Genomic DNA, 57,671 nt, shown 5'->3' with positions numbered 1-57,671 from the left:
TCTTCAAGCTGTTCCTTGAGTAGTTCATAAGCTGCAGCATCGGATGGTGCCAACGCATCTTGATCTTCAATAAAGTCCCCGAGGTGGGAATCGTCTTCTTCCCCAATAGGCGTTTCTAAAGATACTGGTTCTTGAGCTATCTTAAGAATTTCACGGACCTTTTCAGGAGACAGGTCCATTTCCTTACCAATTTCTTCAGGAGCTGGTTCACGGCCAAGATCCTGAAGAAGCTGGCGCTGCACACGAATCAATTTATTGATTGTTTCAACCATATGAACTGGAATACGAATCGTTCTAGCCTGGTCTGCAATGGCGCGAGTGATAGCTTGACGGATCCACCACGTGGCATAAGTACTAAATTTGTAACCTTTACGGTAATCAAATTTCTCAACGGCTTTAATGAGACCCATATTTCCTTCTTGAATTAAATCTAAGAAGAGCATACCTCGTCCTACGTATCTTTTCGCGATACTAACAACTAGTCGAAGGTTTGCTTCAGCGAGACGACGCTTTGCCTCTTCGTCACCTTCTTCAATACGTTGTGCTAGACTAATCTCTTCCTTCGCAGAAAGAAGATCTACTCGGCCAATCTCTTTAAGGTACATACGAACGGGATCATTTATTTTGACGCCCGGAGGAACACTTAAGTCATTAAGATCGAATTCTTCTTCCTTATTCACTTCTTGAGGCGAAGGGTTTTCAGTACTATCTTCGATGACTTCTACACCTTGTTCCTCTAGATATTCAAAGAATTCATCCATTTGATCGGAATCCTGTTCAAACGGGGACAACCGTTCTACGATCGTAGAGTAAGTAATTAAGCTTGTTTTCTTTCCAAGCTCTACTAACTGCTCTTTCACTTGATCGATGGTTAATTCACCTTCCGCCGGCTGGCGAGTTGGTTTTTCAGCCATTCGATCCCCTCCTTCCATACATCTCAACAATAAAAATAGTAAATTTCTTAAAATGATTTTTTTAAATTCTTCTTCATTTCAAGAATTTCCATAGCGATCTTAGCTGCCTGGACAAAGTCTTGCTTCATTTCCGCTTCTTTTTTCTCTTTTTCTCTCTCTTCTATCTTTATCCATTCTGGATAATTTAACACCTGCCGAATATAATCGTGAAGTTCTTTATCCGACACGTCTTCATTTAAATCCATCATGGCCAGTTCAGAAGCAATTTTGACAAGGTTAGGATCAGTAAGCTGCTCCATGAATTGACTAATGTCCGCTTCATGGCCGTTAGCATAAAAGCTATACAGATATGCAGCGATCGCACTATGCTCGTCAATATTAAACGAACCGCCAACCTCTTCCTGTACTTTTTCTGCAACATCCAGATCTCGCATCATATATGCAAGTAAGATTCGCTCTGAATTCTGGAAAGCAGGCAGGAGCTTTTTCTTCACATAGAAATTTTTCCTAGCATTATTATCCCTTTTAGGAGGAGCATTATCCTTACTTTTCTTGCCCTCTTTATAAAATTGGGTAACTTGCTGCTTTAGCGCATCGAGTGAAAGTGAGAATTCTTCCGATAGCTGTCTAAGATAATGGTCTCTTTCGACAGCGTTTGAAAGTCCGCTGATTTCTTTAAGTACTTCTTCGATGTAGCGGATTCGTTCTCCTTCATCCGATAGGTTTTTTCCTGATCGAAAAACTTCCATTTTAAAAGACATTACTGTTGACGCTGCCCCTATTACATCCTTTTCAAACCGTTCTGCACCGTATGTTCGGATATAGTCATCGGGATCAAGTCCGTTTGGCATTTTTGCGATTCTTACATAGCAACCAGCTTGGACTAATTCATCCGCTGCTCTTGTAGCAGCATTAATCCCCGCCTTATCTGAGTCATAACAAATCACCACTGATTCTGTCTGTCTTCGTAGAAGTTTAGCCTGATCTTTGGTTAATGCTGTCCCAAGACTCGCTACAACATTTTGTACCCCATTCCCGTACGCTGTAATCACATCCACGTAACCTTCTAAAAGGATAGCCTGATCTTTTAAGCGGATAGAAGAACGGGTAAGATGAAAACCATACAAAAACTTTCCTTTCTGAAACAATTTTGTTTCAGGGCTATTCAAGTATTTCGGTTCACCTTCTCCTAGTATCCTACCTCCAAATGCGACCGGTCTTCCTTTTGGATCCCATATTGGGAACATAATACGATTACGAAAACGATCAAAATATTTCCCATCAAATTCCCTTTTTGCAAGAAGTCCGGCATTAGCAATTTTTTCTATAGGATAGTTTCTTTTCTCCAAATATCCCGTTGCATAATCCCACGAATCAGGGGCAAAGCCAAGTTGAAACTTCTCAATCATTTCATTTGTAAAGCCTCGCTTGCTCAGATAATCACGAGCTTTTTCGCCTTCTGACGTCTTCACCATGCAATGATTATAAAGCTTAGCTAGAAAATCATGAGCCTTATAGATGACCTCATTCTCAGATGTTTTCTTTGGATTACTATTTTGATTGTCTTGAACTTCAGGTAGTTCTATCCCTGATTTCTGCCCAAGTGCTTCAACAGCTTCTATGAAGTTGTATCCTTCTATTTCCATTAAAAATGAAAATGCATTACCACCAGCGCCACAACCAAAGCAATGATATATTTGCTTATCGGGAGCTACTGAAAATGAAGGAGTACTCTCCCCATGAAAAGGGCAAAGACCGAAGAAATTCCTTCCTTGTTTCTTCAGTTGGACATAATCACTAATCACATCAACGATATCTGTGGATTTGCGAATCGCTTCAATTTTCTCTTCCGGGATTCTGCCACTCATTAATTATCACCAACAGGTTCTATAATTTCGACAAATAGAAATAAACTCCTTCATAATTCGACAAAATTTTAATTAATTCTTTCCGAAACTCATCTCGATCTTCACTCGTAAACTTACGCGGACCTTTTGTATGCTTACCCGCTCTTCTACTTTTCGATGCTAAATAACGCGTATGTAGAAGCGTAGAAATGTTCTCTTCAGTGTATCTTTTTCCTCTTGGAGAAAGGACAAAAACACCCTTTGGAAGGAGTATACTTGCTAGTCCATAGTCTTGAGTTACAGCTAAATCACCTTTCTTAGCATGACGATGGATGTAGAGATCAGCTTCTTCCTTTTCAGAGTCTACCATAACCCACCTCGCTTCACGGAACGTCGTGCTCATATGAGCATATGATGCCACAAAAACGATTTCGGTTTCTGATAAAGCTTGCTGAAAAGACATCATTTCTTCCTTAATTAGAACAGGACATGCATCTGCATCGACAAAAAGCGTCAGTTTCTTTTTCGTCATAATTCTGTATTCTACATCTCCCTGAGTTATCCTTCTTTTGAAATTTATGTTTTAACTTTCAGAATTTTAGTTCAAGCCTCTATAGATTAAGAATCATTCTATTAAAAGCCTTCTTATATGATTATAGACAAATTTTATTGACAATATTTGATTATATACTAAAAATATTAAATTGAACAGGTAAAAACGATAAAAAAACGCCATCATCGTGACCAAATTCAATCCGATGATGGTGTGATTCTTTGATTTTTCAAGCTATATTCATAATAGGTCATCACAAGGTGACTTTTCAGCATAGCTGAAAGGCGAGATATCAACAATATTAGCTAACATAGCTTTCGCGGAAAAAATAGAAGAAATCAATCATTCTATTCAAGCTTTTTTTAAGAAGTATGCTTCCCTTTATGTAAGCTAAGAATTAAATTAGCTGTTTCTTCTACAGCTCGATTAGAAACATCGATCACTTGACAATTCATCTTATTAATAATCGTATCAAAATATTCAAGCTCGTCTTTAATTCTCGTCATATTTGCATAGCTCGCTTCGGCATTTAATCCAAGAGCAATTAGTCTTTCTTTGCGTATATTGTTTAATTTCTCGGGGCTTATTTTAAGGGCATAGCATTTACCTTCACCAACAGTAAATAGTTCTTCAGGTGGGTCGACCTCAGGAACAATCGGCACATTAGCCACCTTCAACCTTTTATGAGCCAAGTATTGAGATAGAGGTGTTTTCGATGTTCTTGAAACTCCCACAAGAACAATGTCTGCCAGTGCGATTCCACGTGGGTCTCTCCCATCATCATATTTAACAGCAAACTCAATTGCTTCTACTCGACGAAAATAATCTTCATCAAGCTTATGTACGAGTCCAGGCTCATTGCGCGGAGCTTTACCAATAACTTCTTGCATATGATCAATCATTGGACCAATAATATCAACAGCCTGAATATTTTCTTTTGACGCGACATCAAGAAGGAATTTTCTCAATTCAGGCACCACTAGGGTAAACGCTACGATCGCTTTCGTTTCTTTTGCAAGTGTCATCACTTCATGTATTGTAGCCGTGTCCTCTACGTAGGGAACTCTTCTAACATCGAAATCGGTAGGGTCAAACTGACTTGCTGCCGCCTTTACGACAAGCTCTGCCGTTTCACCAACCGAGTCTGAAATAACATACACAATTGCACGATTTGTTGTATTTGTCATATAAACCTCCTAAGCTAAATAATTTCATCCTTAGCCAGATCTACAAGAGCTCTGGTAATATTTGTTTTCGTAATTCTCCCGATAACCTCAATGCCGTTCTCTACATCTTTTACAATCGGCAAGGCATCTATTTGCTTTTCGATTAGCTGATTTGCCACTTCAATTAAAAGATCTTCTCGTGAGCAAACAGTAATGTTAGGCATTCTTGTCATAATAATTGTTACTGGAATACTACCAAGATCTTGCTTACCGAGCGCAGCTCTTAATAGGTCTTTTCTTGATAAAACACCGACTAAATGAGCCATTTCATTTACAACAAACAACGTACCTACATCCTCAAGAAACATCGAGCAAATCGCATCATATACGCTTGCGTTCTCTTGGACAACTACTGGTATAGACTTATAATCGTCAACTTTAATTTTTCTTATTTTCTCAGTAAGAAGTTGTGAGCCTGTTTTCCCTGTATAAAAATACCCAACTCTTGGCCGTGCGTCAAGATAACCTGCCATTGTAAGGATAGCAAGATCAGGTCTAAGCGTTGCGCGAGTTAAACTAAGCTTTTCAGCAATATGCTCGCCTGTAATAGGTCCTTCGTTTTTTACGATCTGAAGGATTGTTTCCTGTCGATTATTCAGTTGGATAAGAATCACCACCTTTACTAAAAATGTTATACTGTATTTTCATTATTATATACGATTATACCATTTGAACGAAAGCATCAAGCCTGTATTTGAAAAAATCAAGCCATAAAAACTTTTTAAGTGATATTGTGAAGTAAATCAAAGCTATATGATGGAACATCGTTGATTTAGCTCTATTGAAAATAAAAAGCCTACGGATTCTCTCTCCGCAGACTTTTTACTCAAGTTTAAATTTGTCTAATTGATCCAAAAATCGTTTTGACTTTAGGTAAAGACCCGAATAAGCGTCAAAATACAAATTAAGAATGTGCCTAATCTCTTTTTTTGTTTCATCTTTAAGTGAAATATTTCCTAATCTTCCGAGATCAATGTGGGCAAACAGGTGAAGAAGCTCTGCCGTTCGTTTTGTCATTGGAAGATGATAAGGATCGACTGAAAGACAACGGTGACATAGCAATCCACCTTCATTAATTGAAAAGTGGAATTTCCCTTCAGGAAGTCCGCAGTTCGCACAACGATCCAGTTGAGGGGTTATTCCAGCAACACGTAGCATTTTCAATTCGAATATAAACACCACTACTTCAGGGTCTTTTTCTTCATCTAACGCGTGCAGCACCTGATAGAGCATCTCAAATAAATAGGGGTTAGGCTTTCGTTCCTCTGTTAATTTGTCAACAAGCTCTGCCGCATAAGCAGCATATGAGGTAAGAAAAAGATCATTGCGAATGGAACGAAATGAATCAATGATTTCTCCCTGATTCAGTCCCCCAAGACCGGATGTATGCTGGTAAAGATACTGACCATATACAAAAAGTTGAGAAACAGCAGAAAGACGGCTTTTAGGTTTTTTTGCGCCTCTTGCCATAACGCCAACCTTACCCGTCTCTCTTGTAAAAAGTGTTAGTATTTTATTTGTTTCACCATAGTCTACGGTTCGAATCACAATTCCTTCAACCTTTTTTAACAAGAACATTCACCAACCGTTTCCTGTTAACATTCCATAAGGTCAAGTGAGGCGAGTTACTTCTTCCAAATCGATAAGAGATTCTCCCTCTTCATCGCTCGGTGTTTCCATTTCCTTCAAAAGAAGATAAGTATCAATGTTTCCTGTTTCACAAAATATTTTCCAGGTAAACTCTAACACTTTAGATCCCACCTTTCATTTTGTAAAAAGTTTTTCTCTTACCTCTAGCTTGACCTGACATATGTCGGTTTATGTGATGGAATATTTAACAAAATTTCACTTAATAGTCATCTTCCCGGTAACCATAATCACGTAATGAGGATGGTTTGTTTCGCCAATCCTTTACTACCTTCACCCAAATCTCCATAAATACACGTGAACCAAGAAGGGCTTCAATATCTTGCCTTGCTCGCTTTCCTACTTCTTTTAGCATTTTCCCCTGTTTTCCGATGATAATGCCTTTTTGAGAAGAGCGTTCTACGACCACGGTGACATGAATATCAATGACATCAGAACCTTCACGTTTGACCATTTGTTCTGTGACAACTGTAACTGAGTGAGGAATTTCTTCTCTTGTCAAATGAAGAACTTTCTCCCTTACAAGCTCTGCCACAATAAATCGTTCAGGGTGATCGGTCACATGATCACTTGGGTAATATTGGGGCCCTTCTTCAAGATAGCCAACTACCTGCTCTAAAAGTGTATTCACATTATTTCCTTGCAAAGCAGAAATCGGAACGATTTCGGCAAATGAATATTTATCTTTATAAAAATTAATCATAGGGAACAATTGATCAGGGTGAACTTGATCAATTTTATTAATGACTAGGAAGACTGGACTTTCTACATTCTGCAAGCGATCAATAATATACTGATCCCCAGCTCCGTAACCTTCTTCAGCATTAATAACGAACAATATTAAATCGACTTCATTTAATGAACTTTGAGCCATTTTAATCATAAAGTCGCCTAGTTTATGTTTTGGCTTATGAATCCCTGGCGTATCGATAAAGACAACTTGTGCATCATCTCTTGTATAAACGCCTTGAACTTTGTTGCGCGTTGTTTGGGCTTTATCACTCATAATCGCAATTTTTTGGCCAATCACTTCGTTTAACAAAGTTGATTTTCCTACATTTGGTCTACCAACAATTGATACAAATCCTGACTTAAATACTTCTTTACTCATTCAAATCCTCCGGTGAAAATGCGCCAGGAAGCAAATCGCTGACGGTTAATTCATGTATTTTTCCATCTAAGTTTGTTAAGATAACTTGCATATCTGGAGAACAAAGTTCAGATATCACCTGTCTACACGCACCACAAGGTGGGACTGGCCTTTTAGTATCTGCAACTACTGCAATCGCTTTATATGCTTTATGACCTTCTGAGTAGGCTTTAAATAGGGCTGTACGCTCCGCACAGTTACACATGCTGTATGCAGCGTTCTCAATGTTACATCCACCAAATACTGTGCCATCTTCAGAAAGAAGAGCTGCACCTACTTTGAATTTTGAATAGGGAACGTAAGCCATTTCTCTTGCCTTTTTAGCTTCATCAATCAACATTTGCTTATCCATTACTATTCCTCCTTATGACTGAAACAAGTGAACAATCGGTTCGAAAAAGAGAAGGATACCGATTATAACTGAAATGACCGCAAAAAGAAAGACGCCAGCGGCTGAAACATCTTTTGCTGCTTTCGCTATAGGATGTTCTTTTTCGGTAATTAAGTCAATCGATCTCTCAATCCCTGTATTTAACGCTTCTAAGCTTAACATGATACCGATTACAGTTAATAATATGCTCATCTTTATCACAGATAGTTCAAGAATTAGCCCCGCTATCAGAACGAAACTACCTGCAATAAGATGAAATAGAAAATTTTGTTCATTTTTCACTAAATAACGAAAGCCTTGTGAAGCATATAGAAAGCTACGTAAAAACCGTAACAACCTCGACCGATTATCTCGTGAGGCCATATTGTTCTAACAGCACTTTTTGTTTTCCGAACATTTCTTTCTCATCTTCCTCGGTCATATGATCATAACCCAGTAAATGAAGAAAACCATGAACACTTAAAAAGCCAAGCTCCCGCTCAAAACTATGTCCATATTCAGTAGCCTGATCCTCTATTTTTGGAACGGAAATAACAATTTCTCCGAGTAAATGCGGTAGTTCTTCACCAATAATAAGCGGTTCTTCTCCCTCTTCCTCATCATCAAGTGCGAAGGAAATGACATCTGTCGGTTGATCTTTCCCACGATATTCGCGATTGATCTCGGTAATACGTTCATTATCCACAAACATAACCGACACTTCACTTCCCGGTCTAACCTCTTCTTCCTTTGCAGCATGGTTTAATAAATTCTCGAGCATCTCAAACTGCTCTTTTTTAATTGAGTTCGTCTCATCAACAAAGTCTATCGTTAAATTCATGAAGTCACCTTCTTTTTTAATTCTGTTGGATATTCAATTCGACTATGAAAAATACCATTTAACGTTTCTAATATTGTTTTTGCAACAATGTCGAGCTCTCTGAGAGATAAATCACATTCGTCAAACTGTCCATCTTCAAGTCTTTCAGTAATAATTTTTCTTACGAGCGATTCAATGGTATCAGGGTTTGGTTTGTTCATCGACCTCACTGCCGCTTCGATACAGTCTGCAATCCCAACTACAGCGGCTTCCTTCGTTTGAGCTCTTGGTCCAGGATAGCGGAATTCAGCTTCAGACACCTGCTGATCAGATTGTTCACTTGCTTTGTAATAAAAGAACTTCAGCAGTGTCGTTCCGTGATGTTGTTCAGCTATATCCACAATTTCTTTTGGCAATCGATGCTTCCTAAGCATCTCCGCTCCGTCAGTGGCATGAGAAACGATAATTGTTTTACTTAAATATGGAGAAATTTTATCATGGGGATTTTCCATATTCATTTGATTTTCGATGAAGAAGTGGGGGCGTTTTGTTTTACCAATGTCGTGGTAATATGCTCCCACCCTTGCTAGTAAACCGTTGGCTCCAATCGATTCACATGCTGCCTCCGATAAGTTAGCAACCATTACACTATGGTGATACGTTCCCGGTGTTTCAACAAGAATTTTTCTCAGAAGTGGATGATTTGGATTAGATAATTCGATTAATCTTGTAGTCGAGATGATCCTAAAACCTGCTTCAAAGAAAGGCATAAGTCCCAGTGTTAACATAGATGAAAGAAAACCTGATACGAAAGCAAACAAGAAATGGTAGCTTAATTCGATTCCACTGTATTGTCCGTTCTTTAACATTAATAATATAGCCACTGAAACGATGTTTATTAAGGATACTAGTAATCCTGCTTTCAATATGTTGGATCGATGATTTCTTTTACCGAGGAAAAAGACTCCTGATAATGAACTCATTAATACATAGAAAGCAAGTGACGCATTCATTGGTCCCGTTATTTCTCCGTTGAAAAACACGCCAGCACACACTCCAAAGAGGAAGCTTGATGCAATGGCTAATTGTTCATTAAAGAGCATTTTGATAAGCATAGACCCTACCGCTACAGGAACAATATAAGCAATACCCGGCAATTCAATTCCCTGCATCAAGCTCGATAGTTTCAGAACAAGCAGTGTGCTGAGATAAATGAGAACGAGAATCAATAAATTTGTATTAGCTGAGCGGACTCTTGAATTTACATCCTGAAAGAAGTAATACAAATAACCAGTAAGAAGGACAACTAGCAATGCAAGGCCGATATAAGGAACTGCATCAAACCCCTCATCAAGAAGACCAGCTAGTCTTAATTGCTCCATCACTTCTCTGTTAATCTTCGCTCCTTCTTCAACGATAATTTGGCCTTCACGAATCATAACCGGCTGAACTGCTTCTATTGCTTCTTGACGACTTTGTTCGGTTTGTTCTGGATCTAGAAAATAATTAGGCACAATACTCTGCTGTGCTACTGTTATCATTGCTTTTTTCTGCTCAGTAGGTAGAGAAGTAAGGGATAACCGATCTTCCACATCCGTTTTAGATTGCTCTAAATTATCAATAGACACTCTATCAGTCATGACTTCCATTACTTCAGATAGTGTCAGCTCTTTAATTAAGCTAATTTGAGACAATTCCGCTTCAAGAAGCGGGACGAGAGTTTCGTTTGAAAGTTCTGCTGACATCGACACAGATAGTAAAGATTCAAGCTCTGTTATTTTCTCTTCTGTCGTTTCAGCGTCATCACTATCATTTTTTTTAACCTTTTCAATACCTGAAAACAAATCATTTAATTGATCGACCTGTGACTGAGAAACTTCATCTCTGTAAACATATTTCGCGTCGATTTGAGCTGCTTTCGATCGTTCATCTTCTGTAGCTGTTTTATTTTCGATCGTAATAGGCGAAGCTATATCATGATCTGCTCTTGAATAAAGAGAAACGTCCAATGATTCAGGAATGACATTTGAAAGCATCGTTAAATACATGATGAGAGCAACCAGGCCATAAAGAGACCATTTCACCATTTTTATTCGTTCAATATTACGGAGATTATCCTGAAACAGACGTTTAATCTTCACAACCATAGCTTTCTTCACCTCATAAGTTCTGGCCTCTACTACTCTTCTTCATATTTTATCAGAATTCCCTAATAAATGGAGCGGAATCTCACAATAAGTTAAACTGATTGGAAGCAGTTCAACTTGATAAAACATAAAAGATAAAGGTATCGTGTTGAATTCTTAAAGGCTAAAAAAAGACCCGTTTTTCACGGGCCTTTGAAAGCTTATTTCGTTTCATGCTCGTATGCGTCAATGATTCGTTGAACTAATGGGTGCCGGACCACATCCGTTTGCTGTAAGTAAATAAATGAAACGTCTTTTACTCTCTTAAGGATTTTTTCGGCAGCAGCAAGGCCTGATTCTTTACCTTTCGGAAGGTCAATTTGCGTTATATCTCCAGTGATAACCATTTTAGAACCAAATCCTAATCGTGTTAAGAACATTTTCATTTGCTGAGAGGTTGTATTTTGTGCTTCATCTAAGATAACGTAGCTATCATCAAGCGTCCGACCTCTCATATAGGCAAGTGGAGCAATTTCGATCGTACCACGTTCAATTAATCGCGTCGTTTGTTCTACACCAAGTACATCATGAAGCGCATCGTACAATGGGCGTAAGTATGGGTCCACCTTTTCCTTCAGATCCCCTGGTAAAAACCCAAGACTCTCTCCAGCTTCAACCGCTGGGCGAGTTAGCACAATTTTCTTCACCTGATTATACTTGAGAGCTGTGACCGCCATTACAACGGCAAGATACGTCTTACCAGTTCCAGCTGGACCAATCCCAAATACCAGATCGGTTTTCTTCATAGCCGACACATAATGACGCTGTCCCAGCGTCTTAACTTTAATCGGTTTCCCTTTAGCGTTCGTTGTGATTTCTTCTTGGTAAAGTTCAAGAAGCTGATCTAGCATTCCCTGTTGAACAAGTTGACAAGCATAAACGACATCTCTCCCTGAGATACTTGCTCCGCGTTTTATAAGGGTATGAAGCGTGTGAACAACTTCCTTTACCATGGCGATGGTTTCTTCATTACCTTTTACGGATATGCCTTCTCCACGAGTAACAAGTGAAACTTCAAGTGATTCCTCAATTATCTTTAAATGCTCATCGCCAGGACCAAATAAGCTTTGAGCTTCATTAGAATTTTCTAACTGCAATGTAAGATCAACATAAGATTCTGCCAATAGCCATCAATCTCCTTGAATAATCGGTATGTCTTTCCCGATCTCTTCTATTACTTCATAGTGTATCTTTACGTTTACTTTACCATTCTCTACCTCATGGTGCAAAATCTTTTCCTCTTTAATTTCAGCTTCTTCGGAGGTTTTATTTAGGATGTCCTCCCGACTAACACTACGCGCCGCATTCAGTGCTTCTTTTTCTGTGTATTTTCTTGTCACTTCCTTTGTTGCCAGCACCTCTGTCGTTTGAAAAGCTATCGGGATTTCCCACTTCAAAAAATGAAAATCAGTCTCTCTTTTGAGCTCTTCGTAGTATTCAAAACCTGGTTTAGAGAAGCCCCATATTGGGATGCGTAAGCCAAACAATTCAATCGCGTATTTCGTTTCTGATTCTCCTGTATTTGTTTGAAAAGTAGATTCAAGTGGAATGGAAACATCAGTTACATACCACGTCTTTCCATAAACTTCGCCTCTTGCAGGAACAAGTTCACCCTTATCTTCTTTTCCAATAAAGCCTGAAATAAGCAATTGACCCGGTTTGACATATGTGTTTTCCTCTACCTGCGCCTGACCTTCCTCAACATACATTTTTGTAATGATCGCTTTCTTATTCGCAACGATATGCCTCGGACTTAGCGCAGGTTCTTTTTCAGGAAGCTGTTTTTGCACAACTTCGAAATGATAGGTAGTCCCGCTTTGCTTAACACCAACCCACGTAATTTCTTCTAAACTCTCTGTAATCTCGCGCTGAATCTCTTGATTAGAAGGCAATTGAAAGATAAATTTACCCTTCTTTACTCCTAGCTCGACTGCTGCCTGCTTTAGTTTATGCTCCACTTCAGGTGTAGCACCGTTTACTGTAATAGACCAAACCATGTTCGATAAAATGAATATCAATACTAAACATCCAATTACTCCACTGAGAAAGCCTCTAGAATATATGATCCTTTTAATTACAAATGGAAAACCTTTTCTTTCATGAATTCGAATTCTACACCTTGTCCTCTTTAAGTGCGGCCTAATTCTCTTTACATCAGAAGTATAGAGCGAAAGAATAATAGTATCTTTATCCAGACGAACGATATCCCAAATTGGTATGTTGTACTCAATACAACGATTAATAAAAAGTTCTGAATAAGAACCCACTACTTTAATTCGAACAAATCCTGAAAAAAGTTCTCGTAAGTATTCCTTCATAGCAGCCTCCTGTATAGTCAGCCTGAGGATATCATAAGGCTTCTCATCAGTTATTAGGTCGATCAAGGTAAGAAACATGTTCAATTTTACCCTCAAGAAGTATCTCTTCTGGAAGAATTGTCTTAAGCATAAAATCTTTTCCTTTAATCAACAATTGGCCATTCTTAAGAAGGAGGCGAACTTCTTCATTAGAGAATTTTAAAACACCTTGATGATTCTCTATGTAGATATGCAGCTGTCCTACCATGGTTATTCGTGGTAAATCCATGACTGCATCTGCAGGAAGCTCTAATCTTCGGGTTAACCAGCTTTTTAGACCATGCTTCCACTTTGCCATGGATGCTCCCCCCTCTCCCTTCATCTTTATGAAAAGAATCGCAAAACTATCCCACTTACATTTGATTAAAATCCTGTTCTCATCTCATGCAAACTTAAAATGAATGATCGCGTTCCAACAAAAAAAGACGCCACCCGGCGTCTTTTGAACATTTTATTTCTTCATCTGTTTCATGCTTATCATCGAGGGATGCGGTTTTCTTGAGCGCGGCGGCCCAAGGATTTCCGACCAAATTATACCATCCCTTACATTCTTCTTATTTATCGAAAGATGCTTATCATTCTTATAAGAAGTTTGCTTCACATTCTTTTGAACTTTAATATCGTTCTCTAAATATCGATTCTCCCGCTTCGCCATCCGTCCTAGAGCTTCTTGATAAGCACTGACAGTCTCAGATTGAGGAGTTTCTTCTTCCCCTATCCCATTAGACTCTGAACGGCCTGAGGCGGTATTTCCCTGCTCTCTCCGACTTTGTGACTGCTGGCGATTGTTAGCAGCGGGTTTCGATTTCTGTTTTTCTTCCTCACTGCCCATTCGCTTAAGGAAACTAATAATTCCCCCGATAGCGACCAACACAAAAACAAAATTATTTAGTATCAGTTCAATCAGATTATCCAACAAGATCACCTCCACCACAGGACTTAGCAAACAGTTTAGCGATCATCCTCATCTTCTTCCTGATTCGGTTTCCCGATCATGTCACGCATATCTGTATCTGCTTCAATGTTCTTTAAATTCATATAGTCCATTACTCCAATATTACCAGCTCTTAGGGCTTCAGCCATTGCCATCGGTACCTCAGCCTCTGCTTCAACAACTTTAGCACGCATTTCCTCTACGCGAGCGCGCATTTCTTGCTCTTGGGCAACAGCCATCGCACGACGCTCTTCAGCTTTCGCTTGTGCAATATTTTTATCTGCTTCAGCTTGATCCGTTTGTAGAACCGCACCGATGTTTTTACCGATATCAATGTCTGCAATATCGATCGAGAGAATCTCAAATGCTGTACCTGCATCTAATCCTTTGGAAAGAACCGTATGAGAAATCATGTCTGGGTTCTCAAGTACCTTCTTATGATTTCCAGAAGAACCAATTGTACTAACAATACCTTCGCCTACTCGAGCAATAACAGTATCTTCACCAGCTCCACCTACAAGGCGGTCAATGTTAGCACGCACTGTAATTCTTGCTTTTGCTTTTACTTCAATTCCATCCATCGCAACACCTGCGATAAAAGGAGTTTCAATCACTTTCGGGTTAACACTCATTTGCACAGCTTCTAATACATCTCTACCCGCAAGATCAATCGCCGCGCCTCGTTCAAAGCTCAGTTCTATATTCGCGCGGTGCGCTGCAATTAACGCGTTAACAACACGGTCAACGTTACCACCAGCAAGATAGTGGCTTTCTAATTGATTTGTACTTAACTCAAGTCCCGCTTTTACAGCTTTAATTAACGGATTAATAACGCGCGATGGGATAACTCGACGTAATCTCATCCCCACAAGGTTAAAAATACTAACTCGCACACCAGCTGCTAATGCTGAAATCCACAACATAACAGGTACAAACGTGAAAAGAATCGCTAAACCAATAATAACTAACCCTACTATAACTAATAAACCCAACGTTCCAGTATCCATAATTTTCCTCCCTGATTTAAACTATTTATTTTCTCTTACAATGACTCTAGATCCATTTGTTTTTACAACCTTTACTGCTGTCCCAACTGTTAAGAAACTCCCCTCCGTTACAACGTCCAGACGTTCGTCTCCAAACTCCGCTATGCCCGATGGTCTAAGCGGAGTCACCGCTACACCTTCCATTCCAAGCAATTCTTCTCGAGTAGCATTTGAGACATACCCAAATTCTGACTTCGTTGAATCAGAAAGAACGATTTTTTTGAAGAAGCCACGATAGCCGAATAGCCGAATGAACAGATAAGAACCACCAATTGTAACCGTAACGGCAATAAGGACCGCAATTAAAACGTATTGCATCGATTGTCCTGAAGCAAGAACAACACTTGCTACAACGCCTACCGCCCCAAGAACGCCGAATATTCCAAAGCCAGGAATGAATATCTCGACGATGATCAGCACAACTCCGACAATCAATAGAAGAAGAGATTCCCATCCAGCAAAACCAGCAATCATATGACCAAAGAAGAACAGTAGAAGAGCGCCCGCTCCCATAAATCCTGGTACTCCAAATCCAGGTGAATACAGTTCCAATACAAGTCCCAAACTCCCTATAGATAATAAGATGGGAATAATAATAGGATTTGTAACAAAGCGTGCAATTCTCTCTGCAATACTAACTTCGGCATCACTTACTTCGGCATCCTTAAGATTTAGAACGCTTAGTAGTTCTGTGCGATCTTCTGCAGTCCCTTCGGCATATCCAACTTTCACTGCTTCCTGATCGTTAAGCGTTAAAAGCTCACCTTTAGGTGCATTATAATCCGGAAGATCTACATCAGGATCAGCCATTGCTAGCGCATACTTTGGATCTCGATCATTAAGTTCTGCGGCCGACTTCATAGCCGCATGCCAGAAAGACTCTGCTTTCTTTCCTGCCGTATTGCCAGATTGATCAATAATAGCAGCCGATCCCATAAGCGCTCCTGGTTCCATAATAATCTGATCCGCATTTAAAGCAATATAAGCGCCAGCTGAAAGTGCTCGATTCGTAACATATGCTGTAATCGGAACGTCTGATGCTTTCATAATCTTGGCAATATTATCAGCCGCATTCACTGCTCCTCCAGGCGTGTTAATTTCTAACACAATGTGATCTGCTCCCTGGTCCTCCGCATCCTGGATCGACCGTTTTAGAAATGCTTCCAACCCTCGCTCCACTTCCTGCTCAACAGGTATAAATGTAACGAGATCTCCTTCGCCTTCACCCAAAACTAACTCTCCAAAGAACGGAAGAAAAACCATCATCATGAAGCAAATACACATTAAAAACCTGACTATGTTTTTTCCGATAGTGATCCCTCCCTCCAACTTCCTAAGTATACGAATGAGATCATCATGAAGTTTCAATTTTATGTAGAAGAATATCTTTAGTATGACAAAAGGATTTAGAAAATACTAGTTTGAAATGGCATATGGATCGAAATTCTTTGAAATATGTCATAACTATTATTACTGCTCATTTGTTTCGTTTGTATGAGCGAGCGTTGATAAAAAAACACGCCCTGTTCATACAGGGCGTGTTTGCGCTTGATCATATTTATCCAACACTTAAGACATAACTAAGTTCATCTTCTCTTTAACAGGGAAGTGAACACCCAGTCAAGCCTTAAGGTCTGATTGTTTCAACTAGCCATCTTTAGAATAATATAATCTTCTAAAGTGACAGCATCACTTTATGATAAGTTTTTTTGTACAAGACGATTAACAAGTCCGCCGTCCGCTTTGCCTTTTACTCGAGGCATTAGCGCACCCATTACCATACCCATATCTTTCTTTGAAGACGCGCCAGTTTCAGAAATAACTTTCTGAACAATCTGGTCAACTTCTTCTTCAGAGAGTTGTTTCGGCAGGTAGACAGATAAAATCGACAGCTCTTCATCGAGATTCTGCACAAGATCACTTCGGCCAGCTTTTTCAAATTCAAGGAGGGAGTCTTTACGTTGCTTGACTTCGCGAGTGAGAACGGTAAGTTCTTCCTCTTCAGTTAAATCATGACCCAGTTTAATGGATTCATTCTGAATTGAAGATTTCACCATCCGAATAACAGATAGTTTGTTCTTCTCTTTGTTCTTCATCGCTACTTTCATATCTGCTGTTAAACGGTCATTTAGACTCACTGACCTAACACCCTCTCTTAGAACTTACGCTTTTTCCTTGCTGCCTCAGATTTCTTTTTACGCTTTACACTTGGCTTTTCATAGTGCTTGCGCTTCTTTACTTCAGCCATAGTGCCTTCTTTAGAAACCGTTCTCTTGAAGCGACGCAGAGCATCATCGATCGACTCGTTCTTACGCACGCGAGTTTCCGCCATCTCTATCCCTCCCTCCAAAACATAGACAATCATAACACATGACTTTCTAACAAAGACATGTCACCTGCAATTATAATACATCCCGTCCTGTTTATCAACATTTCTTTCGTATATTTTATTTCTTTTAGTCTTACTAAAGATTTTTTCGTCTTTCACTCATGATTGCTTTAAAACCGCAACTAAGAGAAAATTAACTATTTGAATGAGCGGTGGTTATAATGAAAACTTTTTTCCATAGCAATGAGAAAAAACGAGCATGTAACACGGATCCTGTCCATAAACTTTCATTGGAAAGGGGAAGTGCCTAAATTGAGTCAATATATTGCATCTTTCATCGTCTTCATTAGTATTTTTCTTTTTGGAATGGCTGTGCTCCGCGTTGGACTAAATACCATCTCCAGTTCCAGGCTACAAACATGGCTTTATCGGGCTGCTTCAACGCCTTTACGCGGACTTATTACCGGCGCTGTTATAACAGCCCTGTTACAAAGCAGCTCTGCTGTTATGGTCATTACAATAAGCTTAATTGCGGCTAAGCTGCTTACCTTTAGACAGTCAATTGGAATTATTCTTGGCACGAATATTGGGACTACCATTACAGCTGAATTAATGACTCTTAATCCTGATCAACTTGTCATACCGCTATTACTGAGCGGCTTTATCTTGCTTCAAGTTAGAAAACAGCTGCTTTTCAGCATTGGAACAGTTCTGTTCGGCTTAGGTTGTATTTTCGTTGCTATGCATGGGCTAGAAGCACTTGCTATACCTTTATCGACTTTATCATTTATTAAAGATGTTATCCATAATACGAATTCAAACCTTATGTATGGTATTGGAATTGGGACATTATTAACTGCAGTCATCCAATCAAGTACAGCAACAACGGGAATTACAATGAGCTTTATTAATCAGGACTTACTTACTCTTTCCTCAGCGATCGCCATCCTTTATGGAGCGAATATCGGCACTTGTATCACAGCGGTCATAGCAAGTATCGGAAGCAGTGAAGAAGCTAAACTTGCTGCTTATGCTCACGTTTGGATAAACATTATAGGTGTAGTCATCTTCTATCCGTTAATAGGGATTTTTGGGACGATAGCTTCTACCCTTACTACCTTTCCTGACGTTCAACTTGCTCACGTTTCTATTCTCTTTAACGTCTTGTCTTCTTTACTATTTTTACCTGTAACTGGTTTGTTAGCACTATCAATTGAAAGAATACACTCAAAAAACATTTTAATATAAAGCTCGCGACTTCAGCATAAATTCTCGGGTTTCGTTCAATAGACTGTCACCTTATTATTTACTGAGAAAACCATAATCCCTATCCTTCATAATATCTAAAAAAACCCCATGACTTCTGTTAATAGAAGTCATGGGGTCGTTATATTAATAATCCGTATCCGCTGTTTCACCTTGAACAATTTTAACTCCAGCACTAGCTCCAATACGTGTAGCTCCTGCATCAATCATAGCTTGAGAACCTTCTAGGTCGCGAACTCCTCCAGAAGCTTTCACACCAATGTTCGGCCCAACTGTATTTCTCATTAATTTAATATCTTCAACTGTAGCTCCACCAGTTGAAAAACCAGTTGATGTCTTAACATAGTCAGCCCCAGCTTTTACCGAAAGCTCACACGCGCGTGTTTTTTCTTCATCAGTTAGAAGACAAGTCTCAATAATTACCTTAACAAGCGCCTTACCTTTCGCCGCTTCAACAACAGCTTTGATATCTTGCTCTACAAGGTCGTTATTTCCGTCTTTAAGTGCACCAATGTTAATAACCATATCTACTTCAGTAGCACCCTTTTGAATCGCATCATTTGTTTCGAAGGCTTTTGTTTCTGTTGTAACGGCTCCTAGAGGGAAACCAATTACTGTACAAACTTTAGCTTCAGCACCTTGCAACATTTCCGCAGCGAGGGAAACCCAAGTAGGATTAACGCAAACTGAAGCAAAATTAAATTCTCTTGCTTCTTCACAAAGCTTTTCGATCTGCGCTCTGCTAGTATCTGGTTTTAGTGCTGTGTGATCAATCATTTTTGCTAGTTCTTTATTCATGATAGTCATCCTTCCGATTCTGTTTTAGTTAGGCTAATTTAAGGGTTCAGCCCATTAGCTTAAAATGAAGCAACTGCAGCAGTTGGCTCGTCCTCGTTCATAACGCGAACAAATTGACCTTCATTATAAGGATATCCTGGTTTAGTGATTTTCACTTTAACAATTTTTCCAATCATTTCTTCAGATGCTTCGAAAATTACTTTCATATAGTTCGCTGAATAACCAACGAATAAGTTTGATTCCGGGTCATCCTTGTACTTCTCTTCTGGAATTACCTCAAGTACTTCACCTTCATAATGGGACGCGTACTCTTTCGCAAGTTGATTCGAAAGCTCAATTAAATGATGAACGCGCTTGTTCTTAACTTCATCATCAACCTGGTCTTCCATCCGAGCTGCAGGCGTCCCTGTTCTCTTTGAAAATGGGAAAACGTGAAGTTCCGAGAATTTATGCTTTGCAATAAAGTCATATGTCTCTTTAAATTCCTCATCTGTTTCACCAGGAAAGCCGACAATAACGTCAGACGTAATGGCTAATCCCGGAAGTGCTTTTTTCAAACGCTCTAAGCGCTCACCAAACATTTCCATCGTATACTTTCTTCTCATCCGCTGTAATACTGTATTGGATCCAGATTGAAGCGGTATATGAAGATGTGGAACAACTTTTTCAGATTGATTCAATACTTCGATCACTTCATCAGTTACCTGACTGGCTTCAATAGAAGAAATCCGAATTCGCTTAAGACCTTTCACTTTAGCATCAAGGTCACGAAGAAGCTGAGCAAAGTTGTAATCTTTCAAATCCTCTCCATACCCTGCTGTATGGATACCCGTTAGAACGATTTCTTTATAACCGGCATTAACAAGCTGTTGAGCTTGTGAAATGACCGCTTCCGGTTCACGAGATCTGAGAAGCCCTCTTGCCCAAGGAATAATACAGAAAGTACAGAAATTGTTACAACCTTCTTGAATTTTAAGAGAAGCTCGCGTGCGGTCTGTAAAAGCTGGAACTTCAAGCTCTTCATATACACGCGCTTTCATAATATTGCCTACGCCATTTACAGGCTCTCGTTCGCGCTTATACTGTTCAATATAATCAAGCATTTTAACGCGATCCTGTGTTCCTACAACAACATCCACTCCAGGAATAGCCATAATTTCTGCAGGTGACGTTTGAGCATAACAACCTGTTACACAAATGACGGCATCAGGATTTTTACGAATCGCACGACGAATAACCTGCCTGCTTTTTTTATCCCCAGTATTCGTTACTGTGCACGTATTAATAACATAAACATCAGATGCATGATCGAACTCAACGCGTTCATAATCATGATCTTTAAACAACTGCCATATCGCTTCAGTTTCGTAATGGTTTACTTTACAGCCTAATGTATGGAAAGCAACTGAAGGCATATAATCACCTCGTTAGTTCAAAATGATAAGAAACTGCTGCCAGCACGTACATGGCAGCCGTTTCTGTTCGCAAAATCCTTGGACCAAGTCCACATGAAGCAAAACCAGCTTGAATTAAACTCGCTACTTCATTATCTGAAAGTCCGCCCTCTGGTCCAAATACGACCATTATTCGGTCATTCACATTTGCCTCGTGAAGCGTCTGAACAAGCATAGCAGTTTCTCCTGCTCTCGCTTCCTCTTCATAAGCAATTAATTTATAATCATAAGACTCACTTGCTTTAATAAGTGATGAAATGGAACAAGGCATTTCAATCGATGGAATGGTTGTTCGATGGGATTGTTCAGCCGCTTCTTTCGCAATTTTTTTTAGTCTCTGCAACTTTTTAGCGCTTTTTTGCTCATCCCATTTTACAATAGAACGCTCAGCTTTAAAAGGGATAAACTGATCTGCACCTAGTTCTGTGCCCTTTTGTATAACAGTTTCTAATTTATCTCCTTTAGGCAGTCCTTGAACAATTGTAACATGAACAGGGAGTTTTTTTTGTTCCTCCAACCATTCTAATGGAACAGCTTTGATTAAGTCCGAATTAATTTCTTCTAATTCGCATAGGGCTGATTTACCGTCTTCAGTGCAACATATGATGTTGTCGCCCACTGTCATTCTCATCACTTTCGAAATGTGCTTCACATCTTCCCCTTCAATAGCAACGTAATCGTCTTGAACTTGAGAGGCAGAAATAAAATATCGTTGCATCGTTCTACCTCCTTACTCGTGGGGTTTTCTGGCAATAAACGCAACCCAATCTTCCATTTGGAGCGTTTCTTCGATGATAAGACCCTGTTCAATAATCGACTGTTTTACTTCCTGCTTTTTCGCAGAGATAATACCCGAGGTGATAAATGCACCACCTGGTTTAAGGACGCGAGCCACATCGTCTGTAAAGCGAATAATAATTTCTGAAAGTAAATTAGCGACAATGACATCGTAGGTTTCATCAATACCCTCAAGAAGATTATTTTGACTGACATTAATTTTGTGATGAACTTTATTTAATTTAGTATTTAACGCAGCACTTTTAACAGCTATTTCATCAAGGTCAAGAGCATCAACTGATTCAGCGCCAAGACTAGCAGCCGCGATACTTAAAACACCTGACCCCGTACCAACGTCAATCACACGCTGACCCGGCTCAATAATCTTTTCAAGCGCTTGAACACACAATACCGTTGTCGGATGTGTTCCTGTACCGAAAGCCATACCAGGATCAAGCTCAATAATAATTTCATCTGTTGTGACAGGCTTGTAATCTTCCCATGTGGGTGTAATCGTAATTCGTTCAGATATTTTGACAGGTTTATAATATTTTTTCCACGCTGTAGCCCATTCTTCCTCATTCACTTCACTGATTTGAACAGTGTTATGCCCTAAATCAATATCGTAGACAAGTAGCCCATTAATCGCTTCTTTAATTTGTTCAACCGTTTCACCAAGAAAACTATTGACAGGCAAGTAAGCTTTCAAGATAACGCCTTCTTCAGGATAATCATCTGGATTGAGCTGATAAACCTCTCCGAAAGTAGTATCCCATACTTTCACAAGATCCATTGGGTCTTCAATGACTACCCCACTGGCACCTGCTTCATGTAGAATGTTTGATACTGCTTCAATTGCTTCGTTTGTCGTATGAATGCTTATCTCAGACCATTTCATTCATTGCCCACTCCTCTTTTGGATCCTTTTTTTCGGAAAGGAAACAGGCAGGCCACTTGAAATAGTAGCCTGCAATCTGTTACCAGCTTTCACCTTACTTATTCTCCTTTGAACGCCTTTTTCACTTTAGAGAAAAAATTCTCATGCTGTTCGTCAGGTACCTGTCCTGAAATTTCACTAAACTCCCGTAGAAGCTCTTTTTGTCGATCAGTTAAGTGCTTAGGAGTAATCACTTGAATTTTAACATGTTGATCTCCCTGGCCATAACCACGTACGTTCTGAATACCTTTCCCTTTCAAACGGAAATTAGTTCCACTTTGTGTACCAGCTGGCACTTTAAGCTTCACTTTACCATGAAGGGTCGGCACTTCAATTTCATCTCCAAGACCTGCTTGTGAGAAGGTGATCGGCATCTGACATAACACATCATCGCCACTACGTTCGTAAAAGTCATGTGATCTCACATAAACAACTACAAATAAGTCTCCTGGAGGTCCACCGTTAACGCCAGCTTCCCCTTTTCCAGTTATGCGGATTTGTTGACCTTCATCGATTCCTGCAGGGAGTTTAACGTGAATTTTCTTTTTCACTTCAACTTTCCCTTTACCGCGACACGTCTTACACTTATCTTTAATAAGTTTGCCTGTACCTTCACAGTGATGACATACGCGACGATTAACTACTCGGCCAAACGGAGTATTTTGCTCCACATTCAACTGACCAGCGCCACCACAGTGTGAACAAGTTTCAGGTGAAGTTCCTGGTTTTGCCCCAGAACCATCACATGTTGAACATTCTTCTTCTTTCGGAATAAAGATATCCGTCTCTTTACCAAATGCCGCTTCTTCAAAAGTTAGTTCCATTGAATACTGAAGGTCAGCACCCTGTCTCGGAGCATTTGGATTACGGCGACCTCCGCCACCAAAGAACATATCAAAAATGTCGCCAAAGCCACCGAAGTCAGCTCCTCCGCCACCAAATCCTTGATTTGGATCTGTGTGCCCAAACTGATCGTACTGAGCTTTTTTCTGAGAGTCACTTAATACTTCATAAGCTTCCGTCACTTCTTTAAACTTCTCATCTGCACCCGGCTCCTGGTTGATGTCTGGGTGATATTGCTTAGCAAGCTTTCGATAAGCTTTTTTCAGCTCGGCATCAGAAGCATCCTTACTAACGCCCAGCACTTCATAATAATCTCGTTTACTCATCGTATCCACTCCCGATTCTCTTCACATAACGTTTATCATATCATTGAGTTTATACGCTCTGCAATACTCTATGGTAAGCACCAGTGAACGCTAATAGTAAATTGGGTAAAGTTGGATAATAACCTCAAAAGTTAATTGGTGAATATTACCTCAACTATCACTCTCACCCGATTTTTAGAATTTTTCAAGTATAGAGAAAACGTGACCTGTGATTAGTTATTGTTCAACTGCAACCAACATTCTTAGCATACGTATTATATAGAATTGAATGGATTGCATTTTAAACGAAAAAAGTCAAAGTCAAGATACGCCTGACTTTGACTTTTTTTCGTATCATCTTCTTACTTTTTGTCGTCGTCTACCTCTTCATACTCAGCATCAACGACGTTATCATCAGCTTGTTCAGCTCCGCCTTCTTCGCCAGCTTGAGCCTGTTGAGCTTGTGCAGCCTGCTCATAGACTTTCATTGATAAGGCTTGAACGATTTCTTGAAGCTCATCTTTCGCAGTGCGAATTGCTTCAATGTCATCATTTTCAAGAGCTGCTTTCACTTTATCTTTTGCTTCATTAGCTTTTGTCACTTCTTCTTCCTCTACTTGACCTTCAAGGTCTTTTAGAGTTTTATCAGTAGTGAATACGAGCTGATCAGCTTCGTTACGTGTTTCAACTTCTTCACGACGCTGCTTATCTTCTTCAGCGTTAGCTTCAGCGTCTTTCACCATGTTTTCAATTTCGTCATCTGAAAGACCACTTGAAGATTTGATTGTAATAGACTGTTCTTTATTCGTACCAAGATCCTTCGCACGAACGTTCACGATACCGTTTTTGTCGATATCAAATGAAACTTCGATTTGCGGAGTTCCTCGTGGAGCTGGAGGAATGTCAGTTAACTGGAAGCGACCAAGAGTCTTGTTATACTGAGCCATTTCACGCTCACCTTGCAGTACATGAATGTCAACTGATGGCTGGTTATCAGCAGCAGTTGAGAATGTCTGTGACTTACTAGTTGGAATGGTTGTATTACGTTCAATAAGCTTCGTAAATACGCCACCCATTGTTTCAATACCAAGAGAAAGTGGAGTTACGTCAAGAAGAACAACGTCCTTCACATCACCAGCAATTACACCAGCTTGAATTGCAGCACCAAGAGCAACAACTTCATCAGGGTTAACGCCTTTATGTGGATCCTGTCCAGTTTCTTTTTTAATAGCATCTTGTACTGCAGGAATACGAGTAGAACCACCAACAAGAATAACTTTATCAAGTTCAGATGGTGACATTCCAGCATCTTTAAGAGCCTGGCGAGTAGGTGCCATTGTACGTTCTACAAGATTTGCAGAAAGCTCTTCGAACTTAGCACGAGTCAGGTTAAGCTCAAGGTGTTTAGGTCCTGAAGCATCTGCTGTGATAAATGGAAGAGAAATTTGCGTTTGTGCTACGCCTGAAAGATCTTTCTTCGCTTTTTCAGCAGCGTCTTTCAAACGTTGTAGTGCCATTTTATCCTGACCTAGGTCAACACCAGTATCTTTCTTAAATTCAGCTACTAGATGATCGATAATAACTTGGTCAAAGTCGTCACCACCAAGACGGTTATCACCAGCAGTAGACTTAACTTCAAATACGCCTCCGCCAAGTTCAAGGATCGATACGTCAAAAGTACCGCCACCAAGGTCAAATACTAGGATTGTTTGATCTTCATCTTCTTTATCAAGACCGTAAGCAAGCGCTGCAGCAGTTGGTTCGTTTACAATACGCTCTACTTCAAGTCCAGCGATTTTACCAGCGTCTTTTGTTGCTTGACGCTCAGCATCGTTAAAGTAAGCAGGCACTGTAATAACCGCTTTTTCAACGCCTTCACCAAGATAATCTTCAGCGTAAGATTTTAGCTTCTGAAGAATGATCGCAGAAATTTCTTGAGGAGAAAATGATTTACCCTCAACGTCTTCTTTATGATCAGTACCCATATGACGCTTAATGGATTGAATTGTGTTTGGGTTTGTGATTGCTTGACGCTTCGCAACTTCACCTACTAGACGTTCTTCATCTTTAAATGCAACGACAGATGGAGTTGTACGGCTACCTTCCGGGTTCGGGATAACGGTAGCTTCTCCGCCTTCCATTACTGCAATACAAGAGTTTGTTGTACCTAAGTCAATACCGATAATTTTACTCATTACATTCTACCTCCTATTTCTTAATATGTAGTTAAGAGCTTACCTTTACCATTGCTGGTCGAAGGACGCGATCGTTTAGTTGATAGCCTTTTTGTAAGACCTCTACAACCACATCTGAATCATGTTCATCTGATTCAACCTGCATGACAGCCTGATGGAGATGCGGGTTGAATGCTTCTCCTACAGAACCAATTTCTTCGACACCTTCATTAGCAAGTGCCTCTTTCAACTGACGATACACCATTTCCATTCCGGTAAGCAATGACGTTACTTGCTCACTATCGCTTTGAACAGCTAGTGCACGTTCGAAATTATCCATAGCTGGGAGTAACCCTTCAGCTAATTTTTGAGAACGGTATTTTGCATCTGCATTTCGTTCTTCACGCGTTCTGCGGCGGAAGTTATCGTATTCTGCCTGAGTGCGCATATATTTATTCTCAAGCTCTTCAACCTGCTGTTGCAAGTTCTCAAGCTCTTCATTTTCATTGGTTTCAGATACTTCAATCACTTCAGGTTCATCATTCTCTTCAGCATTTTGCTCAAGATTCTCTTCCTCTTCAGTTAGAAGTTCTTCTTCCTCTTGATGACTGTTTTGCTTTTCCACGAATTTCACCTCCCTAACGAAATATAACAAATCTTTCTCCCATAGAAAAGGATGGAAGAAATGTTTCTCCCACCTTCTTCACTATTACCAATTTACCAGTGTTTGAAACTTTGATATCGATCGGTCAAGGTTCGAGTAAGATCATTTGCTAGAAAACCAAGAATACTCATTGAACGATGATATTCCATTCTAGTCGGCCCAAGCAAAGCGATAGAGCCCATTCGCTTGCCTTCTATGAAATAGTCGGCGGTTACGATGCTACAATGCTGCATCGCCTCAAGATCATTTTCCTGACCAATTTTAACTTCAATTCCATTTTTCTCAGGTCGAAGTATGTTATACATAACGTCTTCTTGTTCAAATGTATTAAGTAACAACCTGACTTTATCAATATCTTTGAATTCAGGCTGGGTCAGAATATTAGTCTTGCCTCCGTAATACACTTTTTCAGCATTGGTATAGAGAAAAAGATTTTCAAGCATTGTATTAACCTGATTATAATTCTCAATATGTTTCTTTAAGACAGTTGCCATTTCTTTCATCATAGTCGACTTCAAGGAGATTAGTGGAACGTCCTTCAAGCGTTCATTCATGATGTTCACAACTTTTTCAATATCAGACATACTGACCGAAGGCGGGATTTGCATCGTTCGGTTCTCGACATGTCCACTGTCAGCCACCAAAATCACAACGGCCGTATCCTTTGACAAGGGAATGATCTGAATTTGTCGAAGTTTCGTTTCAAATACTTCAGGTCCAAGAATAATGGACGTATATTGAGTTAGCTCTGATAGTATTCCAGCAGATTGTTGAATCACTTTCTCTACTTCCACCATTCTCTCCGCAAAAAGAGAATGAATGTTATTCACATCTTTTTTCGAAAGCACAGGTGGAGACAGAAGATGATCAACATAAAAACGATATCCCTTTTCAGAAGGTACTCTTCCAGAAGAACTATGTGTCTTCTCGATATAGCCCATCTCTTCAAGGTCCGCAAGTTCATTACGAATGGTTGCAGAACTGAAAGTCACATCTTCACGCTTAGAAATCGTGCGTGATCCAACAGGCTCAGCCGTTTGAATGTAGTCATTAATCAATAACTGCAAAATGAATAGTTGACGTTCTGTTAACATCTCCTCATCACCTCTGTTAGCACTCTAATGTGCTGAGTGCTAAATCTATTAATAAGGTAACAGAAACTTATTTTAGTTGTCAATCATTACGTTAATCATTATTGTGACTAAACATTTCCAACAATAGAAAGGCTTTTAATTATCGCTTTATCGGGGTACTCTGAAGACCACCATCACTACCTTAGTTAACAACCCAAGGGCCTAATTGACAACGATGTCACTAGATAGCAAGAAATTCTTGAAATACTTCATTGCCTAAAAAGAAGCCTTGCTCTGTCAATGCAATATGTGATCCAGTATCTTTCAAGAGGTCGCTTCGGACTAATTTTTCAATTTGCTCACTAAAAACTTCCTCAATCGACTGATTAAATTTATACTTAAACGTCTCTTTTGAAACGCCCTCTCTCATTCGAAGGCCCATAAACATTTCTTCTTCCATTCGTTCGTTTTTCGTTAGAACATTGTCATCCATATACGGAAAATTGTTCTCATCTATTTTAGTCATATATTGCTTAAGCGGACCAGCATTTGCTCGTCGTACCCCATCAATATAGCTGTGAGCACCCGCACCTATTCCATAATACTCATTATTCTTCCAGTACGTTATGTTGTGTCGGCTCTCGTATCCAGGCTTTGCGAAGTTACTAATCTCATATTGCATAAGACCAGCTTCCTCAAGGCGTTTCATTAGAAGCTCATACATATCAGCTTCAGCTTCTTCTGTTGGAAGAGGCAATTCTCCTTTACGCCATTTGTTATAGAACACTGTTTTCTTCTCTACCTGCAAGGAATAAGAAGAAATATGAGTAATCCCTAATTCAATTGCTTTTGTAATTGACTCTGAGAATTGTTCAATAGTTTGTTCTGGTAATCCGAACATCAGATCCAGTGAGAGGTTAACAAAACCCTCACTCTGTGCCATCTGAACAATTTCTCCGATTTCTTCAACGGAATGACCTCTGCCAAGCTTGTTTAGAAGCGTATCTTGGAATGCCTGAGCTCCGATACTTAATCGATTCACACCGTACTTCTTCATAATTCGAAGTTTCTCAGATGTGACACTCCCAGGATTTGCCTCCATTGAAAACTCGAGGTGCTCGGATACATACGGACCAAAGCGTTCTTGAACGTCTTTTAAAAATCGCTCAAGCTGCGCTTCATTTAATGCTGTAGGTGTTCCTCCACCTACAAATATTGTGTCTATTCGATTGGTCGGGAATCGTTCCAATGTATTTTTCATTTCAGTATCCATATGAGCTAAATAGTCATCCACAGGCTGACCTTGCATAAAAACTTTATTAAAATCACAATAGTGGCATATATAGTCACAGAACGGAATGTGTAAATAAACAGCGTTAACCATTTCAATCACTGCTTTCTGGCATAATGTAAAGACCGCAGAAACGCTCTGCGGTCTTCTAACCTACATAGTATAAAAATCAACTCAGCACTTCAACTAAAGTACCTTAATTATTCTTCGTGTTATCCTGACGGAGGACAGCCATAAATGCTTCTTGAGGCACTTCTACTTTACCTACCGTTTTCATTCGTTTCTTACCTTCTTTTTGTTTTTCAAGTAGCTTACGCTTACGAGAAATATCTCCACCGTAACATTTTGCTAGTACGTTTTTACGCATAGCTTTGATTGTAGAACGGGCAACAATTTTCTGTCCAATAGAAGCCTGAATCGGGACTTCAAATTGCTGTCTTGGGATAAGGTCTTTCAACGTCTCAGTAATGTCTTTACCACGATCATAGGCAAAGTCTCTGTGAACGATAATGGATAGTGCATCAATTGTCTCCCCATTAAGAAGAATGTCCATTTTAACAAGGTTTGAAGCTCTATACCCAATTAATTCGTAGTCGAAGGACGCATAGCCTTTCGTACTTGACTTCAATTGATCAAAGAAATCATAAACAATTTCGGAAAGGGGAATATGATAAACAATATTCACACGACTTTCATCCATATATTGCATATCGATAAAGTCACCGCGTTTACCTTGACATAACTCCATAATAGCACCGACATAATCATTAGGTGACATAATTGTCGCCTTTACATATGGTTCTTGCACTTCCGCAATAGATTGCGCATCAGGCATCATTGCAGGGTTATCGATAATCACTTCTTCTCCGTCTGTAAGTTTAACTTGATAAATAACACTCGGAGCCGTCGTAATCAAATCAATGTTAAATTCTCGTTCAATCCGCTCCTGCACGATTTCCATATGAAGAAGCCCAAGAAAACCACAGCGGAAACCAAAGCCGAGGGCTTGAGATGTTTCTGCTTCGTATTGAAGCGAAGAATCGTTTAACTCAAGACGTTCAAGAGCCTCGCGGAGATCATTGTATTGCGCTGAGTCTACTGGATAAAGACCACAGTATACCATTGGATTCATTCTCCGATAACCAGGTAGAGGAGTTGCAGCAGGATTTTTCACAGCTGTAATTGTATCCCCTACACGAGAATCTCCCACATTCTTAATCGCTGCAGTAAGGAAACCAACATCGCCGACAGAAAGTTCTTTCTTAGATACCGGCTTAGGATTAAACACGCCAAGCTCATTTACTTCAAATTCTTTACCTGTCGCCATCATACGGATCTTATCGCCGACCTTAACAGATCCCTCTGTTATACGAATATAAGCAACTACTCCCCTATATGGATCATAAAGAGAATCAAAGATAAGCGCTTGAAGCGGCCCTTCAGGATCTCCTTGTGGAGCGGGTACTTTCTCCACAATTTGTTCTAGAATGTCTTCTATACCAATTCCAGACTTAGCTGAAGCAAGTACTGCGTCAGAAGCATCCAAACCAATTACATCTTCTACTTCTTGCCTCACTCGTTCAGGCTCAGCACTCGGTAAATCGATCTTATTAATAACTGGAAGGATTTCTAAATCATTGTCAAGAGCAAGGTAAACGTTCGCTAGCGTTTGAGCTTCAATTCCCTGTGCTGCATCAACAATTAATAATGCTCCTTCACAAGCTGCCAGGCTCCTAGATACTTCATAAGAGAAGTCGACATGTCCTGGTGTATCGATTAAATGAAAAATGTACTCTTCTCCATCTTTCGCTGTATAAGTAAGCTGAACAGAATTCAGTTTAATCGTAATTCCTCTTTCACGTTCGAGATCCATCGCATCGAGCGTTTGAGCTTTCATTTCACGGTCAGTTAACGCACCTGTCCGTTCTAAAATGCGGTCTGCAAGAGTCGATTTTCCATGGTCGATATGAGCAATAATGGAAAAATTTCGAATCCTGGACTGTCTTTTCAATTTTTCTTCAAGGTTCATCTACAATCACTCCTAAGGCGAAACTACGCTAGTATAGATTATAGCAATACCGCTGTCCAGATTCAATCCGGAATCCACCCATTTACATAGACTATGAATTTCTCTTAGAAATTCCTCTCTTTTTTTACAAGAAAGAATAACACTCTGTGACGTTTCAAGACTCAAATAATATATTAAATAGCTTAGCTTTATTAGCTTATACTTTCGGTTCTCGATTTTTAACATAGCCAATAATTTAAAAAAAGGCCGCAAATGCGACCTTTATGATTTAAAAAAAGAAAGAAGTGTCGTAATTAATGTGAATACAAACGCTAAAAGGGTTTTAATTAATGCTGATAACCAGTTACTAAGCTTTGAACCGAGGTCTCCTAGCACATTAAATTCATTTGCACCTTCTAACGTTTCTTGTTTATTTTGGAGATCGCTTTGTGTAATGGATGTTCCTAAAATTTCAGCTTCAACACCATTAGATGCAGTCTTGATTTGAAAAGCTCCAGTACTTTCATAATCCTGCATATGATTCATATTTCTAGAAGCTTGTTCCATTCCAAGAAGCACTCCAAACAAAAGCAATGAAACAAGAAGAAAACATTTAAGAAAAAAAGATGCCATCACTTCGGCCCCTTCCTGAAATAGCTCGTCCTTCAGTAATACCTATGCAAAAAAAGCCAAAATATACTCAATGGGTATACATTCCACTGTTTTGTTGGTTTACTTCACCATGAAGGCAGCTATTAAGCCCTCCAGATATGACATTCGCCATATCTTCTATAAAAACATCTACTTCTTTAGGTGTAACCATTAAGTTATGTCCCATAGGAGCAAGAACCTCTCGGATTAAATTACGTTTTTCTTCATCTTCTAGCGTACCAATCATACCAAGAAATGTTTGTCTTTTCTCTGCATCAGGGAGATCATCCTCTGTATATGTTTTTCTTTCTCCGAAAGTCATTCCCGCAGGAGCTAATGATTTCGATGGCTTTCCTTTTTCCTTCAACTCTCTTCCAAAATGTTTCAATATAAAATCAATCGTATCACTCGTTATAGAGACAGCGTCAACAACTGTTGGTATGCCAATCGCTATTACTGGTATGCCGAGTGTATCAAAACTTAGCTCTTTACGCTTATTTCCTACACCTGAACCTGGATGAATTCCTGTATCAGAAATTTGTATCGTTGTATTTACACGCTCGATTGATCTTGAAGCAAGCGCATCTATTGCAATCACGAAATCCGGCTTAGCTTTTTCAATAACCCCATGGATAATATCGCTCGTTTCAATCCCGGTTACCCCCATGACACCTGGAGTAATTGCGCTTACAGGGCGAAACCCTTCTGAAACACTTTCTGGTTGAAGCTCAAATAAGTGGTTAGTAATAAGCAAATTTGAAACAACCAATGGGCCAAGTGAATCTGGAGTAACATTCCAATTGCCGAGCCCAACAATAAGACAACTCGCTTCTTTTGCAATATTCTGTTGTTTAAGGAAAGCCGCAAATTCATGAGCAAAGACATCCTGAACGGTTTGTTGAAGAGCAGAGTCTTTTCGACGAATTCCCTGTACTTCGAAGGTAAGATAATGGCCTGCTTTTTTACCTATCTCTTTCTCACCCTCTTCTGTCACTTCAACGGTTGTAATATTTACTCCCTTTTCATTTCTTTCTTTCACAATAACGCCTTTAAGCCCATCAGGCTTATCTTCTTTCATGCTTTTTGCTTTTTTCTCTTTCACCATTTCTTGCGCTTCAACCGCAAGATCTGTTCTCACCTGATATTTTTCTAGATCAACGAATCCCATCAGATCACCTCTCATTCTATCTGTTACATGTTAGCGTAACCCTGAAATAAGGTTTTCATTCTCTATTGCAATTCATTGTGCTATTTGATAGAATGTTTCTTGTTCTATGCACGGATATGACATGGAATTGTTAAGCCTTGCAAGGAGGTGAAAGGTATGCCAAATATTAAATCTGCGGTTAAACGCGTTAGAACTCAATCTGATCGTCGCGCTAATAACCTCGCTTTCAAATCTGAAATGCGTTCTGCAATCAAGACTTTTGAAGCGAAAGTTGAAGCAAAAGACGTTGAAGCTGCGAAAACAGCTCTTAACCAAGCTTCTAAGCGCATCGACAAAGCTGCTGATAAAGGAATCATTCATAGAAACACAGTAGCACGTAAAAAATCTCGTCTAACTAAAATGTACAACGAGATTTCAGCGTAATTCCTTAAAAACGTTAAAAGCTGTTGGGGCAACCCAACAGCTTTTTTTATGTGTTTTTAATTTTAGTAACTAACAATTCAAGAATAAGTTTTTTATCCATTCTACCTGTTTTCATTTCGTAATCCGATTCTGCGATTTGGTCTAGAATAAAACGCAACTTTTCTTCATGAAAACTTCGACTTTGCTGCTGTGCAATCTTAACCGCATAAGGATGCAGTTTAAGTGTTGAAGCCATTTGCTTTTGACCATAACCTCGCTTAGAAAGTTCAGTAACCTGGTATATAATCCGAAACTGCCTGCCGATTAAAGAAAGAATTTTGATTGGTTCTTCATTTATTTTTAATAAATCATATAAAATACGAAAGGCTTTATCTAGGTCTTTTCTAACAATACGGTCTATTAGCGCAAAAATATCATTTTCTAATGTTCTTGCAACAAGGAGATCTACAACCTCTGCATTGACAACTCCACCCTCACCAACGTAAAGAGCCATCTTATCAATTTCCTGCTGCAATAACATCAAATGACTACCTGTTAATTGAACAAGCCTCTCTTCGCCTTCCTGGTCAAATGTAACACCATTCTCTTTCGCTCGTTGCTGAAGCCAATCCCCAAGATGACTTTCTTGTAAAGCCTCAGCTTTCACAAAGGCTCCTGCTTTCTTAATTGATTTCACCAATTTTTTTCTCTCATCCAACTTTTCATAAGGTGCTTCAATAATGAGTATCGTAAAAGGAGAAGGGTTTTCAGCATATCGTTGAAGGGAATCAAGATCATGCTCAACTTTGCTTTTGTCCCTAGCAGCTGTTAAAAACAATGGATTCTTTACTATTATCACCCGCTTCTCGCCGAGAAACGGCAGCGTTTCAGCATCTTCTACGGCAGCTTGTACAGGGATTTCGTTTAAATCATAATAAGCAAGTCCAAATTCTCTTTCCTCTTCAGGTAGCGCCTGTTCAATGATCATTTTTTGCAGCTCATCAATTAGGAAAGCTTCTGTTCCTGTTAAGAGATATAGTGGATCTAACTTGTTCTGTTTGATTTTCTTTTTTAAGTCTGAAATGGACATTTATGTACACCTCGATTTTATTCGTCCATTCCTATCCTAATAGCAGACAACAAAGTTGGCAAGTAGAAAAGGGAAGCCGGCTGCTACAACCAGCCTCCCATTTATAGTAAACGCTGCTCCGTAAGGCCTAGGACTCTTACCAAGCAACGATGTTCGGTGTGTAGTAGATAGGATATCCTATGCACAGTTAAAGTATGGGTGACAACTCTTTACAGGAAAGGGAGTGATTTTTTCGCATAAATTACGTTCATTAAAAACTTAAACAGTTCATGGATAATAAAGACATGAGGAATAATACATGATACAATATTGTTTGAAATGTACATTTAAAGGAAAATCCCTACATAAAGACTACATAGGTAGTTAACAGTGAATACTATTGGGGAAGCAGGAGGGAAGGCAAATGAACGAGTTCGAAAAAGATGTTCAAGCTAAGGAGAACGACGCTGTTCAATCAGCTGTTGGCTTTGCAGTACCATTTTTATTCTTTTCCATCATTTTCTTCACAGCTGTAATTATTAAAGCGCTAGGCTAAATAGACTGCCCCAGGCAGTCTATTTTCAATTTAACATCACAGACCACCTTCCAATTTTGTTGTTTCTAAAGATGTATCTCACCGTACCATTCTCATCTGTTCTGAGGACTGGAATGTGAAGTTCTTCATACCTTTTCAAAACTTCTTCGTTTGGATGACCATATCGATTATTTACACCTACTGAAATAATTGAAAGCTTAGGTGATAAATGCTCAATAAACTCTTTAGAGCTGGATGTAGAGCTTCCATGATGCCCTACTTTTAGTACATCGATTTCTCTGAGGAAACCACTTGAAAGCAATCGACGTTCTCCCTCTTCTTCCAGATCTCCTGTAAATAGCCAACTATATCCCCCTAATCGTGCATGAAGTGTAATGCTACCGTCGTTCTCTTCTGCATTTTCTAAAGCCTGAAAAATTGTAAATTGAACGTCATTCAGAGACCATGATTGCCCCGCCTCCGCTAAAGAAATAGTGGTTCCTCCTTCTTTCGCAATATGAATCAACTCTTTTTCTAATGCCGTTTGTTCTGTGCTGTGATCGAGTAATAACCTTCTTACAGAGACCCCTTCAAGCAACTCTTTGGCTCCCCCCGCATGATCATAATCCCCATGTGTCAAAATTAACAAATCAACGGCACGAATTCCTTTAGACTTGATATATGGAAGGACTACATCACCCCCTATATCAAATGACGAAGCTCTTTTTTGCCACTCTTCCTCATTGCCATACATCGGCCTTCCTCCTGTATCAATTAAGATGACCTGCCTTTGAAAAGGCAATGTAATCAATATACTATCTCCTTGACCCACGTCAATAAATGACACTTCTCCATATGGATTCAAATAAGGCATAACGTATAATACAATGCAAAATACACTCCATAAAGTTCCGCCTAAGAGAACATTTCCACGCTCCCACAAAAGCAAAATACCAATACTTACGCTTAATGAGACAATTAGCGTTACGGCTGATATTTTCCCGAATACAACAATCGTATCCTTCCCCGCAATAAATACAAAGAAAGTATGGATGTGATCTATAAAAAAAGCGAGAATTTCAGAAATAAATTTAAAAAGAAAATGTAAGTGGAGGAAATGCAATAGAAAGGTAAGCATCAAACCTGGTAATACAATGACTGAAATAATTGGAACATAGATGAGGTTTAATCCAAGACTTAGAATGGAAATTTGATGAAAGTAATAAATAACAACGGGGAATGAAATAATTTGAGGGAGAACAGAAAGAGAAAGAAGCTGAGCGAATGGATGATTTGAACGATTAATGATCGATTTGGAAGAAACAATTAAAGCAAACGCAATGAGAAAAGAAAGCTGAAATCCAATATGGAAGGCGTAATATGGGTTTACAGATAAAATAGCCACACAAGCAAATGAAACGCCATCAAGCGGATTGACATTTAACTTTAACCGCAAGCTAATTACAACTAGCATAGCCATTAATGAAGCTCTCATAACAGAAGGAGCACATCCTGTTAGAGTCATGTAAATCGGATAAAATGCAATAAGTGAAGTATACGCTTTTTCTCTGGTTAATCCTAAACGGATACATAACCAAAAGAACAGCCCTCCCACAACGCCAACGTGTAACCCCGAAACCGCCAGAACATGACTTAATCCTAAAACTTGATAAGCTTCCTCAACTTCATCTGTTAATAGGCTTCGTTCGCCTATTAACAAAGAAGCAGCCAAACCATGGAGATGAGCTGGGTATTCTGAAACAATGGTCGATAAAACATTTTGACGAGATTGCTGAACTAAAGAAAAAAATGATTTTGATAATTTGTGACATTCAGGCTTTGCTTTTAGTTCATAAATCCAATGAATGTTTTGGTAATAAAGATAACGCTCATAATCAAATAAAGAGGGAACTCTGAGGGGCGATGGAGGCTCTAGCGATCCAGAAAGGTAACATGTATAACCAACTTCTAATTGCTCTACTTCATTTTTTTCTTGTATAGAGGAGATATAATAATTGACCTTCAATTTCTCTGTTTCAGTCTTTAGTTCAAATGACATAAAATCGCCATCAATTTCTGGTATTGACGAAATTGTTCCTAAAATAACACTTGGCCCTTCCTTAAAAGATGTTACATTAAAAATATTCACTATAATTGTATAACTAAAGAAAAGAATGCAGGTTAGGCAAGCTAACAGCATTAATAGCTTCCGCTTGCCCTTCCATAACCATAGTAATACTACAAATAATACAAAAAAGGCGCCTGAAAAATTGACACTGATTACGCCAATGAATGCAGCAGCTGCTATGACCCACAAATTCCCTTTCATTACATACCGTATAATTTTGAAGCTTTCTCATATAAGGGTTTTACTTCTGTTGGATCGAGTCCAGCATCAGATATTTTTCTTAACAAATCAGCCGTTAAATCAAGTTTCTCTTGACTATTTGTATCCAAAATCATTTCTTCCAGCTCAACTTGTCTAACACTTACTCCTGCATCCTCAAATAATTCAACCGAATAAGGATGATTTTTATAATTCTCAGCGTAGATGACCGTTTTAATTCCAGCTTGTATAATTGCTTTACAGCAGTTGAGACAGGGAAAATGAGTAACATAAATCTCAGCACCAGTTGTTTGCACACCAAATTTAGCACATTGAATAATTGCATTCATTTCAGCATGAATGGTACGAACACAATGATTATCAATGACGTAACATCCTTCATCAATACAATGCACCCCACCTGAGACAGATCCATTATATCCACCGGCAATCATACGCTTATCCCTCACAATTGTTGCCCCTACAGTTAAACGAGTGCATGTGCTCCTAAGTGCAAGTAAATGGCTTTGCGCCATAAAATATTGATCCCACGAAATGCGTTCCAAGGTTCTCCCCCCAATGTCTTTTATCTTCTATTAGTTTGATCTAAATAAACTGTCTCGTCAATCTATCTCATTGAACCGTAATCAAATCCTTTAATTTCTCAAACGTTTTCTCCCCGATCCCACTGATGTTCATCAAATCTTCTATTGCAGTAAAACCACCATTGTCTTCTCGAAATTGAACAATTGCTTCAGCCTTTGCAGGACCTATCCCCGGCAGTTCTTGAAGCTCATTTAAATCAGCTGAATTAATTGAAACGAGCTGTGATTCAACACTTGGCTTCTCACTAACTGAACTAACTGAACTAGATGTCACTTCCCCAACTATTGGTACATAAATGACCATTTCATCCACTACTTTGCTTGCTAAGTTCAGCTGAACCTGATCGGCATCTTCAAGAAATCCTCCAGCTTTTTTAATGACATCCTTGACGCGCCCATTGCTATTTATTTCATACACGCCTGGCGCTACTACAGCTCCTTTCACGTCTACCAGTACGACACTAACTACATCAACTGGCTTCTCTACAACCGTTTTTTTTGTTTCTTGGAGTTCACCACCTTCACTTTCTAAAAGCGCATGATCAAATGTGAGATTGTCTTGATTTTTTGCAAATACATTAAAATAAAGGAGGAAACTAATGCCAATCGAAACGCCCAGAATAGAAAGAATTACTTTTTCACGAACAGTTAAATTTAGAAAATACTTCATTCTTTTCTCATACCTTTCTAATGTTTCATGGTCTTAAACATATATTGAGACTTTCATACATATGTTGTAGGAGAAATGAGTATGGAAGGAGGGGGAGTAAATTGAAAATCGGTGTAATTGGTACCGGCAATATGGGGACAATTCTTATTTCTTCCTTTATTGATTCGTGCGCCGTAATACCTTCCCATCTCACAATAGTAAATCGATCAATCGAAAAGGCGGCAACATTAAAAAGGCAGTACCCTTCGTTAAACCTTGTGAGAAGCGCAGAAGAAGTAGTGAAAAAATCTGATATGATCTTTGTTTGTGTAAAGCCGCATGAGTATTTCCCACTCTTGAAGAAAATTCGACCTGGACTTAAACCCCAGCATCTTGTTGTTTCCATCACAAGTCCAATTAAGGTGAGTGAACTTCAATCGTTTGTTCCATGTGATGTTGCAAGAGCCATCCCAAGCATTACAAACAGGGCACTAAGCGGCGCTTCACTCGTAACATTCAGCAGTCAGTGTTCTGAAGCAAATAAAGTGAAATTGCTTTACCTCATGTCACAAATTTCAACGCCGATCGAAACAGAAGAGGAAATCACTAGAGTTTCATCTGATATTGTCAGTTGTGGTCCTGCTTTTCTTAGTTACTTGATCCAACAGTTTATCGAAGGAGCAGTAGCTGAAACAGACATATCAAATGAACAGGCTGCCATTTTGGCTACTGAAATGCTGATCGGGATGGGAAAGCTTCTTGAAAAAGATTATTTTTCACTTGAAACATTGCAGAGAAAAGTAACTGTAAAAGGAGGCGTAACTGGAGAAGGGTTGAAAGTTCTCGAAGCGGAAACTGGAGAAATGTTTCGTCATTTAATACAGAGCACTCATAAAAAATTTGATGAAGATCGCGAAGGAATTAAAATTCAATTCAAGGAAGAATCGAGACAAAAATAATAACTACTTAAAAAGTTCATTCGTCAAAACTTAGCCGTTTCCTTTAACCAAAAAAAAAAAAAGAGTGATTTCAATTGAAATCACTCTTTTTTCATTTCACAGCTCTAAAAAACAGGCGCTCAGATGTAGGAATTGGAGCTAGCTCAGTAAAGTCAGCTGTTACTGTAATATTTGAAAAGCCTACCTCTGTTAACCAAGATATATAATCATCCATTTGGAACGTTCTTTGAAAATGAAGCTCATCAAATCGTTCATAGAGACCTTCTTCATTTTCTACAAAGAAGCTTAATTCATGCTCAACAGATCCCTCTTCTTCCCCGGCATAACTATTCCATATATAGGAAATGTCATCTTCACTACTCGCAAAGGTATGGCCAACAAAATGGTTTTCCATTTTGTGAAGAGAGTGAACATCAAATAACAAAACCCCACCTGGTTTTAAATGCTTATAAATGCTCCGAAAAGAATTTTGAACACCATTTTTATCTGTGACATAGTTCAAAGAATCACAAAAAATCGTTACTATGTCGTAAGTTTCACCAGTATCAAGTTCTCTCATATCTTGTTGGAGCAGGTTTAAAGGAAGATTGTATTTTAGTGCTTTATCTTGCGCTACAGAAAGCATATGTTCTGAAAAATCCACTGCAGTAACATCATATCCCGCTGACGCAAGTCTAATTGAACATTCTCCAGTACCAGATCCTAAATCCAAAATACGACCATGGGACATTTCCCCTTTAACAAGAGCAGACCATTTCTCATAAGGAGCTTCTTCCATCAAACGATCGTAAACATAAGAAAAGCGTTCATACGATTGCATATTATGCCAGAATTTCTTCAAGGCTTAAATGCGGTGCATCGCCCCATAATTTCTCAAGATTATAATAGTTGCGCTCATCTTTATGAAAAATATGGACAATAACGTTCCCTAAATCAACAAGAACCCATCTCGCTTGGTCATATCCCTCAAGCCTCTTCACATCCATACCTTGCTCTAATGCCTGGTCTTTAACCTCTTTGGCAATAGCTTGAACTTGCTTCTCTGAATTCCCGTGACAAATCAAGAAGTAATCTGCAATTAAAGAAACTCCATTCATATTAAGGGCTACAATATCTTCAGCTCTTTTATCATCGGCTGCTTTTGCAGCAAGGTTAATCATTTGGTTTTCATTCATATTGTTTCCTCCAATTCTTCTCAGGCGTTCAATGATTTTACAATGCTGTTATATGTTAAGAACGTCGCCGGATAAACGGGTTGATTCTTCTTCATTAGAAACTGCACAGTATTCCTGAGAGACAACGCAATAGCTTGATCGAGATCTTGTTGAACCATTTCTCTGACCTCATCTACACCAGGAAATGAGCGTCCTGGTTCAATGTAATCAGCTATAAACACACACTTTTCCATTAATGTCATTTCAGGACGACCTGAAGTATGATATTTGATGGCATTTAGAATTTCTTTATCCTCAATCCCTATCTCACAACGTACTAAATAAGCTCCAACTGGAGCGTGCCAGAGTTCAGGCGAATACTCCAGCAAATCTTTAGGAAATCCTTGATCAATAATAACCTGGCGCATTTCATCCTTTGGACGAAACTTAGCATAATCATGAAAAATAGCCGCAATTTCTGTCTTTTGACGATCTGCGCCATATTTTTCTGCAAGCTCAATTGCAGTATCCGTTACTCCAACAGTATGAACGTAGCGATGCTCAGTTAAATGAGGCTCAACTAACTTTAACGCTTCAGTTCGATTCATATAATCCCTTCTCTTCAATAAAGGTCCGGACGGCTTCTGGAAGCAAGTACCGTCCACTCTTTCTATGGCGTAAATCGTCTCTTAATTCACTTGAAGAAACATCGATTTGAGGAACGTCTATAACAGAAACATTGTAACGTTCTTTATCTGGATCATACCCAGGTCGATTTACTCCTACAAATGAAATCATCGAAGACAACTCATCAATTCGATGCCAATTGGGGAGATCCTCAATCATATCTCCACCAATGATAAAATAAAAATCGATATTAGGATAATTTTCTTTCAATATTTCAATTGTATCGATTGTATAGGATCGATCATTACGTTCAAATTCGATTAAAGAAAGCTTAAAGTAAGGGTTCCCCTCTATTGCCAACTGTACCATCTTCACACGATGATGATTATCAGTAATATGACTACCATTTTTATGTGGAGGTCGATGACTTGGCATAAACCAAATTTCATCCATTTGGCAAGTTTCGAGCACCCCTTGCGCAATGGTAAGATGACCGAGATGAGGGGGGTCAAATGTTCCACCAAGTAGGCCGACTCTTAATTTTTTCTCAACAGTCATTATGGAAGAATAATTTCTTTATTCTCTTCTGATTCTTTATACAAAACAACCATATTCCCAATAATTTGTACGAGCTCCGCCCCTGTTTCAGTTGATAGTTGTCCCCCAACTGTATTGCGATCTTCGTCACAATTTTGAAGAATGCTTACTTTTATAAGCTCTCTAACCTCTAATGCTTCTTCAATTTGTTTTGTCATATTCTCATTCACGCCACCTTTTCCTACTTGGAAAATAGGGTTAAGACGATTAGCTTTTGCGCGTAAGAAACGCTTTTGTTTTCCTGTTAACATGAATATCCTCCTAGCTCTTTTAAAACCGTATTTCGCATTCGTTTCCGATCAGGCGAGACACCTGTCCACTTTTCAAATGCAAGCGCCCCTTGTTCAACGAACATCGAGATGCCATTATCAGTGACTGCTCCTTTTGATTTTGCAAGCTTCATCCATTTTGTTTCTAGCGGATTATAAATCAAATCACTAACAACCGTACCTGATCTTATATGTTCAAGTGATATTGGCATTCGATCAAGGTGAGGGCTCATACCAATAGACGTTGTATTAATAACGATATCGAACTGTCCCAATGAAGTCTCTGCTTCAGATAGCGATATAGCATTTGCCACGCTGTAATGTTGACATAATTTTGATAGTTCTTCTGCTTTCTCAAGTGTTCGATTGGCAATCGTTAAAGATGCAACCTCGGATTGGGAAACAGAAACAGCAACTGCTCGAGCAGCGCCACCAGCACCAATAACAAGAATTTTCTTTCCACTCAAGTTTTTTTCTTCAATCAAAGTGAGCAGCGAAAATAAATAACCTGATCCATCAGTGTTGGTACCGATATATTTACCATCACGCTTATAAACCGTATTAACTGCACCAATATCGATAGCTTCTTGCTCCACCTCATCTAGTAATGGAATAATGGCGACTTTGTGTGGAATGGTCACATTGAAACCTTGAATATCAAGCATTTTCATCGCATCCACACCATCTTCCAGCTGTTCTGGCGATAGATCAAATGCATGGTAATGATGAGATAAACCAAGCTCTTTAAATTCACCGTTATGCATGATCGGTGACATCGAATGTCCTATAGGATGACCAATCAGTCCATATAACTTCCCCATTATCTGCCTCCTAGATGAGTGATTTTCTAATAGACACGCCTACTCCTTCAGGTGCATATGCTTTCACAGTTGTTCCTTTACCGGATACAGTTACCCATCCTAGACCTGAAAAAACGATATCCATCTTTTCCTCTTTAATGCGGAGTTCATGACCAACTAGAGCAGGCAGCTCTTTCTTTGACTGATCTCCTGGAGGATAAAGAAGTTCTCCTAGATGCTCATCATAAAGATCATCAGCCTTCTCAATTTTTGTACGATGGATATAGAGATCATTTGACACATGACAAATAAAAGACTGCCTTCCGCCCTCCACAAAATCAAGGCGTGCAAGTCCACCGAAAAACAGTGTTTGTCCTTCATTTAACTGAAATACTTTAGGCTTAATTTCTTTCTTGGGACTAATTACTTTTAATTCCTCAGCGTTGACAAAGTGTGCCATCTGATGATGATTAATAATACCTGGAGTGTCATATAATGTCTTTCCATCATCAAGCGGAATATCAATCAAGTCAAGTGTTGTACCTGGAAACTGACTTGTTGTAATCATTTGCTCTTCATCTCCGCCAAACTCTTGTATAAGTTGATTTACAAAAGTTGATTTACCAACATTTGTACAGCCAATTATATAAACATCTTTTCCATCTCTCAAGCGATCAATTTCACCTGCTACATCCATAACGCTATCGCCTTTTTCTGCACTCATTAACATGACATCAGCAGGCTTTAGTCCATTCTCTTTGGCACTTGTTTGCATCCACTTTACTAACTTTGATTTGTTTACTGACTTGGGCAACAAATCTACTTTGTTTCCTACTAATAAAACAGGATTTCCTCCCGCGAATCTCTGAATACCAGGAAGCCAACTTCCATTAAAATCGAAGATATCGACAATCTTGACGATAAGAGCATCCGTATGGCTAATTTCATTTAGTATTTTCAAAAAGTCATCATCTGTTAAAGAAACGTCTTGAATTTCATTATAGTGCTTTAAACGAAAACAACGCTGACATATAATGACGTCTCGATTAAGTGCAGACGGTGGTGCATAGCCAAGTGCGTTTTTGTCTTCTGTTTGAATGTGTACACCGCATCCGGCGCAAATAATTTGTTCGTTGTCCAAACTTATTCCTCCCAATTTATCTTCCCTTTTCGTTTCATCCAGGTAAGGAAAATGCTTTCTATTTTTCGATTGAATTTCGTAAAGAACCCATCTGTGCTTGCAACTGGCACGACAAGAATTGTATGAAGCCCCATGCGATTTCCTCCGACGACATCCGTGAAAATTTGATCTCCAATAACTACAGTATCATCTGCGTTAAGGTTCATATCCTTCAACGCTTTCCGAAAAGCTTTAGTCATTGGTTTTCGAGCTTCATATATAAATGGCACCTCAACTGGTGAAGCAAACTTTTCTACTCTTGTCTTATTATTATTCGAAACAATGGTAACGAGAATGCCCTCATCACTCATTTGCTTAAACCATTTTAGCAACTTAGGTGTGGCGTCAGCTCTATCCCATTCCACAAGGGTGTTATCGAGATCAGTAATAATGCCCTTAATGCCTCGCTCTTTCAATAATTCTGGACTTATTTGAAAGATGTCTTGTACATGTTCATTTGGTAAAAATTTATTTAGCAAATTGCAACACTCCTACTATTAGTGACATCCCTATTGTATCAATATTTTCACCTCGTACAACTATTAACTTACGAATGAACAAAATGAAAACAAAATAATAAAATCAAAATTTTTCGACACATTATGTCATTCACAAAATATGTGGATAACATTATTAACATATACAAACCATTAAATCATTGTGAATGACTAAGATATAAACATGATACCCACAAATTATCCACTCTTTACTGTGGATAACGGAACGGTTGTTCTCCGTATGTTTACGTGGTAAGCTTACTGCAAATAAAAGATCCACATACACAATATGCGGACTAGACGGAGAATAGAACCTTATTCAGGAGGTGCTTAATCATGGAAAAGTTATCAGATGACTTATTGATTGAATCCTTTTATAAGGCAAAAGAATTAAAGCTAAGTAGTGACTTTATTGGTCTTATTCAACGTGAGATCAAAAGGCGCAGACTTGATAAGCAAGTTCCTCTTATCGGGATTTAAACATTGCCAACCTTGATCGTATCCAGGGTTGGCCTTTTTGTTTTATTCGATTTCAAAGTAGTTCCCCCATGAAGAAGTCCACTCTTCGCTTGTTACTTCATCAGTCGTCTTCATTTTCTTCGCTTTTCGAAAGTGATCAGGTTCTGATAAAAAGACAACCGCCAATCCTTCTGCTTGAAACCATTCCTTGTACTCTGTAAGTAATGGCTCAATATCTTGTCTTGTATATGCAAAAGGTTTCAACGCCACAACCGTTTGGTCATTACGGGATAAAATAATGACATCATTTATAGCAGACTCGTTTTTTATTTTTTTTCGAATAGCTTCCAATGAACTTAACGGTTTATTATCTTGCATTATTGCTGCTCCGATGGGAGCCATTTCTATCGAGCGAAAATATTCTCTTGGACCAAATGGAGATTGATCTTCGCTTTTATATATCGTTTGACACGCCGTTAACAATATAAGGATAGGGATAGGAATAAGAATAGAAATGGATTTTATCACGTGAATCCTCCTTTCGCAAATAGAATCGGCGATGTTTGGAAAACTTATACGGGAAAGTTGCTTTTTTAAACAGGAAAAGTTGATAAACGTGTCGGTTTTTGATTACAATTGAGGTATCGCAATATGAGTTCATTTGAACTTTTATCATATTGAGCATTAGTGGGGAGGTTTTTGTAGAATGCTTCATGCAGCTGTCTTGCTACCTTTTCTGGCAGCGTTTTTCATCCCGTTACTTTATCGGGGCGTGAAACAAGTCCATTTAGGATGGTTTGTTCTTTTAGTTCCGATAGTGTTGTTTGGGTATTTTCTTACGTTTATAAAAGAAGTTACGCAGGGTGTACATACACTTAAAACGTTTGAGTGGATTCCGTCACTCGGAGTGAACGTTACATTCTATATTGATGGTCTTGGCCTGTTTTTCGCGCTTTTGATCACTGGAATTGGATCACTCGTTGTTCTCTATTCCATTTATTATTTAAGTAAAGCCGAAAAGCTTGGCCATTTTTATGTCTATCTCCTATTGTTTATGGGAGCCATGCTCGGGGTTGTGTTGTCGGATAATTTATTTGTTCTCTACACATTCTGGGAATTAACGAGCATTTCATCATTCCTGCTAATTGGATACTGGTACCAACGAGAGAAATCAACATCTGGTGCCCTTAAATCAATGATGATTACTGTTTTTGGCGGTCTAGCCATGCTCGGTGGTTTTCTACTCATGGCAGATATCACAGGAACGGCAAGTATTAGGGAGATTATTGAAAACGGAGAGATGATTGTTACGTCTTCCCTTTTCCCATTCATCTTAGTACTCGTACTACTGGGGGCTTTTACGAAATCAGCTCAGTTTCCATTTCATACATGGTTACCTGACGCAATGGAAGCACCAACACCAGTCAGCGCCTTCCTACACTCAGCTACTATGGTTAAAGCTGGTATCTACCTTGTTGCGAGGTTAAGCCTCATCTTCGCAGGTACTGATCTCTTTTTCTTGATTGTTAGTGGATTTGGATTGCTCACGCTATGCTGGGGATCCTATATGGCGGTTAGACAAACAGACCTTAAAGCTATCCTCGCCTATTCGACGATAAGTCAACTAGGTATGATCATGGCTATGTTAGGTTTTGGTACTGAGGTGGCTATTCTTGCAGCTGTATTCCACATTTTGAACCACGCTACGTTCAAAGGGAGTCTCTTTATGGTCGCAGGTATTATTGATCATGAGACAGGCACTCGAGATATTAGAAGACTCGGAGGCCTATTTACGTTCATGCCAATCACTGCAACCTTAGCATTCTTTGGCACATTCTCAATGGCAGGATTCCCGTTACCTTTTCTAAACGGTTTCCTGAGTAAAGAAATGTTCTTTGAATCGTCCCTGCATTTTGAAAATGCATCTACAATTGTTGAAGCAGTTTCACCTTATTTCCCTTATTTAGCAGTTGGCGGAAGTATCTTCACTTTTGTTTATTCCATTATGCTTTTCTTCCGAACATTTACCGGTAAGCAAAGGGATAAATTACCTAAAGAACCACACGAAGCACCGATTGGTATGCTTATCTCGCCAATCATTCTTGTACTTCTTGTGATCGTCATTGCTTTTGTTCCGAACGTTTTTGGGCATTCTCTTCTTTCACCAATGGTGGATTCCATAGCCGGTTCAGCTGGTGAAACGCATATTAAATTCTGGCACGGATTAGGGCCTGCTCTTTACATGAGTTTAGCTGTACTTTTGCTAGGAACGGCTTTCTATCTGACCCGTACAAAATGGGAACGTATATACACTATTTTACCTGGTAAACTTTCTGCAGCTAAAGCCTATGATGGTATTATAAACGGCATCATAAATGGATCTAAGAAATTAACGAATGGTTATATGACTGGATCTCTCAGGCATTACATGATATATATCCTAATCTTCTTCATAGCTCTTGTCTCCATCACCATAAGTGTTACTGGAGGCTTCGAAATGTCATTTGATGACCTGGCCCCGATTGCTATTCCTGAGTTACTTATAGCGATTGTGATGGCCGGCGCTGCTTTTGGAACGATTTTTATGAAGAATCGTATTGCCGCTATTCTAGTACTTGGAATCGTAGGGTATGGATTATCCCTATTATTCGTCTTCTTCCGAGCACCAGACTTAGCGCTCACTCAGCTTATTGTAGAAACCGTTACGGTCGCACTATTTCTTCTATGTTTTTATCACTTGCCTAATTTTGATAAACAGAAGGAATCTAAAAGAACAAACGCCGTTAACTGGGTCATCTCTATATCTGTAGGGGTTCTTGTAACTATGATAGGAATCGCTTCACACAGTACGAAATTGTTTGAACCAATTTCAGAGTACTTTCTTAAAAACTCTTATAAATTGGGCGGAGGAGACAACGTTGTTAACGTTATTCTTGTTGACTTCCGTGGACTGGATACGATGCTTGAAATCCTTGTACTTGGACTTGCTGCGCTCGGCATCTTCACAATGATTAAATTGCGTCCGAGTAAGAAGGAGGGAAATGATTAATGGAAATTATCATGTCTGTACTTGCAGGTCTGCTTTTTACAGCAGGTGTCTACATGATGCTGCAAAAACAAATTCTTAAAATCATTATCGGTACGGCACTGTTGTCTCATGGAGCACACCTCTTTATTATTACGATGGGAAAGTTAAATCGTGGAAAACCTCCTATCCTTGCAGAAGGCGTAACAAGTTATGTTGATCCGTTGCCACAGGCACTTATATTAACTTCCATCGTTATTAGTTTCGGTGTGACATCGTTTCTTCTTGTGCTAGCGTATCGGACATATCAAACGAACGGTACTGATAATATGGAGAAGTTAAGGGGTAACGAAAATGAGTAATCTAGCTATACTACCAATTTTATTACCGTTATTAACTGGAATCATTCTTGTATTCCTCAATAAACGGTTGCCACTTGTACGATTGATTACACGCATTATGGTGCTTGTCAATCTCTCAGTTGTATCTGTCATCGCATTTAATGTGATTCAAAACGGCACGATCGTATTAAAAGCCGGGGATTGGACAGTGCCTTATGGCATTGTTCTTGTCGCCGATCCGCTTGCTATGTTGTTAGTCGTCACTGCGAATATCATTGCGGTTGCATGTGCTTTTTATGCTTTTAATTCGCTTGATGAACAACGCGAACGTTTTTACTTTTATCCGCTTTTTCAACTTCTCATTGCGGGTGTTAGTGGTGCGTTTCTAACAGGAGACCTGTTTAACTTATTCGTCTTCTTCGAAGTTCTGCTTATTGCTTCATACGGATTAATCGTTCTTGGTGGGACCAAAGAACAATTCAGAGAGTCCTTTAAATACATCATTATCAATCTATTTTCATCTATGCTGTTTGTTACAACGATCGCCTTTCTATATGCAGTAGTTGGGACAGTCAATATGGCTCAGTTAGCTGAACGGATCGGTGAAGTTCAACAGGATGGTGTGTTAACGACCATTGGCATTTTGTTATTGATCGTTTTTGCAACGAAAGGAGCGCTTTTCCCATTATATTTCTGGCTCCCTAAGTCTTATACAGTTCCACCAACTGTTATTTCAGCATTATTTGGAGCGTTACTTACAAAAGTTGGGGTATATTCTATACTAAGAGTTTTCTCTCTGATCTTCGTCTATAACCTTACAGTTACGCATCAAATTTTGCTTGTACTGGCAGGATTCACGCTTGTTTTCGGTGTGATTGGGGCCCTTTCGACGAATAATGTGCAATTGATTATTGCCTATAATATCATTCCAGCAGTTGGTTATATGATTCTTGGTATTGGCACGTTCTCAGCAACTGCTCTAGCAGGCACAATTTATTATTTGCTTCATGATATGATTATCAAAGCTGCACTCTTCTTCCTTGTTGGTGCTATGGTGGCTTACGCAGGCACATCAGATTTAAGAAAGATGGGTGGCATCATTAAAAATCAACCTGTCCTTGGATGGCTCTTTTTCATTGCAGCATTAGCGCTTGCTGGATTACCGCCATTTAGTGGATTTATCGGTAAACTCCTTATTTTAAGAGGTGCTTTTGAGGAAGGACATTATGTACTAGCGATTATAGGATTAGTGACCAGTCTTTTAATTCTTCTTTCAGTTATCCGCATCTTTATTAATGGATTCTGGGGAGAGGCAAAGCAGGAATATGTTTCAACAGTTAACTCTACTAAAGGTAAAATAATGCCTGCTGCTTTCTTACTCATTTTCACGATATTTCTTGGATTAGGTGCAGAATTTATATATCCTACGGTTCAAACAATTGCGGATCAAATGATTGATCCATCAAATTATATTGATTCGGTTATGAAGGAGTAGATGGCATGCCAATACAAATTATCATAAACCTGATTATTGCCGTTCTCTGGATGTTTCTTTTTGAAAGTTACTCTTTTAGTACGTTCTTTGTAGGCTATTTATTTGGAATCGGATTACTTCTATTAATGGAGCGTTTCATTCCAGACCGCTTTTACTTTTATCGTCTTTGGGCGATTCTTAAGTTATTGTTTTTGTTTATTAAAGAGCTGATTATGGCTAATGTTCAGGTTGTTAAGCTCGTATATAGTCCCAAACTTAAAATGGAACCAGGTATTATCGCTGTACCCATTGATGTTCGAACAAACTGGGAAATTACGATGCTCGCAAATCTCATTACATTAACACCAGGGACACTAACGGTTTCAGTCGCTCCAGATAACATGCACATTTATATCCATGCTATGGACGCACCTGATGCAGATGAGGTTATTAAAGAAATTAAAGGCACATTTGAGAAAGCAATTATGGAGGTGACGAGATGACTTCTCTTTTATCTACTGTATCAACCATTTGTATCGTCATCATCGCAATCTCTACCCTATTTTTACTATATCGAGCAATAAAAGGACCTTCTAATCCCGACCGTGCTGTTGCACTGGATACAATCGGCATTAACCTTATGGCAATAGCGGGTATTCTAGCAATCAAACTGGAAACAGCGTATTTCAATGATATTATTCTTCTTATTGGAATTCTCGCTTTTATAGGCACAGTAGCTATTGCTAAATTTCTGGAAAAGGGTGTTATCATTGAAAGAAGTCGTGATTAGCATTTTTATGATCATTGGCACGTTTTTCCTTTTTTCTGGAGCGCTTGGAATTTTTCGACTTCCTGACGTTTACACTCGTCTACATGCTGCTTCAAAAAGCGCTACTCTAGGAGTAGCTGGAATCCTTATTGCCGCTTTCCTTTATTTTATCTTTGAAGAACAAATGGTAAGTGGTAAGCTCATTCTCGGTATTATTTTCATTTTGATGACAGCTCCAGTTTCTGGACATATGATTTCTAGAGCTGCTTATCAAAAAGGTGTTCCGCTCTGGGATAAAACTACGAGAGATGATCTTGATAAAGCACAAAACCAAAAAGCAAGTACGAAAAAGGGTTAACCCCTTTCGTACTTGCTTTTTTATGTGTTAATAGTGTTCATGAAATTATTGTTATAGATTTATTAAATTACTTATAGCTTCCATAATGATTAGCGTAGTAATAGTATCCTCCGCCAATAACAAGTAGTAAAACTAGTAGAACAACAATTAAGGCAAAATATCCTCCGCCATAGCCTGGATATGGGTATGGGTAAGGCGGATAAGGATAACCACAACCGGGATAACCGTAACTCATGCTCCCCCTCCTTCTCTCCTTCAAACCATCTGTTGGTAGATATTACAGTCTATGATAGGTTGATCAAAGATGTATGGACATTGGCGGAGTTTTCTAAATTCATTACTACATCTGTTCATCCTTCATCTTATGTTCTACAATTATAGAAGGGTGTAAACCTTGAACTAACACTAAGGGGTCGATTTAAATGATAACACCAATGAAAACAATAACGCCTAGCTATGACCCATGGGAAGCTTATATGGATGTTGAAGAATATGGAAATATGATTCTTTCCAACATAGAACTGACAACGACTACTTTATGTAATATGAGATGTGAACATTGTGCAGTTGGTTATACATTGCAACCCAAGGATCCTGATCCACTCCCACTAGAGCTTATTACTCGTAGTCTTGATCAAGTAGAAAAACTTAGGGCGTTAAGTATTACGGGTGGTGAACCAATGCTTTCCATGAAATCGGTTAAGCAATATGTAGCTCCACTTCTTAAATACGCTCATGAACGCGGAGCGAGAACACAAATCAATTCAAATTTAACGCTTGATCGTAAGCGATATGATCTGATCATACCCTATCTTGATGTTTTACATATTTCACATAATTATGGAAGCATAGACGATTTTACTGACATTGGATTCGCTGTTATGGAGAGGAAGCCATCTCTCAAACAGCGAGAAGCTTATTTCCATCGTATGGTTGAGAATGCAAAAGATTTAACATCTAAAGGTGTCATCGTATCAGCGGAGACAATGATTAATCGTAGAACTCTTCCAAATATCGTGAGCATTCATCAACAAATAGCAGACATGGGGTGCCAGCGTCATGAAGTGCATCCGATGTATCCTTCGGACTTCGCTTCAGGTCTTGATATTGCCTCTTTGGATGAAATTCGAGAAGGAATTCACCGCTTATTAGATAATCGAGATCCAGATGTTTGGCTCTTATTCGGTACCCTTCCATTTTACCCATGCAGTTCCAATCAAGAAGACCTTAGACTTCTCGAAAGATTATATTCAGAACCTAATGTCACTGTTAGAAATGACCCAGATGGACGTTCTAGATTAAATATGAATATTTTCGATGGCGATATTATCGTAACTGATTTTGGAGATACGCCACCACTTGGAAATATTAAAGATACTAATCTAAATGATGCTTACGAAAAATGGCAAAAAAGTAAAATGGCTCAAAGCATAAGTTGTCATTGCCCTGCAGTAAAGTGTCTAGGACCTAACCTTCTTGTAAAGGATGCTTACTATCAGGATGTTGATTTCTTACAAAAAAAGACAAATATCACGCTATAACCTCCAATTTTGGGGGTTTTTTTACTCATTTTTAAAGTAAAAACCATTTTCAGCTTTCGCATTAACATAGATAGGGTATAATACCTATCGTAATCTATAGGAGTGTGATAGTTGTGAAGAAAAAATCATGGATTCTGATTCTAGTTGCGGGATCTCTTGTTATTTTGCTGGCATTGGCTGAGAACCAAACAGATTTTCTAAGAACCAATGCAAATGAAATGCCCGAGAACGATTCAGAATCAAAGAAGAAAAACATTACGTATTATACTAAATATTATCAGACTAAAAAGAGCATTTATGACTCTTATAAACATGAGGAAAGTGAAACCATTTTCCTTGGTGATAGTTTGACTGATTATTATGAGTGGGGGGAAGCTCTTAGTGACCATGAAGTATTAAATCGCGGTATTGCTGGCGATACGACTACAGGAGTTTTAAACAGGATTGAAGAAGTCGTAAAAGCTAAGCCAGACCGGATTTATTTGTTAATTGGTATAAACGATATGATTGCTGGCCAATCAGTAAACAAAATTGAAACCAATTATAAGCAAATTCTAGATACGCTCAAAACACAATCACCTAACACCAAAGTTTATGTGCAAAGTTTATTTCCGGTGAACACAGCATTAACTGGTCATCCACTAAATAATTCAATCATTAAGGATTTAAATAAACGTCTAGAAGATCTTTCAAATCTGTATGATTATCAATTTATTGATATTTATCCAGAGCTAGTAGAGTTTGGTCAGTTAAATAAAGATTTCACATTTGATGGGCTTCATCTTAATGGAGAAGGATATAAAATATGGACACGAAAAGTTCTCTCAACATATAACACTAATGCAGAGGAGAAATAATAAACTCTTCAATGCGTTATTGCTTTTTTGCTGTTGTGTGTTAAACTAAAAGAGACCAACCTTAAAATGCTTCGGAGGAAAACCTCCGGAGTCCTTTTTTTGCTATTTTTAGCTTTTAATTCATTAATGAGTCCTTGCTCCTGGCAGACTGACATGGTTAGTCAACAAAGAGTAGTTCAGTTTTAAACATTCAAACTCTCTTTCTTAAATGACAAAATCCAATTGTTTCTTCTACATTTACAACATAAGTTGTTACCACTCATTCAGAAATCTGATTTTCTTTTGATAAATAGACTATTTCGACCGACTGATGATGAGTTAAATACCCTTTTAATTTTTGATACTTCATATACCCCCTCATTCAGATTGTTTGTTCCGATCGTATTACGAACAAACTGCCAATAATTCTCACGAGAAGAGAGAAGTTATTTTTCCTATTAGCGTTATGACCAATTGATGAAACAAACATAAAAAACCTGCCAGTTGGCAGGTTTAGGCTCCACTCTCTCTTTCTTTTCGATTACGATAGAATTCATGAAACAGTTTCATTAGTGCTCGCTTTTCAATTCTAGATACGTAACTTCGTGAGATCCCAAGCTGTCGGGCTATTTCTCGCTGTGTTAATTCCTTCTCAAGATTCAGACCAAATCGCCCAACAATAACTTCCTTTTCTCTGTCATCTAAAATATGAATGTACTCATATATCTTCTTTTTCTCCATGTTTAACTGAATTAATTCAACAATATCTTCCGTTTCTGCTTTTAAGACATCGATTAGAGAAATTTCGTTCCCTTCCTTATCTTGACCTATCGGGTCATGAAGAGATACGTCTTTTTTCGTTTTCTTCAAAGCGCGGAGATGCATCAGAATTTCGTTCTCAATGCATCTTGCAGCATAGGTTGCTAGCTTAGTACCCTTGTCAGTAGAGTAGCTTTCAATTGCTTTAATTAATCCGATTGTCCCTATCGAAATGAGATCTTCAGGGTCTTCACCTGTATTTTCAAACTTCTTCACAATATGAGCGACAAGACGGAGGTTATGCTCGATCAGACGATTTCGTGCATCTTCATCACCTTTTGCCATCAGTTCTAAATACTTTCTTTCGTCCTTTCTTGAGAGAGGCTGAGGAAAAGCATTGTTCTTCACAAACGAGACAAAGAAAAGAACTTCCTTACATACGTAAGCAAGTGCTGCCAGTAATGACACATACTCACCTCCCAAAGATGGGCTTTTACTATATCTTATGTTTATGTGAATGCCTACCCCTACGTGTCTGTCCTTATGGAATTCTAATTAAAAAATAAGACGCCCCTGACTGGAACGTCTTATCAACCGTTATGATCTCTCTTCTTTTCTCTTGCCCACTTCTCAGACATAACTTCTTCCCTTAAATACCGATGATGGGTGGAGTAACGTCCATACTTCAAACGTATAACTGTTAGGATAGCAACGATTCCGCCAAGACCTGTCAGCTCTAACCATTCCATACCTGCCACTCTCCTCTAATGACAGTATATTCATACATAATTAGATTGCTACGCTATAGATTAGTGTTGAATAGTTTAACGAGCATCTCATCGTTTATAATTAAATCAGACAGCTGATAACCATCAAGAACTTCAAAATAAGCTGATAAGGCATCATGTAGGACATGTTTTAATCGACAAGCAGGACTAATCACACAGCTATTATTTTGCTTATCAAAGCACTCCACTAAATTGAAGTCTTCTTCAGTGCTTCTTACAACTTTTCCTACATTAATATCTTCTGGGAGATGAGCGAGTCGCAATCCACCATTTCGCCCTCTAATCGTTTCGATATATCCATTTTTCCCAAGCTCATGTGCTACTTTCATGAGATGATTTTTTGAAATTTGATAGGCATTAGCGATTTCTTGTATGCTAGCTAACTTATTCTCTTTCATACTACCAAGATAAATCAGCATTCTTAACGAGTAATCCGTGTAATTAGTTAAACGCATGTTCCTTCAACCTCTTTTCGCTCCATTGTTCATAAGTTTATTTTATCATACCTCCTAAAACATAGTGTTCTACAATGCTTTCTATAAGATGTGAACGTTTCTTTAAAGATGTATATTTTATATTGCTTTTCAAATAACAATTCGATACCATAAAGATGTATTAAAAATACACCTTTAAAATTATGGAGGTTTTATCTATGTTATCATCTAAAACCATTACTACAATTAAATCAACAGTACCTGTCCTCGAAGTTCACGGTACTGAAATTACAAAGCGTTTTTATGAAATGCTATTTGAGAACCATCCTGAACTATTAAATATTTTTAACCACGCTAATCAAAAACAAGGAAGACAACAACAAGCTCTTGCAAATGCAGTTTATGCGGCTGCCAAACATATTGATCAATTAGAAACTATTCTTCCTGTTGTTAAACAAGTTGCTCATAAACACCGTAGCCTTGGTGTTAAACCAGAACATTACCCAATTGTAGGAGAATATTTACTTAAGGCAATTAAAGAAGTTCTTAAAGAAGCTGCAACAGAAGAAATCTTACTTGCATGGGAAGAGGCCTATGGCGTCATAGCTAGCGTCTTCATCGAGGTGGAAGAAGAGATGTATGAAGATGCAGCAAAACAACAGGGTGGCTGGGACCTTGAACGTACTTTTGTTGTCGATAGGAAACAGAAAGAAAGTGATGTAATTACCTCTTTCTATTTAAAACCAGCTGATGGGAATCCAATTGCTTCATTTAAACCTGGACAATATATTAGTGTCAAAGTTCACATTCCAGGAGATCAATTCACTCATATTCGTCAGTACAGTTTATCTGACGTTCCTGGTAAACCTTACTATCGTATATCTGTGAAAAAAGAAAAAAATCCTTCAAAACCTGACGGAATCGTTTCCAACTATTTACACGACAATATTAAAGAAAATGATGAGTTAAGCTTAACCGCTCCTGCAGGTGACTTTTATTTGGAGAAAGATCAATCTCCAATCGTTCTTTTAAGTGGTGGGGTAGGTATAACACCTATGCTAAGTATGCTGAAGGTCAGCGCAGATCAAAATAGAAAAACGACTTTTGTTCATGCAGCACTTAATGGAAATGTCCATGCTTTTGACGAGGAACTTAAGACTCTCAATCATCCATCTATGGACTATTTCGTATGTTATGAATCCCCTACGAAAGAGGATTCTATGAAAAACAGTTATCAAAAAGAAGGATTTGTAACGAGCGAATGGTTAAAAGAAATTCTTCCATTAGAACACAATACGCATTATTATTTCTGTGGACCACTTCCATTTATGAAGGCTGTTAAAGAAGCATTAACAAAGCTCGGAGTCGATGAAGATAAAATGCATTTTGAGTTTTTCGGTCCAGCCGTCGCTCTAGAACCATCAATGGCATAACCGAACTTCTAAACATTAAAGAAGCGCCAAATAGGCGCTTCTTTAAATTGTTATAATAACCGTGTGATTTCGTTCCTTTATGAAAGAACTAATTTCATCCCAGTCCTTTTCAAATGGAATATAAGGGGCAAAGATAGGCTTTTGAGTATTTTCGTTAATAATAGCAATAACTGGGGAACCGTTTATTTTTCCAAACATAACTTCTTTAACGGACGAAAAAGCTACACTTCGACAGCTAAATCCTAGTAACTTGTGTTCGATCCTATATTCTGTTAGTTCGATTCGCTGTGTTCGAATGCAGAAACTAAGAAAGGTACAAAACAAGACATAAATGAGCCCAATTAGCATGAAACTTCGCCAGCGTTCAAATGTTAAATCTTCTTTTAACCACAACAATAGGGTGCCAAAGCAAACGACAATACTATACACAAGCATCATAAAAAATTCGACTGCTTTCACTTTCGGGTAATACGTTTTGATTACCTTCATAAACGTCACACCTTTACGTTAAATGGATGTGAAGCACGTTTTTCACTTATTTTAACAAGGTGTTTATCATCTGTATATGTTTTCAGAAAATTACATATTATAAAATTTTACTTATAAAGCTTCATAGAGTGTTCTTTTAGAAGCGCTAGAATGTCCTTGAATTGTGGAACAAGATTGTAAGCATAGTTCCAGGCATTATTTTCAATTAGGACGGATACTTGCTTCTTCATTTCTAAACACTCAGTATGTGCCCTCTTACTAGCTAAAATAGGAAGGTTAGAGTCTGCGGCATGACCAAGTTCATGAGCCAAAATCACAGTGAAAAAATCAAGAAATTGTTCCTCTGATCCAATTAACTTAACACACTGCGTTCGTACCTCTTCTACATAAATTGTGACTTGATTCGTTTCTAATGAATATTTTCCTCCTATTAGTCTTCGCTCAGGAAAATAGTCTTTTAATTGAATTTGCACATCTAAACCTGAATCTCTGAGAAGCTTGTGACTAA

At 38.8% G+C, this 57,671-nt stretch carries 65 protein-coding genes (2 of these 65 only partly in view); 14 read left to right on the top strand and 51 right to left on the bottom strand.

Features of this window, described 5'->3' with window-relative positions; all coding sequences use genetic code 11:
• From rpoD to rpsU, 20 genes are all read right to left on the bottom strand, one after another.
• Positions 1-914 carry the 5' portion of an RNA polymerase sigma factor RpoD gene (rpoD, locus tag ABVF21_RS11805; protein ID WP_194219522.1) on the bottom strand. The gene continues 202 nt to the left of window position 1, outside the view, so the window shows 914 of its 1,116 coding nt (coding positions 1-914); it begins with the start codon at positions 912-914; its stop codon lies beyond the left edge, outside the window.
• A 47-nt stretch (positions 915-961) separates the two neighbouring features.
• Complete coding sequence (gene dnaG, locus ABVF21_RS11800) at positions 962-2,782, bottom strand: DNA primase (protein WP_303530564.1); 1,821 nt, start codon at positions 2,780-2,782, stop codon at positions 962-964.
• A 19-nt stretch (positions 2,783-2,801) separates the two neighbouring features.
• Positions 2,802-3,293, bottom strand: a complete 492-nt coding sequence (locus ABVF21_RS11795; protein ID WP_194219520.1) for a YaiI/YqxD family protein — start codon at positions 3,291-3,293, stop codon at positions 2,802-2,804.
• A gap of 383 nt (positions 3,294-3,676) precedes the next feature.
• Positions 3,677-4,501: a pyruvate, water dikinase regulatory protein gene (locus ABVF21_RS11790; RefSeq protein ID WP_194219519.1), complete on the bottom strand. Its 825-nt coding sequence runs from the start codon at positions 4,499-4,501 to the stop codon at positions 3,677-3,679.
• Positions 4,502-4,515: 14 nt separating this feature from the next.
• The gene (locus ABVF21_RS11785; protein ID WP_276511807.1) at positions 4,516-5,157 is read right to left on the bottom strand and encodes a helix-turn-helix transcriptional regulator; all 642 of its coding nucleotides are present in this window, start codon (positions 5,155-5,157) and stop codon (positions 4,516-4,518) included.
• 205 nt (positions 5,158-5,362) lie between these two features.
• Positions 5,363-6,112 carry a DNA repair protein RecO gene (gene recO / locus ABVF21_RS11780; RefSeq protein WP_303530562.1) on the bottom strand — a complete coding sequence of 250 codons (750 nt, stop codon included), beginning with the start codon at positions 6,110-6,112 and terminating at the stop codon, positions 5,363-5,365.
• Between the two features lie 39 nt (positions 6,113-6,151).
• On the bottom strand, positions 6,152-6,289 hold the full coding sequence (locus tag ABVF21_RS11775) for a YqzL family protein (RefSeq protein WP_194219518.1): 138 nt from the start codon (positions 6,287-6,289) through the stop codon (positions 6,152-6,154).
• Between the two features lie 100 nt (positions 6,290-6,389).
• Positions 6,390-7,298 (bottom strand): GTPase Era, encoded by a 909-nt coding sequence (gene era, locus ABVF21_RS11770; protein ID WP_194219517.1) that lies wholly within the window; start codon positions 7,296-7,298, stop codon positions 6,390-6,392.
• Positions 7,291-7,689, bottom strand: a complete 399-nt coding sequence (locus ABVF21_RS11765; RefSeq protein WP_194219516.1) for a cytidine deaminase — start codon at positions 7,687-7,689, stop codon at positions 7,291-7,293. The genes era and ABVF21_RS11765 overlap by 8 nt, the downstream gene beginning before the upstream one ends.
• Before the next feature lie 12 nt (positions 7,690-7,701).
• Positions 7,702-8,091: a diacylglycerol kinase family protein gene (locus tag ABVF21_RS11760; protein WP_303530559.1), complete on the bottom strand. Its 390-nt coding sequence runs from the start codon at positions 8,089-8,091 to the stop codon at positions 7,702-7,704.
• Positions 8,075-8,548, bottom strand: a complete 474-nt coding sequence (ybeY, locus tag ABVF21_RS11755) for an rRNA maturation RNase YbeY (RefSeq protein WP_371018238.1) — start codon at positions 8,546-8,548, stop codon at positions 8,075-8,077. The genes ABVF21_RS11760 and ybeY overlap by 17 nt, the downstream gene beginning before the upstream one ends.
• The gene (locus ABVF21_RS11750; RefSeq protein ID WP_371018237.1) at positions 8,545-10,674 is read right to left on the bottom strand and encodes an HD family phosphohydrolase; all 2,130 of its coding nucleotides are present in this window, start codon (positions 10,672-10,674) and stop codon (positions 8,545-8,547) included. The genes ybeY and ABVF21_RS11750 overlap by 4 nt, the downstream gene beginning before the upstream one ends.
• Positions 10,675-10,874: 200 nt before the next feature.
• Positions 10,875-11,837, bottom strand: coding sequence for a PhoH family protein (locus ABVF21_RS11745; protein WP_194219513.1), 963 nt, complete (start codon positions 11,835-11,837; stop codon positions 10,875-10,877).
• 6 nt (positions 11,838-11,843) lie between these two features.
• Complete coding sequence (gene yqfD / locus ABVF21_RS11740) at positions 11,844-13,031, bottom strand: sporulation protein YqfD (RefSeq protein WP_371018236.1); 1,188 nt, start codon at positions 13,029-13,031, stop codon at positions 11,844-11,846.
• Positions 13,032-13,077: 46 nt separating this feature from the next.
• Positions 13,078-13,368, bottom strand: a complete 291-nt coding sequence (gene yqfC / locus ABVF21_RS11735) for a sporulation protein YqfC (RefSeq protein WP_194219511.1) — start codon at positions 13,366-13,368, stop codon at positions 13,078-13,080.
• A gap of 153 nt (positions 13,369-13,521) precedes the next feature.
• A complete protein-coding gene (locus tag ABVF21_RS11730; protein WP_371018235.1) occupies positions 13,522-13,986 on the bottom strand; it encodes a hypothetical protein in 465 nt (154 codons plus the stop codon).
• A gap of 35 nt (positions 13,987-14,021) precedes the next feature.
• Positions 14,022-15,011 carry a flotillin-like protein FloA gene (floA, locus tag ABVF21_RS11725; RefSeq protein ID WP_194219509.1) on the bottom strand — a complete coding sequence of 330 codons (990 nt, stop codon included), beginning with the start codon at positions 15,009-15,011 and terminating at the stop codon, positions 14,022-14,024.
• A 21-nt stretch (positions 15,012-15,032) separates the two neighbouring features.
• The gene (locus tag ABVF21_RS11720; RefSeq protein WP_371018234.1) at positions 15,033-16,334 is read right to left on the bottom strand and encodes an NfeD family protein; all 1,302 of its coding nucleotides are present in this window, start codon (positions 16,332-16,334) and stop codon (positions 15,033-15,035) included.
• Between the two features lie 410 nt (positions 16,335-16,744).
• On the bottom strand, positions 16,745-17,188 hold the full coding sequence (locus ABVF21_RS11715) for a GatB/YqeY domain-containing protein (RefSeq protein WP_194219507.1): 444 nt from the start codon (positions 17,186-17,188) through the stop codon (positions 16,745-16,747).
• A 17-nt stretch (positions 17,189-17,205) separates the two neighbouring features.
• Positions 17,206-17,382, bottom strand: coding sequence for a 30S ribosomal protein S21 (gene rpsU, locus ABVF21_RS11710; RefSeq protein ID WP_048312787.1), 177 nt, complete (start codon positions 17,380-17,382; stop codon positions 17,206-17,208).
• 309 nt (positions 17,383-17,691) lie between these two features.
• Here rpsU and ABVF21_RS11705 point away from each other — a divergent pair, with 309 nt between their 5' ends.
• Positions 17,692-18,627, top strand: a complete 936-nt coding sequence (locus tag ABVF21_RS11705; RefSeq protein ID WP_371018233.1) for a Na/Pi symporter — start codon at positions 17,692-17,694, stop codon at positions 18,625-18,627.
• A 144-nt stretch (positions 18,628-18,771) separates the two neighbouring features.
• Here ABVF21_RS11705 and deoC read toward each other — a convergent pair whose 3' ends face one another.
• The 12 genes from deoC to gpr all read right to left on the bottom strand — a co-directional run bounded on the left by deoC (position 18,772) and on the right by gpr (position 32,788).
• Positions 18,772-19,443, bottom strand: coding sequence for a deoxyribose-phosphate aldolase (deoC, locus tag ABVF21_RS11700; RefSeq protein ID WP_283153959.1), 672 nt, complete (start codon positions 19,441-19,443; stop codon positions 18,772-18,774).
• 59 nt (positions 19,444-19,502) lie between these two features.
• Positions 19,503-20,858 (bottom strand): tRNA (N(6)-L-threonylcarbamoyladenosine(37)-C(2))-methylthiotransferase MtaB, encoded by a 1,356-nt coding sequence (gene mtaB / locus ABVF21_RS11695; protein WP_303530548.1) that lies wholly within the window; start codon positions 20,856-20,858, stop codon positions 19,503-19,505.
• Between the two features lie 4 nt (positions 20,859-20,862).
• Positions 20,863-21,615 carry a 16S rRNA (uracil(1498)-N(3))-methyltransferase gene (locus ABVF21_RS11690; protein ID WP_303530547.1) on the bottom strand — a complete coding sequence of 251 codons (753 nt, stop codon included), beginning with the start codon at positions 21,613-21,615 and terminating at the stop codon, positions 20,863-20,865.
• A gap of 12 nt (positions 21,616-21,627) precedes the next feature.
• On the bottom strand, positions 21,628-22,572 hold the full coding sequence (gene prmA / locus ABVF21_RS11685) for a 50S ribosomal protein L11 methyltransferase (RefSeq protein ID WP_194219502.1): 945 nt from the start codon (positions 22,570-22,572) through the stop codon (positions 21,628-21,630).
• Positions 22,573-22,670: 98 nt separating this feature from the next.
• Positions 22,671-23,780, bottom strand: a complete 1,110-nt coding sequence (dnaJ, locus tag ABVF21_RS11680) for a molecular chaperone DnaJ (RefSeq protein WP_303530546.1) — start codon at positions 23,778-23,780, stop codon at positions 22,671-22,673.
• A gap of 341 nt (positions 23,781-24,121) precedes the next feature.
• On the bottom strand, positions 24,122-25,954 hold the full coding sequence (dnaK, locus tag ABVF21_RS11675) for a molecular chaperone DnaK (RefSeq protein ID WP_194219500.1): 1,833 nt from the start codon (positions 25,952-25,954) through the stop codon (positions 24,122-24,124).
• A 31-nt stretch (positions 25,955-25,985) separates the two neighbouring features.
• Positions 25,986-26,558, bottom strand: coding sequence for a nucleotide exchange factor GrpE (grpE, locus tag ABVF21_RS11670; RefSeq protein WP_194219499.1), 573 nt, complete (start codon positions 26,556-26,558; stop codon positions 25,986-25,988).
• A gap of 92 nt (positions 26,559-26,650) precedes the next feature.
• Positions 26,651-27,691: a heat-inducible transcriptional repressor HrcA gene (gene hrcA, locus ABVF21_RS11665; RefSeq protein WP_226614406.1), complete on the bottom strand. Its 1,041-nt coding sequence runs from the start codon at positions 27,689-27,691 to the stop codon at positions 26,651-26,653.
• Positions 27,692-27,911: 220 nt separating this feature from the next.
• Positions 27,912-29,054, bottom strand: coding sequence for a radical SAM family heme chaperone HemW (gene hemW / locus ABVF21_RS11660; RefSeq protein WP_303530545.1), 1,143 nt, complete (start codon positions 29,052-29,054; stop codon positions 27,912-27,914).
• 103 nt (positions 29,055-29,157) lie between these two features.
• The gene (gene lepA, locus ABVF21_RS11655; RefSeq protein ID WP_194219497.1) at positions 29,158-30,990 is read right to left on the bottom strand and encodes a translation elongation factor 4; all 1,833 of its coding nucleotides are present in this window, start codon (positions 30,988-30,990) and stop codon (positions 29,158-29,160) included.
• Positions 30,991-31,251: 261 nt separating this feature from the next.
• On the bottom strand, positions 31,252-31,602 hold the full coding sequence (locus ABVF21_RS11650; RefSeq protein WP_371018232.1) for a DUF3679 domain-containing protein: 351 nt from the start codon (positions 31,600-31,602) through the stop codon (positions 31,252-31,254).
• 67 nt (positions 31,603-31,669) lie between these two features.
• Positions 31,670-32,788 carry a GPR endopeptidase gene (gpr, locus tag ABVF21_RS11645; RefSeq protein WP_371018231.1) on the bottom strand — a complete coding sequence of 373 codons (1,119 nt, stop codon included), beginning with the start codon at positions 32,786-32,788 and terminating at the stop codon, positions 31,670-31,672.
• Between the two features lie 156 nt (positions 32,789-32,944).
• Between gpr and rpsT the strand changes: the two genes are divergently transcribed.
• Positions 32,945-33,211: a 30S ribosomal protein S20 gene (gene rpsT / locus ABVF21_RS11640; RefSeq protein WP_194219495.1), complete on the top strand. Its 267-nt coding sequence runs from the start codon at positions 32,945-32,947 to the stop codon at positions 33,209-33,211.
• Between the two features lie 46 nt (positions 33,212-33,257).
• Here the strand turns inward: rpsT and holA are convergent, their stop codons facing one another.
• On the bottom strand, positions 33,258-34,280 hold the full coding sequence (holA, locus tag ABVF21_RS11635) for a DNA polymerase III subunit delta (protein ID WP_303530542.1): 1,023 nt from the start codon (positions 34,278-34,280) through the stop codon (positions 33,258-33,260).
• Between the two features lie 403 nt (positions 34,281-34,683).
• Here holA and ABVF21_RS11630 point away from each other — a divergent pair, with 403 nt between their 5' ends.
• Entirely contained in the window at positions 34,684-34,815 is a 132-nt protein-coding gene (locus ABVF21_RS11630; RefSeq protein WP_194219493.1) for a YqzM family protein, read from the top strand.
• A gap of 25 nt (positions 34,816-34,840) precedes the next feature.
• Here ABVF21_RS11630 and ABVF21_RS11625 read toward each other — a convergent pair whose 3' ends face one another.
• From ABVF21_RS11625 to ABVF21_RS11615, 3 genes are all read right to left on the bottom strand, one after another.
• On the bottom strand, positions 34,841-37,123 hold the full coding sequence (locus ABVF21_RS11625; protein WP_303530541.1) for a DNA internalization-related competence protein ComEC/Rec2: 2,283 nt from the start codon (positions 37,121-37,123) through the stop codon (positions 34,841-34,843).
• The gene (locus tag ABVF21_RS11620) at positions 37,123-37,686 is read right to left on the bottom strand and encodes a ComE operon protein 2 (RefSeq protein WP_303530540.1); all 564 of its coding nucleotides are present in this window, start codon (positions 37,684-37,686) and stop codon (positions 37,123-37,125) included. Before ABVF21_RS11620 ends, ABVF21_RS11625 begins: the two co-directional genes overlap by 1 nt.
• A gap of 67 nt (positions 37,687-37,753) precedes the next feature.
• On the bottom strand, positions 37,754-38,395 hold the full coding sequence (locus tag ABVF21_RS11615; RefSeq protein ID WP_303530539.1) for a helix-hairpin-helix domain-containing protein: 642 nt from the start codon (positions 38,393-38,395) through the stop codon (positions 37,754-37,756).
• A 101-nt stretch (positions 38,396-38,496) separates the two neighbouring features.
• Here ABVF21_RS11615 and comER point away from each other — a divergent pair, with 101 nt between their 5' ends.
• Positions 38,497-39,333: a late competence protein ComER gene (gene comER, locus ABVF21_RS11610; protein ID WP_194219489.1), complete on the top strand. Its 837-nt coding sequence runs from the start codon at positions 38,497-38,499 to the stop codon at positions 39,331-39,333.
• A 91-nt stretch (positions 39,334-39,424) separates the two neighbouring features.
• Here comER and ABVF21_RS11605 read toward each other — a convergent pair whose 3' ends face one another.
• From ABVF21_RS11605 to ABVF21_RS11570, 8 genes are read right to left on the bottom strand one after another with little or no spacing between them, the layout of a single operon-like run.
• Positions 39,425-40,153 carry a class I SAM-dependent DNA methyltransferase gene (locus ABVF21_RS11605; RefSeq protein ID WP_371018230.1) on the bottom strand — a complete coding sequence of 243 codons (729 nt, stop codon included), beginning with the start codon at positions 40,151-40,153 and terminating at the stop codon, positions 39,425-39,427.
• 1 nt (position 40,154) lies between these two features.
• A complete protein-coding gene (gene rsfS, locus ABVF21_RS11600; RefSeq protein ID WP_194219487.1) occupies positions 40,155-40,508 on the bottom strand; it encodes a ribosome silencing factor in 354 nt (117 codons plus the stop codon).
• Positions 40,509-40,528: 20 nt separating this feature from the next.
• A complete protein-coding gene (yqeK, locus tag ABVF21_RS11595) occupies positions 40,529-41,095 on the bottom strand; it encodes a bis(5'-nucleosyl)-tetraphosphatase (symmetrical) YqeK (protein ID WP_303530538.1) in 567 nt (188 codons plus the stop codon).
• A complete protein-coding gene (locus tag ABVF21_RS11590; RefSeq protein WP_371018229.1) occupies positions 41,082-41,672 on the bottom strand; it encodes a nicotinate-nucleotide adenylyltransferase in 591 nt (196 codons plus the stop codon). Before ABVF21_RS11590 ends, yqeK begins: the two co-directional genes overlap by 14 nt.
• On the bottom strand, positions 41,672-41,962 hold the full coding sequence (gene yhbY / locus ABVF21_RS11585) for a ribosome assembly RNA-binding protein YhbY (protein WP_303530534.1): 291 nt from the start codon (positions 41,960-41,962) through the stop codon (positions 41,672-41,674). Before yhbY ends, ABVF21_RS11590 begins: the two co-directional genes overlap by 1 nt.
• On the bottom strand, positions 41,956-42,801 hold the full coding sequence (gene aroE / locus ABVF21_RS11580; protein WP_303530533.1) for a shikimate dehydrogenase: 846 nt from the start codon (positions 42,799-42,801) through the stop codon (positions 41,956-41,958). The genes yhbY and aroE overlap by 7 nt, the downstream gene beginning before the upstream one ends.
• A 10-nt stretch (positions 42,802-42,811) precedes the next feature.
• Positions 42,812-43,921 carry a ribosome biogenesis GTPase YqeH gene (gene yqeH / locus ABVF21_RS11575; protein WP_303530530.1) on the bottom strand — a complete coding sequence of 370 codons (1,110 nt, stop codon included), beginning with the start codon at positions 43,919-43,921 and terminating at the stop codon, positions 42,812-42,814.
• 2 nt (positions 43,922-43,923) lie between these two features.
• A complete protein-coding gene (locus tag ABVF21_RS11570) occupies positions 43,924-44,439 on the bottom strand; it encodes a YqeG family HAD IIIA-type phosphatase (protein WP_303530529.1) in 516 nt (171 codons plus the stop codon).
• Positions 44,440-44,793: 354 nt separating this feature from the next.
• Here ABVF21_RS11570 and ABVF21_RS11565 point away from each other — a divergent pair, with 354 nt between their 5' ends.
• Positions 44,794-44,937 carry a sporulation histidine kinase inhibitor Sda gene (locus tag ABVF21_RS11565; protein ID WP_303530527.1) on the top strand — a complete coding sequence of 48 codons (144 nt, stop codon included), beginning with the start codon at positions 44,794-44,796 and terminating at the stop codon, positions 44,935-44,937.
• A gap of 42 nt (positions 44,938-44,979) precedes the next feature.
• On the opposite strand, the gene ABVF21_RS11560 is transcribed toward ABVF21_RS11565, so the two are convergent.
• The gene (locus ABVF21_RS11560) at positions 44,980-45,444 is read right to left on the bottom strand and encodes a hypothetical protein (RefSeq protein WP_303530525.1); all 465 of its coding nucleotides are present in this window, start codon (positions 45,442-45,444) and stop codon (positions 44,980-44,982) included.
• Between the two features lie 178 nt (positions 45,445-45,622).
• Here ABVF21_RS11560 and ABVF21_RS11555 point away from each other — a divergent pair, with 178 nt between their 5' ends.
• The 6 genes from ABVF21_RS11555 to mnhG are packed head-to-tail and all read left to right on the top strand — an operon-like array spanning position 45,623 to position 50,883.
• Positions 45,623-47,965, top strand: a complete 2,343-nt coding sequence (locus ABVF21_RS11555) for a Na+/H+ antiporter subunit A (RefSeq protein WP_303530524.1) — start codon at positions 45,623-45,625, stop codon at positions 47,963-47,965.
• On the top strand, positions 47,965-48,303 hold the full coding sequence (locus ABVF21_RS11550) for a Na(+)/H(+) antiporter subunit C (RefSeq protein WP_194219477.1): 339 nt from the start codon (positions 47,965-47,967) through the stop codon (positions 48,301-48,303). Before ABVF21_RS11555 ends, ABVF21_RS11550 begins: the two co-directional genes overlap by 1 nt.
• Positions 48,296-49,777, top strand: coding sequence for a Na+/H+ antiporter subunit D (locus ABVF21_RS11545; protein WP_303530521.1), 1,482 nt, complete (start codon positions 48,296-48,298; stop codon positions 49,775-49,777). Before ABVF21_RS11550 ends, ABVF21_RS11545 begins: the two co-directional genes overlap by 8 nt.
• 5 nt (positions 49,778-49,782) lie before the next feature.
• Positions 49,783-50,259 carry a Na+/H+ antiporter subunit E gene (locus ABVF21_RS11540; RefSeq protein WP_194219475.1) on the top strand — a complete coding sequence of 159 codons (477 nt, stop codon included), beginning with the start codon at positions 49,783-49,785 and terminating at the stop codon, positions 50,257-50,259.
• Positions 50,256-50,546 carry a Na(+)/H(+) antiporter subunit F1 gene (locus tag ABVF21_RS11535; RefSeq protein ID WP_194219474.1) on the top strand — a complete coding sequence of 97 codons (291 nt, stop codon included), beginning with the start codon at positions 50,256-50,258 and terminating at the stop codon, positions 50,544-50,546. Before ABVF21_RS11540 ends, ABVF21_RS11535 begins: the two co-directional genes overlap by 4 nt.
• Positions 50,518-50,883, top strand: coding sequence for a monovalent cation/H(+) antiporter subunit G (gene mnhG / locus ABVF21_RS11530; protein ID WP_194219473.1), 366 nt, complete (start codon positions 50,518-50,520; stop codon positions 50,881-50,883). Before ABVF21_RS11535 ends, mnhG begins: the two co-directional genes overlap by 29 nt.
• A gap of 67 nt (positions 50,884-50,950) precedes the next feature.
• On the opposite strand, the gene ABVF21_RS11525 is transcribed toward mnhG, so the two are convergent.
• Positions 50,951-51,118: a hypothetical protein gene (locus ABVF21_RS11525; RefSeq protein WP_194219472.1), complete on the bottom strand. Its 168-nt coding sequence runs from the start codon at positions 51,116-51,118 to the stop codon at positions 50,951-50,953.
• Positions 51,119-51,305: 187 nt separating this feature from the next.
• Between ABVF21_RS11525 and yfkAB the strand changes: the two genes are divergently transcribed.
• A complete protein-coding gene (yfkAB, locus tag ABVF21_RS11520) occupies positions 51,306-52,424 on the top strand; it encodes a radical SAM/CxCxxxxC motif protein YfkAB (RefSeq protein ID WP_303530518.1) in 1,119 nt (372 codons plus the stop codon).
• A 113-nt stretch (positions 52,425-52,537) separates the two neighbouring features.
• Complete coding sequence (locus ABVF21_RS11515) at positions 52,538-53,281, top strand: GDSL-type esterase/lipase family protein (protein ID WP_303530517.1); 744 nt, start codon at positions 52,538-52,540, stop codon at positions 53,279-53,281.
• A gap of 492 nt (positions 53,282-53,773) precedes the next feature.
• Here the strand turns inward: ABVF21_RS11515 and sigK are convergent, their stop codons facing one another.
• The 3 genes from sigK to ABVF21_RS11500 all read right to left on the bottom strand — a co-directional run bounded on the left by sigK (position 53,774) and on the right by ABVF21_RS11500 (position 55,262).
• The gene (gene sigK / locus ABVF21_RS11510) at positions 53,774-54,487 is read right to left on the bottom strand and encodes an RNA polymerase sporulation sigma factor SigK (protein WP_194219469.1); all 714 of its coding nucleotides are present in this window, start codon (positions 54,485-54,487) and stop codon (positions 53,774-53,776) included.
• 122 nt (positions 54,488-54,609) lie between these two features.
• Positions 54,610-54,768, bottom strand: coding sequence for a hypothetical protein (locus tag ABVF21_RS11505; RefSeq protein ID WP_303531793.1), 159 nt, complete (start codon positions 54,766-54,768; stop codon positions 54,610-54,612).
• A gap of 53 nt (positions 54,769-54,821) precedes the next feature.
• Entirely contained in the window at positions 54,822-55,262 is a 441-nt protein-coding gene (locus tag ABVF21_RS11500; protein ID WP_371018228.1) for an Rrf2 family transcriptional regulator, read from the bottom strand.
• A gap of 197 nt (positions 55,263-55,459) precedes the next feature.
• On the opposite strand from ABVF21_RS11500, the gene hmpA reads away from it, so the two are divergent.
• Positions 55,460-56,674, top strand: a complete 1,215-nt coding sequence (gene hmpA, locus ABVF21_RS11495) for an NO-inducible flavohemoprotein (protein WP_303531796.1) — start codon at positions 55,460-55,462, stop codon at positions 56,672-56,674.
• 42 nt (positions 56,675-56,716) lie between these two features.
• Here the strand turns inward: hmpA and ABVF21_RS11490 are convergent, their stop codons facing one another.
• Positions 56,717-57,163 (bottom strand): hypothetical protein, encoded by a 447-nt coding sequence (locus ABVF21_RS11490; RefSeq protein ID WP_303531799.1) that lies wholly within the window; start codon positions 57,161-57,163, stop codon positions 56,717-56,719.
• A 107-nt stretch (positions 57,164-57,270) separates the two neighbouring features.
• Positions 57,271-57,671, bottom strand: partial view of a hypothetical protein gene (locus tag ABVF21_RS11485; protein ID WP_303531802.1) — the 3' portion only. It continues 31 nt past the right edge of the window; only the last 401 of its 432 coding nucleotides appear in the window; the start codon falls outside the window, past its right edge; its stop codon occupies positions 57,271-57,273.

Origin of the sequence: Pseudalkalibacillus sp. JSM 102089, from assembly GCF_041366475.1 — a bacterium.
Taxonomy (GTDB): domain Bacteria; phylum Bacillota; class Bacilli; order Bacillales; family Guptibacillaceae; genus Guptibacillus; species Guptibacillus hwajinpoensis_B.
Note: the sequence above shows the minus strand (reverse complement) of the source record. Positions and strands in the feature narration are given on the sequence as shown.

Excerpts from the sequence above, each read along its gene's own strand:
- dnaG (WP_303530564.1), bottom strand. The coding sequence starts at position 2,782 with ATGAGTGGCAGAATCCCGGAAGAGAAAATTGAAGCGATTCGCAAATCC.
- ABVF21_RS11795 (WP_194219520.1), bottom strand. The coding sequence starts at position 3,293 with ATGACGAAAAAGAAACTGACGCTTTTTGTCGATGCAGATGCATGTCCT.
- ABVF21_RS11790 (WP_194219519.1), bottom strand. The coding sequence starts at position 4,501 with ATGACAAATACAACAAATCGTGCAATTGTGTATGTTATTTCAGACTCG.
- era (WP_194219517.1), bottom strand. The coding sequence starts at position 7,298 with ATGAGTAAAGAAGTATTTAAGTCAGGATTTGTATCAATTGTTGGTAGA.
- ABVF21_RS11765 (WP_194219516.1), bottom strand. The coding sequence starts at position 7,689 with ATGGATAAGCAAATGTTGATTGATGAAGCTAAAAAGGCAAGAGAAATG.
- ABVF21_RS11760 (WP_303530559.1), bottom strand. The coding sequence starts at position 8,091 with ATGGCCTCACGAGATAATCGGTCGAGGTTGTTACGGTTTTTACGTAGC.
- ybeY (WP_371018238.1), bottom strand. The coding sequence starts at position 8,548 with ATGAATTTAACGATAGACTTTGTTGATGAGACGAACTCAATTAAAAAA.
- ABVF21_RS11750 (WP_371018237.1), bottom strand. The coding sequence starts at position 10,674 with ATGGTTGTGAAGATTAAACGTCTGTTTCAGGATAATCTCCGTAATATT.
- yqfD (WP_371018236.1), bottom strand. The coding sequence starts at position 13,031 with ATGAAGGAATACTTACGAGAACTTTTTTCAGGATTTGTTCGAATTAAA.
- yqfC (WP_194219511.1), bottom strand. The coding sequence starts at position 13,368 with ATGGCAAAGTGGAAGCATGGTCTAAAAAGCTGGTTAACCCGAAGATTA.
- floA (WP_194219509.1), bottom strand. The coding sequence starts at position 15,011 with ATGGATACTGGAACGTTGGGTTTATTAGTTATAGTAGGGTTAGTTATT.
- ABVF21_RS11720 (WP_371018234.1), bottom strand. The coding sequence starts at position 16,334 with ATGTGTATTTGCTTCATGATGATGGTTTTTCTTCCGTTCTTTGGAGAG.
- rpsU (WP_048312787.1), bottom strand. The coding sequence starts at position 17,382 with ATGGCGGAAACTCGCGTGCGTAAGAACGAGTCGATCGATGATGCTCTG.
- deoC (WP_283153959.1), bottom strand. The coding sequence starts at position 19,443 with ATGAATAAAGAACTAGCAAAAATGATTGATCACACAGCACTAAAACCA.
- mtaB (WP_303530548.1), bottom strand. The coding sequence starts at position 20,858 with ATGCCTTCAGTTGCTTTCCATACATTAGGCTGTAAAGTAAACCATTAC.
- ABVF21_RS11690 (WP_303530547.1), bottom strand. The coding sequence starts at position 21,615 with ATGCAACGATATTTTATTTCTGCCTCTCAAGTTCAAGACGATTACGTT.
- prmA (WP_194219502.1), bottom strand. The coding sequence starts at position 22,572 with ATGAAATGGTCTGAGATAAGCATTCATACGACAAACGAAGCAATTGAA.
- dnaJ (WP_303530546.1), bottom strand. The coding sequence starts at position 23,780 with ATGAGTAAACGAGATTATTATGAAGTGCTGGGCGTTAGTAAGGATGCT.
- dnaK (WP_194219500.1), bottom strand. The coding sequence starts at position 25,954 with ATGAGTAAAATTATCGGTATTGACTTAGGTACAACAAACTCTTGTATT.
- hrcA (WP_226614406.1), bottom strand. The coding sequence starts at position 27,691 with ATGTTAACAGAACGTCAACTATTCATTTTGCAGTTATTGATTAATGAC.
- hemW (WP_303530545.1), bottom strand. The coding sequence starts at position 29,054 with ATGGTTAACGCTGTTTATTTACACATTCCGTTCTGTGACTATATATGC.
- lepA (WP_194219497.1), bottom strand. The coding sequence starts at position 30,990 with ATGAACCTTGAAGAAAAATTGAAAAGACAGTCCAGGATTCGAAATTTT.
- ABVF21_RS11650 (WP_371018232.1), bottom strand. The coding sequence starts at position 31,602 with ATGGCATCTTTTTTTCTTAAATGTTTTCTTCTTGTTTCATTGCTTTTG.
- gpr (WP_371018231.1), bottom strand. The coding sequence starts at position 32,788 with ATGGGATTCGTTGATCTAGAAAAATATCAGGTGAGAACAGATCTTGCG.
- rpsT (WP_194219495.1), top strand. The coding sequence starts at position 32,945 with ATGCCAAATATTAAATCTGCGGTTAAACGCGTTAGAACTCAATCTGAT.
- holA (WP_303530542.1), bottom strand. The coding sequence starts at position 34,280 with ATGTCCATTTCAGACTTAAAAAAGAAAATCAAACAGAACAAGTTAGAT.
- ABVF21_RS11630 (WP_194219493.1), top strand. The coding sequence starts at position 34,684 with ATGAACGAGTTCGAAAAAGATGTTCAAGCTAAGGAGAACGACGCTGTT.
- ABVF21_RS11625 (WP_303530541.1), bottom strand. The coding sequence starts at position 37,123 with ATGAAAGGGAATTTGTGGGTCATAGCAGCTGCTGCATTCATTGGCGTA.
- ABVF21_RS11615 (WP_303530539.1), bottom strand. The coding sequence starts at position 38,395 with ATGAAGTATTTTCTAAATTTAACTGTTCGTGAAAAAGTAATTCTTTCT.
- ABVF21_RS11605 (WP_371018230.1), bottom strand. The coding sequence starts at position 40,153 with ATGCAATCGTATGAACGCTTTTCTTATGTTTACGATCGTTTGATGGAA.
- rsfS (WP_194219487.1), bottom strand. The coding sequence starts at position 40,508 with ATGAATGAAAACCAAATGATTAACCTTGCTGCAAAAGCAGCCGATGAT.
- yqeK (WP_303530538.1), bottom strand. The coding sequence starts at position 41,095 with ATGAATCGAACTGAAGCGTTAAAGTTAGTTGAGCCTCATTTAACTGAG.
- ABVF21_RS11590 (WP_371018229.1), bottom strand. The coding sequence starts at position 41,672 with ATGACTGTTGAGAAAAAATTAAGAGTCGGCCTACTTGGTGGAACATTT.
- yhbY (WP_303530534.1), bottom strand. The coding sequence starts at position 41,962 with ATGTTAACAGGAAAACAAAAGCGTTTCTTACGCGCAAAAGCTAATCGT.
- aroE (WP_303530533.1), bottom strand. The coding sequence starts at position 42,801 with ATGGGGAAGTTATATGGACTGATTGGTCATCCTATAGGACATTCGATG.
- ABVF21_RS11565 (WP_303530527.1), top strand. The coding sequence starts at position 44,794 with ATGGAAAAGTTATCAGATGACTTATTGATTGAATCCTTTTATAAGGCA.
- ABVF21_RS11555 (WP_303530524.1), top strand. The coding sequence starts at position 45,623 with ATGCTTCATGCAGCTGTCTTGCTACCTTTTCTGGCAGCGTTTTTCATC.
- ABVF21_RS11550 (WP_194219477.1), top strand. The coding sequence starts at position 47,965 with ATGGAAATTATCATGTCTGTACTTGCAGGTCTGCTTTTTACAGCAGGT.
- ABVF21_RS11545 (WP_303530521.1), top strand. The coding sequence starts at position 48,296 with ATGAGTAATCTAGCTATACTACCAATTTTATTACCGTTATTAACTGGA.
- ABVF21_RS11540 (WP_194219475.1), top strand. The coding sequence starts at position 49,783 with ATGCCAATACAAATTATCATAAACCTGATTATTGCCGTTCTCTGGATG.
- ABVF21_RS11535 (WP_194219474.1), top strand. The coding sequence starts at position 50,256 with ATGACTTCTCTTTTATCTACTGTATCAACCATTTGTATCGTCATCATC.
- ABVF21_RS11525 (WP_194219472.1), bottom strand. The coding sequence starts at position 51,118 with ATGAGTTACGGTTATCCCGGTTGTGGTTATCCTTATCCGCCTTACCCA.
- yfkAB (WP_303530518.1), top strand. The coding sequence starts at position 51,306 with ATGATAACACCAATGAAAACAATAACGCCTAGCTATGACCCATGGGAA.
- ABVF21_RS11505 (WP_303531793.1), bottom strand. The coding sequence starts at position 54,768 with ATGGAATGGTTAGAGCTGACAGGTCTTGGCGGAATCGTTGCTATCCTA.
- ABVF21_RS11500 (WP_371018228.1), bottom strand. The coding sequence starts at position 55,262 with ATGCGTTTAACTAATTACACGGATTACTCGTTAAGAATGCTGATTTAT.
- hmpA (WP_303531796.1), top strand. The coding sequence starts at position 55,460 with ATGTTATCATCTAAAACCATTACTACAATTAAATCAACAGTACCTGTC.
- ABVF21_RS11490 (WP_303531799.1), bottom strand. The coding sequence starts at position 57,163 with ATGAAGGTAATCAAAACGTATTACCCGAAAGTGAAAGCAGTCGAATTT.